This window comes from Collinsella sp. AK_207A (genome assembly GCF_902501965.1).
GTDB lineage: Bacteria > Actinomycetota > Coriobacteriia > Coriobacteriales > Coriobacteriaceae > Collinsella.
Genome location: NZ_CABWID010000010.1, coordinates 113,545 through 171,215 on the forward strand (window position 1 = coordinate 113,545; position 57,671 = coordinate 171,215).

Genomic DNA, 57,671 nt, shown 5'->3' on the forward strand with positions numbered 1-57,671 from the left:
GATTCCCGCGAGCTGCGCCGCCGGATATCCTAGCACACCCGGCACGGGGGCGAGCAAGCTCGTCGGGCGAAAAGCTTACCCGCAACTTACGATGGGTGCTTTACGATAAAGTGCGTATGTGCCGCCTGAGGGGAGTTCGATTATGAAGTACACCAAGCTCGAGCGTAACTGGGTCATGTACGACGTTGGCAATTCCGCGCTCGTGCTGCTGAACACCTCCGTGGTGCCCATCTACTTCAACGCCATCAACACGGGTGCCCACCCCGCCGAGCTGGTGACCGCCTGGGCCAACGCGCAGACCGTGGCCTCGCTCGTGGTGGCGCTGCTCATGCCCGTCCTCGGCTCGCTCGCCGATTATGCGGGTAACAAGATCAAGTTCTTCATCGGCTTCTTCCTTACCGGCTTGGTGCTCTGCCTGGCGCAGGCGCTCCCCATGGCAGCGCTTCCGTTCCTGGTGGTCTACGTGCTCTGCACCATCGGGCTCAATTCGTCCATGACCTTCTACGATGCCATGCTCACCGACGTCACCACCGACGAACGCATGGATGCCGTCTCCTCCTCGGGCTATGCCTGGGGCTACGTGGGTTCCACCGTGCCGTTCATCGTGTGCCTGGCGCTCATCTTCGGCGGTCCCTCAGTGCTGGGACTCGACACCATGTTCTGCACGCGCCTCTCCTTTGTGATCACCGGCGCGTGGTGGCTCGCCTTTACGCTGCCGCTCATTCGCACGTACAAGCAGAAGTACGGCAAGGAGCGCGGTAAGGACGACACCTTTGGCCGCATCGTGGCGCGCACCTTTAGCGAGCTCGGCGAGACCATGGGCCGCATCGCGCGCGACAAGGTGCTCCTCACATATATGATCGCGTTCTTCTTCTACATCGACGGCGTGCACACCGTCATCTCCATGGCCACGAGCTACGGCTCGGCGCTCGGCATCGATTCCACGCAGCTGGTGCTGGCCCTGCTGGTGACGCAGTTCGTCGCCTTCCCCTCCGCCATCATCTACGGCAAGCTGGCCGGCAAGTTCGGCACGCTCCGGATGATCATCGTCGCCGTGGTGGCCTACGTGTGCATCGTGCTCTTTGCCGCGTTCTTCCTTAAGACAGCGGTAGAGTTCTGGATCCTGGCCATCTTGGTCGGCCTCTTCCAGGGCGGCATCCAGGCACTCTCGCGCAGCTACTTTGGCAAGATCATCCCCAAGGAGCACAGCAACGAGTACTACGGCTTCTTCGACATCTTTGGCCGCTACGCCTCCGTCATGGGCACCTTCCTGGTGGGCGTCATCACCGCGGCCACGCAGAACGCCAGCCTGGGCGTGCTCTCCATCGGCATCTTGCTGGTGGTGGGCTTCGTGATGCTGATGCGCCTGCCCGAAGCGCGCGGCTAGGCCGGGTCCCGGGCGGCGGTCGTACGGGATGCCCGCCGTCCGGGAGCGACCGTCCCCCTGTTACGACAGGGGGAAATGGGCATAATGGGTTCAGCCAATCCCGGGTGAAAGGAGCCCGTATATGCCCGCCCTCATCACGCATCGCCTGTTCGGCGAAGAGAGCATCGACCGCCTTCCCGCCGGTGTCATCTCCTCCGAAGAGGATCGCACCGCCTTTCTGATCGCCAACCAGGGACCCGACCCGTTCTTCTTCCGCGTGCGCACGCCCAACATCAAGGCGTGCATGACGCTCGGCCACGTTATGCACAACAAGCGCATGACGAGTGCGTTCCAGATGCTCCGCGACGGCGTCGGTCGCCTGCAGAAGCACGACGCCGGCACCGGCCGCGCCTTCGCTCTCGGCCTACTCTCGCACTACGTGCTCGACCGCAACGCGCATCCCTTCGTGTACGCGCAGCAGTGGGGCATCCAGGATGCCGACCCCAGCCTTGCAACCGCCGGCGGCAAGATCCACGCCATCATCGAGAGCGACCTCGACGTGCTGATGCTCCAGCTCAAGCGCAACGGCGCCACGACGGCCGACTATCCGCCCGAAGGCGTGCTCGTTACCACCGGCCGCATCGGCACGATCGCCGGCGTGCTGACAAGCTACGTGGCGGGCGCGGTGTACGGCCTGAACGTGGACGCGAGCGAGTACGGCGGTGCCGTAGCCGACATGAAGCTGCTCTACAAGCTCATCGAGCCGGCCGGCGCGCCGCTGAGCAAGAGCTTGGCGGCACTTGAGGGGCTCGGCGGCAACTACTCGCTTTTGGGTTCGCTCGCCCACCAGGTGACCACCGAGGCACCTGCCCGCACGGGAAATCTCGAGCACCTGACCTGGAACAACCCGTTCACGCTTGCCGCCTCCACCGAAAGCTTCCCCGAGGTCTTCGACCGTGCGCTCGACGATTACGAGCAGGCAGCCGCGCGCTTTATCGACGGCGCCGACATGGCGGCCATGACGCGGCACCTTAACTACTCTGGTCGCCCGCTTGCGGAGGATGAGGAGTTCGAGGGCGATGACTGACGCGCGCTCGACGTCGCGGGCGCCCTATCGCCATGTCGCACTCGCCGGCAGACGGCCTGCGCCGGGCGCGGATGCCGCGAGGCGTGCCACGGGTGCTGGCCCTACGCGGGAACGGGCCGCCTCCGCCCGGCCAGCGCAAGCTCGTTCCGCGCGGCAGAAACCCGCGCGCCGCAGTGTGAAGAGCCGTCGCGCTGCGCCTTGGAGCGGTCGATTCCTCGCTGTGGCCCAAGCACTCGTGAACGCTATCGGAGCCAAGCGGCTTCTGGGTGCCTGCGCGTTGGTTATCGCGCTCGTAATTGGCGTGAATGCTATCGGCGCGCTGCGCGGCAGCTCCGAACCGACCACGCATCACGCGCAGATCGCCGCGACTTCGGAAATCGGCATTCCCGCCACGCCGAAGAGTCTCTGGAAAGCCGGAACCGTCCCCTACCTGTACCAGACGGATCGGCAGTGGGCATCCGAACCCTATGCCGGCGACACCATCGAGGAAAATGGCTGCGGCCCCACCTCGCTCTGCATGGTATACATCGCGCGAACCGGTGACGCCTCCATGAGCCCCAAGGAGATGGCCGACTACAGCACACAAAACGGTTACTACGTAGACGGCATGACGAAATGGAGCTTTATGGACCAGGGTGCCCGCGGGCTCGGTCTGAGTCCGAGCGGCGTGGTCATCAGCGCAGACGCGGTCACCGAGGCGCTGCGGAACGGCAAGATCCTCATTGCGAGCGTGGGCAAGGGAGACTTCACCGATAACGGCCACTTCATGGTAATCACCGGCCTCGACGACAACGGCCGGCTCATCATCCACGACCCCAACAGCGCCGTGAACAGCCTCAAGCGCTGGGACATCGACCGCGTGCTCTCCCAGACCGTCTCGATCTGGGCGTACTGAGCCAGGAGCTCGGCGGCCCCGCTGCCAACATAACGCCATAACTTAGAGTTTGAAGGCGTACCGCCAAGTAGGGCCGTCTCTCGAATCTCGCTTACCTGCGGTTTTGCCGGACGGATCTCTCCGATACCAGGCCACCCCCGCCAAACCTCTAGGTTTTGGCGTTTTTCTCGCTGGACGCGGACCGCACGGCGGGGGCTGCTCGTGCGCTACTCCTTCATCGCGTCGGCGAACCAGCTCGTTATGCTCGTGGGATGCGTGATCGCCGTCCCCGCGACGACCGCCCAGGCACCGGCGTCGAGCGCGGCCCGCGCATCCGCGGGAGTGTGCACGTGCCCCTCGCAGATGACGGGGAACCCCGGGAACTCGGAGACCGCCTGGCGCAGGATCGGGAGGTCGGGACCGTCGTCGAGCGTCGTATCGATCGCCGGCTTGTTATGCGAGAGCGTGGTGGACACCAGGTCGCAGCCGGCGGCGACGCCACGGCGAATGTCCTCGATCGTCATGCAGTCCGCCATGATGCGAATCTCACACTGAGCTCGCAGGTCGCGGACGGTCTCCTCGAAGGTGCGGCCGTCGGGACGGGGGCGGTCGGTGGCGTCGAGCGCGACCACGTCCGCCCCAGCGTTGGCGCAGGCCACCGCATGGCGGAGCGTCGGCGTGATGTACACGCCCTCGTGCCCCTCCTTCCACAGCCCGATGACGGGAACCCCCACGCGCCCCTTGATGGCGGCGATATCCGAAAGCCCCTGGCACCGGACGGCCACCGCGCCGCCCAGCTCGCAGGCCCGCGCGATCTGCGCCATCGTCTCGGGATGCCGCATCGGCTCGCCCGGATACGCCTGCACGCTCACGACGAGCCCACCGCGCAGGCTCTGGACCAGTGCGTCCACCTTCATGTGCATCATCTCCCACCGGGGGGTGCCCGCCTTCGGGCGCTCCTCGCGTGATTTGCCGATCAACCGAGGTCCAGCCGGGACCAGCCAGCCCCAAGGGGCCAGCCAGCATCCGGCCAGCACCCGGCCCCTACTCCCCGAGCAGCTTGAGAATCTCCGGCTTAAGCAAGGCGGTTAGCCGCTCGAATCCCTTCTCATTCAGGTGCAGCCCATCCTGGTAGAACTCCGTCAGGGCCTCACCGTCCGCGGCCACGAACTGCGGGAAAACGTCCACGAACGTCGTCAGCGGATCCCGGACGGTCTCGTGGCAGAGCTCGAAGATCATCTTCGAGAAGTCGTTGCACCGGATGCCCGCGACGTGGTGGTAGTCGCGCAGCGCCTCAACGCACGGAAGCGTGGACCACAGGAGCACCTTCGCGTCCGGGCAGTTGCCCCGGATCACGTCGATGACGCGTGCGATGTTCACCGCAATCTCGCGCGGGGAGAGCATAACCGTGTTGCCCAGGTCGTTGATGCCGACCATCAGCACCACGAGCTTGGGCTGGTATTTGATCACGCCCTCGTCCACCATGTTCAGCAGGAGCTTGGAGGTTGCCCCGCCGATGCCGCAGTTGTACTTCAACGGCAGCTCGGAATACGACTCCTCGAGCGGGTAGATCTCGGTCAGCGAGTCGCCGAAGAACACCACGCCGCCCGGCTGGGCGTCCTTCGTCTGCTCCACGATCGCGAGCATGCGCTTGAGCTGCGTCTCGCGCAGCTGGAAGTAGTGCGGGTCGTACACCATCTGTTCCCTCATCGAGAGATCATCTCCATTTCCATGCCGATCTCGAACATGCGCCGCCAGGGCATGTAGATCCGCTTGATATCCACGGGATGCTCGCGTGCGATCTTCAGGCCGTCGTACAGCGCCTGGAGCTTGCCGCGGATGACGTCCTCCACATCGGCCTGGCGGTCCTTGAAGTCGTAGTACGAGAGCCCCCGGGACGGCAGCTCCTCGCGAACGACCTCGTCGCGCACGAGCGGCTGGTAGAACGTGTCCTCGATAACCCGGTAGCACACGTTGCGTACCAGGTCACTCGTCCCCATGATGACCTGGGCCAGCGTGGTGCCGAGCGTGTTGCAGTTCGTGTTCCACCCCGCATACGAGACGAGCTTATCCAGCACGCCCAGCTCGTCCAGGGCGCGGACGAGCTCCACGTCGCCGCCGTTGGAGAACGCACTGTCGCACAAAGCCACGCGCCGCCCCGCATCCACGTGCTCTTTAATGACGAGCTCGAAGTCGAGCAGCTGCCGGTAGCTCGTGTAAGTGACGTCCGGCTCCGCGCGCTGGATAACGGCCTCCTGCATGAAGGAGCCGGGGCAGTTGATCGCAAGGACGATGTCTGCCGCCTCGGCGCTCTGCACCAGGTGCGCCCCGCAGACCCGAACGTGGGACTTCAGGCTCTCGAACATCGGACGGTCCTCGTAGTTGGGAACGATCGTGGGCCCCAACACGGACGCATAGAACGGGTAGATGGCCGGACTCTTGCCCGTCTGCTCCACATAGGCGCGCGCCATGAGGGACATACCGACCTCGTCCGCGCCCGGGTAGATCATCACCTGGCCGCCCAGGCCCTCGGCCTTGAGCTCGCGAATCACGCGCTTCTGCGCGATCGCGGTGTAGCCGTAGGGCGCCGCGTCGTCCTGCGGAATCACCAGGAAGTCGATGGTGCCCTCCTTGAGGTAGGCGAGCGCCTCGAGGTTCATGTCGAGGTTGAAGTCCCGACGCGCCTCGTAGTCGACGAGGATATCAGACGGGATGTCGATGCCTGCCAGCTCGGCGGCGTCCTCCGCGGAGAGCTCCCCGTGACGCTCCTGGTAGTCGAGCAGGTACTTGCGGCGGAACAGACGGTAGCCGTATGTCTCGTAGTAGTCCGGCTCCTCCTCGCCCGAGTCGTAGCGCGGTGTGCGCATGATGCACTGGAACGCGTACACCTTGAGGCGGGGGTTCTCGCGCTTCATGCGGCGGAGCACCTCGAAGCGCGCCAGCACCGTCTCGCGGTCCAGATGGTGGATACGGGACGGGATGAGCCCGCCGTACAGGAGCATGTCGAGGGAGACGATCGCCGCGTCACAGCCGGTGGCGGCGCGGAGCATGAAGTCCTCCAGCACGCCCAAGTTCGCGGGGCGCTTCTTGTCGCCCAGGATGTCCAGGTCGGGTTCCACGAGATCTACGTCGTCCGCAGTCGACGCGACCATGCTCGGGAACACGCGGTTGCAGGGTCGCTCGTCGAGCGGGATGAACAACGTTCTCATGCGCGACCTCCCTTCGTCGCCACGCCGCCTGTGATGCGGCGCTCAGCGTCTAACAGGGCCTCCAGGATGCTCGGCTCCCGGTCCACCTCATAGGGGCACTCCATGTCCGAGACCAGATACGAGCGCGTGGCAATCGGGAACATGTCGTAGTCGTTGGGCGAGTCGCCGATCGCGTAGATGTCGTCGCCGGCGTAGAGCGTCCGGAGCGCCTCGCCCTTGGATGCCTTCTGCGACATGATCTCGAGCGAGGAGCGCGACGTCAGCACCGCCTTGCTCTTCACGCAGTGCGCGTCCACGAAGCCCTTGACCTTGAGCAGCTCCTCCTCGTCCCCGATCAGCAGGAACAGCACGACCGGCTGGCACGAGATCAGCCCGTCGAAATCCGGCTTGATCATATGGGAATCGTAAAGCTCGCGCGGGAAGTCCGGGTCGCGCTCCGTTGTCCAGTACCGGTTGGAGACCGTGTTGCACTCCACGCGCAGCGGCAGGTCACGCGCGTAGGCGTAGAACGAGCGCGCCTCCTGCTCGTCGAGCAGGGTGGCCCGATAGCTATCGCCCTTCACCAGGACGGCCCCGTGCTGCGAGATGCGGTCCCGGATGCCCAGGCCGTACCGGTCGCTGATGATCTTCACGTCGTGGTCGAGCCGGCCGGTGCAGATGGCGAGCTCCGCCCCCAGCGACCTGAGGCGCGCGAGCGCGGAGACCGTCTCCTCGCCACCGATCACCTCGTTGTTCGCACCGAGCAGCGTGCCGTCCAGGTCAAAGACCACGACGGGCCGCGCGGCGTCCATATGCGTCATATCCGTAGCTCCTCGCTTTCAAATTCGGATGATGTCCCCGGGCACATACGTCCCAGGGGTAGCAGCCAGCCCCGGCCGATGCATCGAACGGTTCAGTCCGTGCGGCCGCATGCGCAACCGCGCCCGCGCTGCCGCACCACGACCTACTCCTCCTCGGCCTCGATGGCCTCTTCCTTGTTCATCACGACGACGAACGGGGCGTAGATGACCACCGAAACGACCAGGCAGATGAGCGCGGTAAGCGCCGCGGTCAGGCTACCGCCGGTGGCAAGGAAGGCGCCAAGCACCGGGGTCGTGGTCCAGGGGATCAGCACGTAGGTGTAGGGCATGAATCCGATGAGCGTAGCCACGACGCCGATACCGATGGAGACGAGCGTGGAGATGATCATCGGGATGATCAGAATCGGGTTCATGACGACCGGCAGGCCGAACATGAGCGGCTCGGAGATGTTGAACAGAGACGGCACGAAGCCGATGCGCGCGATCGTCTTGTAGTCCTGACGACGGGAGACAAGGAAGATCGCGATGATGAGCGCCAGCATGTTGGCCGCGCCGCCCTGGAACGCCATGGTGTCGATGAACGGCTTGGTGATAATGGACAGGGTGCCGGACCCGCCCTGGATGACGGCGGCGTTCGCCGTCAGATTCGCCAGGTAGATGGGCTCAAGGATAGGACCGATGATGAAGGCCGAGTGGACGCCGAAGCCCCACAGCAGCATGTAGAGCAGATACACGATGGCGAGGCCGATGGGCGAGGTCACGAGCGCTGTGACGGGAATCTGGATGAACTGGGTGATCAAGTCGTTCATCGGCGCGCCGGCGGCGTTGGTGATCATGCGCACGAGGCCGAATATGATGATGGTGAGCGCCACAGGAATCAGCGAGTTGAACGAGCGCGCGACACCCTCGGGCACGCTATCGGGCATCTTGATGATGAGCGCCTTGAAGCTCGAGAGGAACTGGTAGACCTTCACCGCGAGGATGGCGGTGATAAAAGCCGTGAACATGCCCGCGGCGCTCAGGTAGGACGTCGTGATATACTCGCCGATCTTCTCATCGGTGGTGAACGGCGTCAGGCACAGGAAGCAAGCAACCGCCATCGCACCCACAATCGAGGTGCTCGACGGGGCCATGTCGTACTCCTCGGCCAGGGACTTCGCGACCGTGAACGCGAGCAGGATCGCTATGACCGACATGATGGCCTGGTTGATGACGGTGCCGAGGGCGAGCGCGTCGGTGAACGGCGTATGGAACCACTGGTCGAGGTAGTGTCCCTCACCAAGGAACACGCTGTTGATCAGCGTGAATAGCGACGCGACGATGATGAGCGGCATGATGGACATGAAGCCGTTACGAATCGCCGACAGGTACTTGTTCGACGACATCTTGGAGGCGACGGGCAGAAGCACGTTCGAAATCTTCTCCATCGCACTCGTCTTTCCGGATGTATCAGACATCGGATCTCCCTTCGATGAGCTTACATACCGTGATGAATTCCTCTGCGAGAATGCCGAATCCTTCGGCACTCATCAGCTGGTCCTCTGCATGGGCGAGAATCATGTTGACCGGCGTTTCCGTGCCGTCGACAACCTGCTGGAGCAGCTCCGTGTGGCGCGCATGCCCCTCCAGGTAGGCCTTCTTGCCCTCGTCGATGTAGGCGCCCGCCTGATCGAAATCGAACGCCTCGGCGCTGTGGATGGCACGGATGTACAGGCTCCGTGCCTGGCCGACGCCCGCGATGATCTCGAAACTCGCGTTGCAGATCTTCTCTTCTTCGCTAGTCACCAAGCACCTTCTTCGCTGTCTTCAGCACGGCTTCGCCGTTCATGGTCCCGTAGTCGCGCATCTTGATCGCCTCGACGGGGCAGGGGGCCTCCTTTGCGATCTTGTCGACCTGGAAGCTCACCTGGGGGCCGAGCAGGATGATGTCGGCATCCTTCTCCACGCCCTTGAGCTCGTCGATGGGATAGGCCGCGATCTCGCACGCGTAGCCATCCTTCTCCGCCGCCTCCCTCATCTTCTTCACCAACATGCTCGTGGACATGCCCGCTACGCAGGCCAGGATGATCTTTCTCATCGGTTCCGTCCTTTCTCTCTGTGTTCCACGCAATCAACCAGCGTCTGATACGCCGGGTCCCTCATGAGCAGCTGCATCGCCTCCTTGTCAGTCAAGAGGTCCGCCATGGCTTCGAAGAAGCCCTGCAACGAGAGCCCGGCGTCCCGGGCGGGGGAAATCAAGAAGATGAGCCGGGCGCTTTGGTCGTCCGACCAGGAAATCGGCTGCTTGAGCACCGCGACGCACACCCGGGTGGTCCGCCCGACGGCGTGCATGGGATGCGGCATGGCGATGGCGTTGCCGAAGGCGGTGGGCGCCATCTGCTCGCGCTCGCGCACGAGGACGGCGAGGTCGTCATCGATGCCGTCCTTGGTCGCGACCATCGAGCACAGGCACCGGATGGCCTCGTCTTTGCTTGCAAAGCTCGCATCCGCGACGAAAAGGTCACGGGAGAAGTAGTCCAGCAACCGCGTGGACTCGCGTGAGTTCCGCAGCGTCTCGCGCGCGAGGGCGATGTCGTTGGTGTCCAGGAAGACGCTCACCTCGCGCACCGGGACGGGAATACTGTCAGGCAGCGGCACGGTGGTGAACACGTAGTCGATATGGGAGTAATCCAGGTCGGGGACCTGGGAGACGTTGCAGGTGCACACCTCGCCGAGGTACGAGCCGAACTCCTGACGGCAGCGGTACTCGAGTAGGCGGGAGGAGCCCGCCCCCGAGGCGCACACGATCACGATGTTCTTCTTGGGCATGTCGGCGTGCTTGCGCTCGATCGCCAGCGCAAACGACAGGGCGATGTAGCCGATCTCGTCCTCGCTCGGAACGACGCCCGTGCGCTCCGTCAGCACGGTGGCGCACTCAGAGGCCATGGCGTAGGCAAGGGGCAGCCGGGCGAAGATGTCGTCCAGCAAGGGGTTTTTGAGCGCCATGTCGTATTTGAGCCGCACCATAAGCGGGGCAGTGTGCTTGGCCAGGTTGACGCGAAGCTCCAGATCGCTGCGGAAATCGAAGTGGAAGGCGTCGTTGACGCGGTCGAGCATCTCGGTCACGATCTCCCAGATGGCATCGGAGATGACGGGCGAGGAGCCGGAATCGTTTCCGTTGTCCAGGAGCCGCTTGCCCTCCAGATGAATCGCGATGTAGCCGACCTCCTCCGGCGGGAGCTTCACCTTGAACTCGTGATCAACCTCTGCGGCAACCTTTTTCGCCACGTCGTAGGCGTCCGTCGACTCGATGTGCGCCAGGCTCTCCCGGCGCATGGGGACGTAGTGCCCCTCGCGGATGCGCAGCAGGGCAACCGCGATATGCACCAGGAGGTTCTGATAGGAAATCGATGCCACCTGGAAGTTGCACGCCCCCAGCACCCGGTCGACGCAGCGCGCGATGACCGGCAAATCGAGCTCGCCACCCACCATCGGCGTCGCCGAGAAGTCCTCGTAGCGCTGCATCCCGTGCGCGGAGCCGGAATCTTCCAGCCACTGCAGCGCGATACTCGCGAGACAGGTGCGACGGTCCATCTCGTCGCCCGTCACGCGGATCCCGTAGTGCGGGCGCTTCTCGAGCGCGAGGCCGTAGGTCTGCAGGACCTTCTCGACGCCTTTCAGCTCATGCGAGATCGTCCTGCTCGACACGTAGAGCATGCCGGCAAGAGCATCTATGGTGATCCAGCCCGTCCGGGCGAGCAGGTCGTTGAGCAGATAGTAGACGCGGTTGGGAACGTCGCGCGAGAAGACCCCGCGCATGGGCTCCCGTGCCTTCACGAGCCAGACGGAGAACTGACGGCGGTCGTCGATGACGAGGCGGTACACACCGTGCGCGAGCTCGATATGGGCGATGCCCTCGAGCTGCTTGTTCACCCGCGACACGTACGTGCGGACGGTCCGCGTCGTAACGTTCAGTGCGCGGGCGCATGCTTCCGGTGCCATGGCACCTTCGTCGGAAAGCAGGAGCACTATGTCCTCGACCGTATGCCTCATCGCGACCTCCTCACCCGCCCACAGTAGTCCGCCACCCACCATGGATTCCATGCCGAAAAAATTCCTAATTGTGAAGCACATTTTCATGAATCGGGTTTTCGCAGGTAGCATTTGGTGTTTTTTTCGAACCGGGGGCTGGAGCACGCGGAAGTGTCCGTACCGTTTACCGATGCGCAATCGGTGAGTGGCTGTTTTGAAATGCCTGTAAACAAATGTTCGCGAAGATGGGGCATGGATAGGGCACCGGATGCGCGGGTGGCCCGGCCTGGCCGGTTGCCCATCAGCACCGTCTGCGCGGAGCCGCTGAAAGATCGTCTCCGGTTCGATCGTGCACGCGCGCGGAGCTGGGCGACGGAGTGCGCTCGGCCTGTCCGGCCCTATGGCGCAGCGCATCTTCTCGCTTCGGAAAACCGGCGTCGTGGAAGCGCGGACGCCGTATCGCTACCCTTTCCGTGGAGGCGATGTACATGAGCACTATCCAGGCGCTGAACGATCTGGCGGCTCGCGTTCTCGGACCGGGGCCCGCCGGGGGCATTCGGTTCCATCTTCGTTCCGGTAACGTGCACGAGGACGGGGACTGGTTCTCCCTCGAGGACGGAGATCCGGGGCAGGTGGTCATCGCCGGCAACACGGGAATATCGCTGGCTGCCGGCCTGAGATGGTACCTGGCCTACCGGATGAACATCAGCTTCGATCCGGTCTTCCTCCCCTCGACGCACGGCGCTCTGCACGGAGCAGCGACGGTGGCGGACGGACCGCTGCCGCCGGTGGGTGAGCGCGTCCTGCGGCAAACGCCGTTCACCTACCGCTACGCGCTCAACTACTGCACGTATTCCTACAGCATGGCCTTTTGGACCTGGCGGGAATACGAACCGTTCCTCGACTGGCTCGCCCTGAACGGGGTGAACCTCGTCCTCGACATCGTCGGGCAGGAGGAGGTCGTGCGCCGGCTGCTCATGCGCCATGGCTATACAGACGAGGAGGTCCGCCGCTACCTGCCCGGGCCCGCGTACCTCGCGTGGTTCCACATGGTCAACCTGTGCGGCACGGGCGGCCCGCTGCCCGCATCCTGGTTTGTGGACCGCCTCGAGCTCGCCCGACGCATCCACGCGCGCATGGCGGCGTTCGGCATGGAGCCCGTCATGCCCGGCTTCTCCGGCGCGGTCCCGGCGGACCTACCGCAGCACGATCCTCGCGCCCGCGTCCTCAACCTGGGCGACTGGTTTGGTATCACCCGCCCCGCGATGCTGGAGGTCGGTGCCGAGGGCACCGCGGCGGACGCCTATTTCTCCCAGATGGCGCACGCCTACTATGACATCCAGGACGACCTCTTCGGCGGGATCGCCCGCCACTACAGCGTGGACCCCTACCACGAGGGGAAACCCCCGGCGGGCGTGAACATCGCGCAGGTGTACCAGGCGGTGCAGCGTGCGATGCTTGCACACCGGCCCGGTGCGACCTGGGTGATGCAGCAGTGGGAGGGCAACGTCACGGACGAGAAGCTCGCAAGCCTCGTCGAGCCGCAACGCGCGCTCGTCCTGGACCTGCACAGCGAGGTCCAGACTGAGGAGGGACCCACCGAGCGCGCCGGGGTCCCCTGGATCTGGTGCGAACTGGGCAACTTCGGGGGCCGCAGGGGCATCACGGGGCCGCTCGACGTGGTCGCACGCGTACCTGAGCTGCCCGGGCGCCACCCCCACCTGTGCGGGATCGGACTGACGGCCGAGGCCCTGGAGGGGTCGCCCGCCGTCTTTGACCTGCTGTTCGAAACCGCCTGGCACAATGCGGCGGTCGACGTGCGGGGATGGCTCCGCGCGTGGTGTACGCGGCGATACGGCGCGGCAAACGAGCACGCCATCGCGGCGTGGGGCAGCCTGCTGCGCGGAGTGCTCCACGCACCGCGGACCCCGCGCGACCAGGAACCCGTCGAGTCCGTTGTGTGCGCCGTCCCGAGCATCGATCCCCCGGCCAAGGTCTCGCCCGTGGGCCACTGCGACGCGGACTACGATCCCGCGGACGTCGAGCACGCGATGGATGAGATGCGGCACGCCGAGGACGCGCTGGGGGATACCGAGGCGTTTCGCTGCGACCTTATCGATATACAGTGCCAGATGCTCACCGACCGCGCTCGCTCGCTCCAGCGGGAGATGGAGCACGCCTATGGGGCCGGGGACCTCGACGCGTACCGGGACGCCACCGCCCGGTTCCTGGAGCTGATCGATCAACAGGATGCGCTGCTCGCCGGGGAGGAGCGCTCGCGGCTCGCGCGGTGGACGGAGCGGGCGCGCACCGTGCTGCCTGATATAGATGGGGAGACGGAGCGGCGCTTCGTGCTCAACGCGCTCAGTCAGGTGACGACGTGGGACATGGGCGGGAGCGCTACGCTCATGGATTACTCGAACCGCCAGTGGAATGGCCTGCTCTCCGGCTACTACCGCGCGCGCTGGAGCGTGCACATCGCGAACCGCACCGCCGAGCTGGAAGGTCGGGGCCCCCACCCCGACCCGGACTGGTTCGCCTGGGGCCAGGCGTGGGTGCGCCGCCAGGCTTCGCTGTAAGGGCAACCTGGCGCGGGCCCTGCACGACGGAACCAGACACGTTCTCGCAAAAAAAGGAAGCGCCTCCGGAACGGAGGGCGCTTCCCCAAAGGAAAGAGGGCTTGCTTGCCTGCGGCGCGGAACCGCAGCGGAGCTTACGCGGTGATGCGCGTGCCGGACAGGCCGGCCATGGTCTCGGCGGCCTTGTCCAGCGCGCCGATGATGCAGGTGCGGCCCTTGCGGCTGCGCGCGAACTTGATGGCGGCGCGCACCTTGGGCTCCATCGAGCCCTTGCCGAACTGGCCCTCGTCGGCGAGCCTCTCGGCCTCGTCGGCGGAGATCTCCTCCAGCTCCTTCTGGTCGGGCTTGCCGAAGTTGATGGCCACGTGCTCCACGGCGGTCAGCAGGAACAGCACGTCGGCCTGGCAGTCCTCGGCCAAGAGCTCGCCGCCCATGTCCTTGTCGATGACGGCGGCCACGCCCTTGTAGCAGCCCTTGTCCGAGTAGTCGCGGACCACGGGGATGCCGCCGCCGCCGCAGGCGATGACGATGAACTCGTTGTCCAGCAGGTTGAGGATGGAGTCCGCCTCCACGATCTTCTTGGGATCGGGGCTCGCCACCACGCGGCGCCAGCCGCGGCCGGAGTCCTCCACGAAGGTCATCTCCGGGTTCTCCGCCATAATCTGCTTGGCCTGCTCCTCCGTGTAGAACGGGCCGATGGGCTTGGTGGGGTTGGCGAACGCGGGGTCGTCCGGGTCGCACTCGATCTGGGTGATGACCGTGGCGGCGTGCCAGCGCTTGTAGCGACGGTGCATCTCGCGGCCGATGCCCTGCTGCAGGTGGTAGCCGATGTAGCCCTGGCTCATGGCGCCGCACTCGGGCAGGTCCATGGAGGGGATCTTCTCGTCAGCCTCGTGCGCGGCGGCGAAGGCGTTCTGGATCATGCCGACCTGCGGGCCGTTGCCGTGGGTGATGATGATCTCGTTGCCTTGCTCGATGAGGCCCAGGAGGGCGTGGGCGGCGTTGCCGACCTTCTCGATCTGCTCGGCGGGGTTGTTGCCCAGCGCGTTGCCGCCGAGCGCGACGACGATGCGGTCCGGCTTGCCAAGGGGCTTGGACATGGGGGTTCCTTTCTGTCGTTTGACTCGCATGTGCTCGAGTCGTTGATACCGTGCCTCTCCGTGTTCCCGCGGATGCTTGGATTATATTCCGCTTTGTTGTTTGTTTATACATTTCTAACAAGAATGAGGCGAAAGGTCGAAATCGGCCGATAGGCGTTCCAACTTGTGATAGTTTATCAATCTCACAGGTACTTCACCATAATGCAGTGCTCTGCGCTCAGGTTTCCCCACAGGTGCGGAATGTGCATATCTAATCCAGCCTTCACATTTGTATGCATATTTGTAATTCGCACCGCACGTTATGGCACAGGCTTTTGGATATGGCACCCGTCGTGTGGTTCCGTTGAGACCCCGCGCACCCCCGCCCCCAGCTAGCGGGCATCCACTATAGTTATCTGCGCTACAAACAGGAAAAGGTCGCTTGAACCAGCGATGACCAGCCAGGGAGTGGGCATGAAGGCGCTTCGTTTCTACGTTGGACTTTGGCTCGGCAAGCTTGCCGCCGCCGTCATCAATCTTATAGACAAGAACCGGGGCACCAACACCCCCGGCGTGGTGGCGATGAAGATCTGCCCCAACTTCCTGAGCATGCTGAAGGACATCGATTATCAGAAGATGGTCTTCATCACGGGCACCAACGGCAAGTCCACCTCAAACAACATGTTCATCCATGCGCTCAAGACCGCCGGCAAGTCGGTCACCACCAACCTCTCCGGCGCGAACCTCATCACCGGCGTGGCCACCGCCATGCTCCACAGCGCATCCCTGACCGGCCACGTGAACACTGAGTTCTTTGTCTTTGAGACCGACGAGCGCTTCCTGCCCAAAATCTACAAGCACCTGCCCGCCAAGAACATCTGCATCACTAACATCCAGAAGGACCAGGTGCAGCGCAATGGCGAACCCGACTACATCTACAAGATCATCCGCGACGTGCTCAACAAGGACGTCACCGTCTTCGTGAACGATGACGAGCCCCGATGCAAGTCGCTCGGTGCGTACGCCGGTCGCGTGGTGCGCTACGGCGTTGCCAAGAACGACCGTTCCTTCACCAAGGACGGCTTCTACGACGTGGGCATGCCCTGCCCGCATTGCGGTCACGCGCTCCGCTTCCACTCCTACAACATCGATAACGTGGGCAGCTACACCTGTCCCTCGTGTGGTTTCTCCGGCGGTGCGGACGCCGACTGTCGCATCGACTCCGTGAACTACCAGGCGGGCACCTTTACCTGCGGCGACCGCACCTACGTGGCGCGCTACACCGAACCCTACTTCCTGTACGGTTACGCGCTCTGCCTGGCGCTCTGCAACGAGCTGAACGTGCCGCTCGACCAGGTGGCCGCTTCGTTCAAGACGTTCAAGAACATCGGTGGGCGCCTGGAGAACCTCTCCTACAAGGGCAAGACCATCAAGTACATCCGCATCAAGCAGGAGAACCCCGAGACCTTGCAGAGCGCCTTTGACTTTGTGGCCCGCGACCCCGAGCCCAAGCTGCTCATGCTCGGTCTAGAGCAGCTCGAGGACTTTCAGCCGTACTACACCAACACGTTCTACGCCTTCGACTGCGACGTTGACGCCCTCATCCACGCCAACCTGGAACGCGTGATCTGCTTCTCCGAGGCCGTGGCGTACGACACCGCCAACCGCCTGATCTACGGCGGCATGGACCAGGAGCGCATCTCCGTGCTCCCCACCGACAGCGACGACGCGCTACTCGACGAGCTTGACAAGTTCGATTGCGAAAACGTGTACCTGATCACCTGGCTCCACAAGTACGAGGAGCTTGAGCGCGATATTCCCCAGCGATAACGCAGGAGGCAACCTGGCATGACCGTACCCAATCTGAACATCACCTGGTGCTATCCCGACATCCTCAACCTGCACGGCGACCGTGGCAACATCATGGCGCTCGAGCACGTGGCCAAGCTCATGGGCGTCGATGCGCCCGTCACGCGCGTGAACGACCTGGACGATCCCATCGACTTCGAAGCCGCGGATATCCTGTTCTTCAACGTGGGCGAGATCAAGAGCGCCATCGCCGTGGGCCGCGCGCTCGCTCCGCACGCCGACGCACTCGCTGCCTACGTGAACGCCGGTAAGGTCGTGTTTGTCGTGGGCACCACGGTCTGCGCGTTCGCCGAACAGACCACCATGCTCGATGGCTCCGTTGAGGCTGGCCTGGGCCTCCTCAAGCTCAGCTGCACCGAACGCGAGCTCGTCTTTGGCGACGACCTCATCTTCACCGCGCCCGACTACGGCTTCGACGTGAACGGCAGCGAGATCTCGCTGGTAGACACGCATCTAAACCCCGGCACCACGCCGCTTGGCACCGTGCGCTACGGCCGCGGCAACGACGGCACCAAGACCGAGGGCGCGCGCGTGAAGAACCTCTTCTTCACCAACTGCCTGGGTCCCGTACTCGTCAAGAATCCCTGGCTCGCCGAGGATCTACTTCGCGAGGCGCTCAAAGCCAAGGGCGAGAAGCTGCCCGAGCGCGTTGACACCAAGCGCTACGACCTAGAGCTTAAGTCCATGGAGTGCATCAAGCGCTACAACGAGACGAAGGGTGAGCGCTAATGGAGGTCTCCAACCGCCCCTACCCCTCCGTCGAAATCAAAATCGACCGCATTCTGGAGAACGCCCGCACCGTGCAGGGCATCTGCCGCGAGCACGGCATACGCCTCTCCATGGTCACCAAGGTGCTCTCCGACAACCTCGAGGTGGTGAGCCACCTCGTCGACGCCGGCATCGACTGCATCTGCGAGGCGCGCATCGACAACCTCATCAGCTACCGTGAGCTCGACGTGGAGAAGTGGCTCATCCGCATCCCCATGCTGAGCGAGGTCAAGGACGTGGTGCGCTTTGCCGACGCCAGCCTGAACTCCGAGATGGAGACCGTGCGTGCGCTCAACCGCGAAGCCGCCCACCAGCACCGCGTTCATAACGTGATCCTGATGTACGAGCTGGGCGATTTGCGCGAGGGCATGATGCGCGACGAGCTCATGGCCTCCGTGCGCGAGTTCGGCGAGCTCGAGAACGTGCACCTCTACGGCTTGGGCGTCAACCTGAGCTGCTATGGCCAGGTGCTCCCGAGCGAGCGCAACATGGCCGAGTTCCGCCAGGTCGTGCGCGATGTTGAGGAAGAAATCGGTCGTCCGCTGGAGATCGTCTCGGGCGGTAACTCGACCTCTATGGAGATGCTCGTGGCCGGCACGCTGCCCCCCGCCATCAACAACCTCCGCATGGGTGAGGCCATCTTCTTTGGCAACCTGCCCTGCAAGGACCGCCCCATCGACTTCTTGAACCGCGACAACTTTGTGCTCAGGACGCAGATTATCGAGCTCAAGGAGAAGCCCTCCATGCCCTGGGGCAACCAGGGCGATGTGAACGCGCTGGGCGTGAGCACCCAGTTCGTGGACCGCGGTATCCGCAAGCGCGCCCTCGTGGCCCTTGGACGCCAGGATGTGAACCTCTACGACATCCAGCCGCTCGACAAGCAGATCAACGTGCTCGGCTGCAGTAGCGACCACACCATCCTGGACGTGACCGATAGCGAACGCGATTACAAGCTCGGCGACATCGTCGAGTTCCGCCTCGACTACGCCGGCCTCCTGGCGCTCATGACCACCAAGCACGTGAGCCGCAAGATCGTATAGCCGCTTGGCGCTCGCTGCCAGCCCCCGGCGCGGGCTAGTCCGCAGCAACCGCACCTCTCACAAACCATCTACGCGCACGAAAAGGCCCCCGAGACCAGCACGGTCTCGGGGGCCTTGCGCCAACTGGCGGAGAAGCTTAGGCCTCGTTGTACACGGACTTCAGCTTGACCAGGTAGTTGTAGCGCTCCATGGCCGCCTTCTCGTTCTCGGCGAACAGCTTCTCGGCATGCTCGGGGAAGGAGCGGGTGAGCGAAGCGTAGCGGGCCTCGTTCATCAGGAAGTCACGGTAGCCGCCCTTCGGCTCCTTGGAATCGAGGACGAAGCGCTTGCCCGCGGGCGCCGCCGGGTTGAAGCGGAACATGTTCCAGTACCCGCACTCAACGGCACGCTTCATCTCGATCTGGCAGTTCTGCATGCCACCCTTCTTGATGGAGTGCATCTCGCAGGGGCTGTAGCCGATGATCAGCGAGGGTCCGGGGTAGGCCTCGGCCTCGTGGATGGCCTTGAGGGTCTGAGCCTGGTTGGCACCCATGGCAACCTGTGCCACGTAGATGTAGCCGTAGCTCATCGCCAGCTCAGCCAGGCCCTTCTTGGGCGTAGCCTTACCGGACGCGGCGAACTGGGCAACCTGACCCAGGTTCGAGGCCTTGGAGGCCTGACCGCCGGTGTTGGAGTACACCTCGGTGTCGTACACGAACACGTTGATGTCGTGACCAGAGGCGAGCACGTGGTCCAGGCCACCGAAGCCGATGTCGTAGGCCCAACCGTCGCCGCCCCAAATCCAGAAGCTCTTCTTGGTGAGGTAGCTCTTGTCGGCCAGGATCTCCTTGGCCTTGGCGGAGTCGCTGTTCTCGCAGGCGGCCACGAGCGCGGCGGCCGTGGTCTTGCTGGCCTCGGCGTCCTTGCGGGCATCGATCCAGGCCTGCGCAGCGGCCTTCAGCTCGTCGCTGGCATCGTCAGAGGCGATGAGCGCCTGGCAGTCGACCACGAGCCTGTTCTGGACGGCCTCGTAACCGAGGGCCATGCCCAGACCGTGCTCGGCGTTGTCCTCGAACAGCGAGTTGTTCCACGCCGGGCCGTGACCGTCCTTGTTGGTGCAGAACGGCGAGGTCGCAGCCGGGTTGCCCCAAATGGAGGAGCAGCCGGTGGCGTTGGAGATGTACATGCGGTCGCCGCAGACCTGCGTGACGAGACGGCCGTACGCGGTCTCGGCGCAGCCGGCGCAGGAGCCGGAGAACTGCAGGTAGGGCTGAGCGTACTGACTGCCCATGGGGTTGGGAGCGATGAGCTGCTTCTTCTCGGAGACGTTCTCAACGCAGTAATCCCAGACGGGCTGCTGGTTGTACTCGTCGGCCGCGGGCACCATGGTGAGGGCGTCCTTCGGGCAGACCTTGGCGCAGTTGGTGCAGCCCATGCAGTCGAGCGGACTGACGACCATCGAGAACTTGAGGCCCTTGCCCTTGGGGTTCTTGACGTCCAGCGTGCGGCCGGGCTCGGGAAGGCCGGCAGCCTCCTCGTCGGTCATCGCGAACGGACGGATGCAGGCGTGCGGGCACACGAAGGAGCACTGGTTGCACTGGATGCACTTGGACTCGTCCCAATGCGGCACCATGACGGCCACGCCGCGCTTCTCGTACGCGGACGCGCCGAGCTCGAACTGACCGTCTTCGATGCCCTTGAAGGCAGAGACGGGCAGGCTGTCGCCCTCCATGCGATTGATGGGCTCCATGAGCTCCTTGACCTGCTTGGCGATCGCGGACTTCTCCTCGGTGGAGAGCACGGGCGCCTCGTCGGTAGCGTCGACCCAGTCGGCGGGCACCTCGAACTTGCGGAACGCGGTGGCACCGGCGTCGATGGCCTTGTGGTTGGCCTCGACGATCTCCTGGCCCTTCTTGGAGTAGGACTTGGTGGCGGCGTCCTTCATGTACTGGAGCGCGTCGGCCTCGGGCAGAACCTTGGCGAGCGCGAAGAACGCGGACTGCAGCACGGTGTTGGTGCGCTTGCCCATGCCCACCTTGGCGGCCAGGTCGATGGCGTCGATCAGGTAGACATTCACGTTGTTCTTAGCGATGTAGCGCTTGGCCACGGCGGGCAGCTGCTGGGCGAACTCCTCGTCCGTCCACTCGCAGTTCACCAGGAACGTACCACCCGGCTTGGCGTCGCGGACCATCGGGAAGCCCTTGACGATGTAGCTGGGGTTGTGGCACGCCACAAAGTCGGCCTTGTTGATGTAGTACGGGGAGCGGATGGGGTTGTCGCCAAAGCGCAGGTGCGAGATGGTGACGCCACCGGTCTTCTTGGAGTCGTACTGGAAGTAGGCCTGGACGTACTTGTCCGTGTGGTCGCCGATGATCTTGATCGAGTTCTTGTTGGCGCCCACGGTGCCGTCGCCGCCAAGACCCCAGAACTTGCACTCGATGGTGCCAGGAGCAGCGGTGTTGGGCGTATCCTCCGCCTCGGGCAGGCTGAGGTGGGTGACGTCGTCCACGATGCCGATGGTGAACTCGCGCTTGGGGGCGTCCTTCTTGAGCTCCTCGTACACGGCAAAGCCCGCGGCGGGTGTGGTGTCCTTGGAACCCAGGCCGTAACGGCCGCCGACCACGGTGATGCCGGTCTTGCCGGCCTCGTAGAGAGCCGTGACGATATCCTGGTAGAGGGGCTCGCCGATGGAACCCGGCTCCTTGGTGCGGTCGAGCACGGCAATCTTCTTGACCGTCTCGGGCAGCACGTTTACAAAGTGCTTGACGGAGAACGGGCGGAACAGGCGGACCTTCACCAGGCCAACCTTCTCACCGTGAGCGGTCAGGTTGTCGATGACCTCCTCGAGCGTGTCGCAGAAGGAGCCCATGCAGACGATGACGCGCTCGGCGTCGGGCGCGCCGTAGTAGTTGAACAGACCGTAGTCGGTGCCCAGCTTCTCGTTGACCTTGCCCATGTACTCCTCCACGATGGCGGGCAGCTCATCGTAGAAGTGGTTGCAGGACTCGCGGTGCTGGAAGAAGATGTCGCCGTTCTCGTGGGAGCCGCGCGCGTGCGGGTGCTCCGGGTTGAGCGCGCCGTCACGGAACGCCTGGACGGCGTCCATGTCACACATATCCTTGAGGTCCTCGTAGTCCCAGGTAGCAACCTTCTGGATCTCGTGGCTCGTGCGGAAGCCGTCGAAGAAGTTCAGGAACGGGACGCGGCCCTCGATGGCGGACAGGTGCGCCACGGGGGCAAGGTCCATGACCTCCTGGACGTTGCCCTCGGCGAGCATGGCGAAGCCGGTCTGGCGGCAGGCCATGACGTCGGAGTGATCACCAAAGATGTTGAGCGCGTGGGTGGCGACGGTACGGGCCGACACGTGGAACACGGCCGGCAGGTTCTCGCCCGCGATCTTGTACATGTTCGGGATCATGAGCAGCAGGCCCTGGGAGGCCGTGTAGGTGGTGGTGAGAGCACCAGCACCCAGCGAGCCGTGAACGGTACCGGCAGCGCCGCCCTCGGACTCCATCTCCACCACGTTGACGGGCGTGCCGAAGATGTTCTTCACCCCCTGCGCGGCCCACTGGTCCACGTGGTCGGCCATGGGGCTCGACGGGGTGATGGGATAGATTCCCGCCACCTCCGTGTATGCGTACGAAACGTACGCAGCGGCCTCGTTGCCGTCCATAGATTTGAACTTACGTGCCATATACCCCTCTCCTCTCGTTTGGGTGTACATGTGCGGCGACCGTGGCGAGCGGCCCGCCTGCGGATGGCATATCCACATTCGCCGTCATTGTACCCCCGCGCACGGGCATAGTTAACGTTATCTCTGAGCGGTAGGGAGAACATTTCCGCAGGTTAACCGTTGGAAACCAACAGGGACCGGGGCGGGGTGGGGTATGGCGGTTGCGTGGTAGGCGGGTTGGGGCGGACGTGGGCTGACGCGAGCCAATGCGGACGTTTTTCCAGATAAACAATTTGGTAGATGGACGACTGACCTGACAGGCGTTTTCGCTTCAAATGAACCCGAAACGGCTGGAAAAGCGAGACGCGACACAAGTACATACAGGACGAGGGCCGCAAAAGTGCTTACCGGACCTCAAATCGGCGCAGATCCATGCCAGTCTGCTCCGCCATGCGAATAAGCTCTTCCGGCGAGGCAGATTCCACCGCAACAAGGTCCGCCATGGCAAGGGGCGACGCGACAAACGTCGCCGTGCCGGCATCGTCCATCAGCGCCTCGCGCAGCTGGTCGAAGTCGATGCGAATCGTGTTGTCAGACATGGAGCCCCATCAGTTTTTGAAATATGCCACCCTACGCATCAATGTATCATCAGTGTACGGTATTCACCCCCCCCCACCTGAGGCCCTACTCTCCTCTTAGCACGTCCAACAGGTCCTGATAGGTTGACACCGGCTCGTAGTGCACATTGGACGATTTGTTAATCTCGTTGAATAGACGCTTGGCACATGCAATCTTGGCGCGCTCGACCCCGCGCAGCTCAAACGAATCGAGCGATCCCTTAGTCTCGGCAACAAAGAAGACGTGCTTCACGTTCTCGCCCAGCACCTCACGGTCAAAGGCGATGGCCCAGTCCGGGGCATAGTTTCCAACCGGCGTGGGAATCTGGAATCCGCGTGGAAGCTTGGCATAAACCACTACCTCGTTTCCGGCATCTAGGTCTTCGGCAAAGCGCCGCTCCACGCTCTTCTGGGCGCTGCCATCAGGAAACACCCAGTCCTGAACATTCTTGCTCGCGCGATACGCCTTATCGCGCGCCTCGGGCATTGCATCGGAAAAGATACTTGCGTCGTAGCTCTCGCCTGTCGGTCGATAACTCACATGCTCCACCACCATGGCGGCCTTCTGTCCCACGATGAGCCGCCCCACGCGGGCGATGAACTCCTCCGGGTTCCGTCGGAACAGCCCAAACTTCACCGGTGCCATACCCGAGAGGATGCGAGCCGCCACCCTTCGCGTCACGCCCGCGGCAGCAGCCACCTCGCCCACGAGGTCGTACGTCACCCCTGCCGCGCCCTGGCTCGTCACCTCGCCCGTCTCGCGCGTCACGTCCGAGAAGCCCTCGCCGCCCCGCACGCGGTCCTCGGTCACGTCCTCGCGCTGGATGCCGCGCGTCACCGTGTAGGAGAGCGTCGAGACGGACAGGTTGGCGTCAATCTCCGCGACGGACTTGCGCACGAGCTCGTCGTCATCAAACGACACCGTGTAGGCGTACTTGGCGTTGATGCGGCGCCACAGGTCCTGGAACTCGCTGCGCTCGAAGTTGGCGTTGAGCGGGTTGCGCGTCACCTTCTGCCTGTTGCCGTTCTCCACCATCTCGGCGAGGACGGCGTCGTCGTAGACGCTCCTCACGGCACGCTCGATGGCCGGGGCCTTCTCGCGCAGCTCCGCGTCAAACTCCGCCAAGGCCTCGCCCAGACCCTCCTCGCGAAGCTTCTCCGTGGGACGCCCTTCCACATCCACCAGGCCATGCTTGACCAGGACGTTGTTGATGAGCTGGGCCTCGTGCGCGTCAAACTCCACCACCGAGCCCTCGGGCGTCTGCCACCGAAAGTCGCAGAAGAGCTTGGCGTCCACCACGCGCGGCCGGGCGCGCAGGCGCTCCACGGTCTCCTTCTGCAGGTCTCCCACGAAGCTCGCGTAGCCCTCGCTCGCCACCACCGTGAGCCGGTTCACGCGCTGCACCTCGTCCTCGCCCAGCACGCCCGCGTCCTGGCGCACGCCCTGCTGGTCAACGCACAGGCGCAGGCCTCGGCCCACCTGCTGGCGTTTGGCCTCGTCCTTGCGGACCTCGCGCAGCATGCAAATCTGGAACACGTTGGGGTTGTCCCAGCCCTCGGCCAGAGCGGAGTGGGAGAAGATGAAGCGGCACGGCTCGTCAAAGGAGAGCAGGCGCTCCTTGTTGCGGAGGATGAGGTCGTAGGCGCTCTCGTCGTCCGATCCCTCGCCGCCCCGGGCAACCTTGGAGTTGACGGCCCGGCCCTTCTTATCCACCGAGAAGTACCCGCGATGCACCTCACTCGCGTCAAAGCGCCGCAGGTAGTCGAGGTAGCTGGAATCCCGCTCGTCGTCGAACGTAGGGGCGGCCACGCGGGCCGCCACCGCGGCGGCGTACTCCTCCTCGAAGATGCGCCCGTACTCGCCCGTGGCCTCGGAGCCGTCCTCGTCGTAGACGCGGTACTTCCCCACCTCGTCTACGAAGAAGAGCGAGAGACACTTGACGCCGCGCCGGAACAGCGCCTCCTCCTTCTCGAGGTGGCTCTTGATTGTCTCGCGAATCTGCACGCGCCGCAGGTTGGCCTCAGCGGAGTCGCCCTCAGACCCTCCCTCGAACACCACCACGTCGTTCATGAAGCGCACGTAGCCGGGCATGCCACCCTGCGCCGGCACGATGCCACCCGGGGCGATCACGTAGCCCTCGCGGTAGGCCTCGAGCTCCCGTGACGCCACGTAGAGGCCGTCACCCTCGTCGAGCGTCATGGTCTGGCGCGAGACCTTGCCCGCGGCGCGCAGCACGTTGAACTCGACCACGGCCCGCGGCGCGTGGCTGGCAGAGACGCGAATCTCGACCAGGCGCACGTAGCCGTCCGTTCCCAGCAGGTGGTTGAGCTCGAAGCCCTTCACCTCGATGCGCTTCACGAGGCGCATGCGGTAGGCGTCGACCGGGTCGAGCGCGTAGGCGAGGTCGTGCCGCTCGCGGTGCGTGGCCGAGTAGTTGAGCACGAAGAGTGGGTTGAACCGCGCGATGCCCGCCTGCGTGGCCTTGCCGCCCATCTTCTGCGGCTCGTCCATGATGATGACGGGGCGCGTGGCCGCCAGCACATCGATGGGACGGCGGCTGCCGAAGTCGTCGCGCTCGGAGAACATGATGAGTGCCTCCTTGGAGTGGCCTCCCTCCTTCATAGACTTGTTGAAGTTCTGCGTGTTGATGACCATGACCGAGATGTCCGCGCGCTGGGCAAACTGGTCGATCTCGTTCAGGCGCGCACTGTTGTAAACGAAGCTCCAGATACGCTTGCCGTAGAGCTCGAAGAAGTGACCCTCGGTGACGGAGAGGGACTTGGCCACGCCCTCGCGGATGGCAACGCTGGGCACCACGATGGCGAACTTGGTCCAGCCAAAGCGCCGGTTGAGCTCAAAGATGGTCTTGGTGTAGACGTAGGTCTTGCCGGTTCCCGTCTCCATCTCAACGTCGAGCGCGACCACCCCCGGCCCCCTGGCGAGCGAGGAGGACTCCGGCACGGAGAAGCGCCGCTGCTGCTTGCGGATGTTGTCGAGCAGTTTGGCAGCCGTGAGCCGCACGGGCGCGTTCGCGTAGCCGGCATCGTCTCCGGTGGCCGCCACAAGGTCGAGCGCCTCCGTGTCCACCCCGCCCATGCCGCGCCGCTCGCGGCCAGCGATGCGCCCCAGGTCGCGCACGTACTCGAACGGCGCCTGGCACGGCTGCCCCGCGAACACGCCCGCCACGGCGTCGGCGGCATCGGTCTGATAGGGCTGGATGGTGAACTTGAACTGCATGGGTATTACCTGCCTGTCATTTCCGTATCCGAGGGTCGGGGTAGAATGGTCAAAACGAGAAGGGAGCACGTCATGACGCCACCCGTTGCCCAGTTAATGGAATCCGGATTGCTCGACGCCTGCGACGAAGCAGGAGGAACGTATCGGTTCTCCGTACCCGGTCGCGGGGACTATGAGCTGGTTCGCACCGGTCAGGATGCCGAGACTGAAGAGCATCTCTCCGAGTCCGATATTGCCTCGCTGAAGCAAGGCATCGCCGACTTCGAGAATGGGAACTACTCCGATGCCTTCGAGTTTCTTTCCGAGATAAGGCGCGAGTATGGCCTATAGCGTCGATATCGCCGACAGCGCCAAGCAGGAATTCCGAGACGCACTCAACTACATCGCACTTCACTATGCCTCTCCGCAAGCGATGTCGAATCTCACCGCCGCATATGAGGCTGCCCTGTTCGCCGTTCAGGCCCTTCCCAACGGATACGGCGTCAACGAGGAGGCATGCAAAGCCACCGGTCATGAGATTCGCCGCATCCGAGTCAAGAACTATGGCCTGTTCTATGAAGTGAACGAGCGCGAGAAGCAGGTGCAGATCATTTCGTTTCTGCACGCTCACCAGGATATCAGCTGGCGTGTAGCCAGGGACTACGAGCTCCTCAACTAGCCCGAGCCGGCGACCCCCACACGGAACCGCCGGCTTCTTTATGGGGCTCTGCCGCATCTAGATCACCTTGCAGGCGGTGGCGGGGCTCACGGTCTTGAAGATCTGCTCGAAGTTGGCGGCCGAGGCGGCGTCGGCGAAGCTCGCGTCGCGAACGACGCAGTAGCTGGGCTCGCGCTTGGCCATGGCCGTGATGGCGTCATTGGTGATGCCCGTGTCGAAGCAGGCAATGAGCGCGCCCCCGTCCACGTCGAAGGCCGTAAAGCCCGCGACGTCGATGCGCTCGATCTTGGCCGAGAACGGAATCTGGAACGCGGGTAGGGCCTCGAAGAGCAGGTCCTCGGGAGCGCGATCGTCTTTAAGGTTGTCGGCGAGGTCGAAGAGGGCCTGCTGGCTCGTGTCCTCGGGCGTGGCATAGACGTCCTCGAAGTTGGACGAGTCGATCTTGAGCACGCGGAAGCCGATGTCCGGAACCTTCTTGGGTTCTTCGCCGAGCTTGAGCTGGGCGTTTGAAGCCTCGACCTCCTCGCGGATCTTCTCCCCCGCACGGCGGATGCGCTCCTCGCCGATCTCGCAGATGGTGCGGTAGCCGTCTTTGCTAGCCTCACGATCCTCGGGTGTTTCCTCGGGAAGTTGCACGAGAATGAACTTGGCAACCGTTTGTTTCTCAGCATTCATCTGAATGAGAGCATCGGCAGTTGATGCCGAGCCCGAGAAGAAGTCGAGGACAAGCGAGTCGGGTTCGAGATTGGCAAGCGTTATGAGACGCTTGAGCATGCGCGTTGGCTTGGGTCCATCAAAGTAGCCCTTACCGTCAAAAAGGGAGACGACCTCTTTGGCGCCTTCCTGACTGTGACCCACCTCCTTATAGAAGAGAATGGACTGAGGGGCCATACCGTCGAATTTCAGCTCGGACAGAAACCTTTTGATACAAGGTACGCTATCACCATTTGGCCCGAACCAAATCCGATTGTCATGGAGCCTCTCAAGGAACGCGTTCCTTGAGAGCCTCCAACAGCGAGCTGTTGGAGGCTCTACTATACGCCCAGAGGGCGTCGTTATCTGATAGTCACACGATGCGTTGTACGTTTTTACCGACATGTCGCTCGGTTTCCAAGGACCGCGCGGATCGTTATCTGGATTCTTATAGCGAGCATTTGCCTCAGCGGTTCTTGGCAATCTACCAATCTTGAACTCATCGGCATTCTTCGCATACATCAGCACATAATCGTGGCTATTCGAAACGTACTTTGCATCGTTCTTTGGAGCATACGCACGCTCCCAGATGAGCTGCGCGATGAAATTCCGCTCGTTGAAGACCTCGTTGCACAGCTCCCGCAAATTGAGCTGCTCACTATCATCAATGCTGATAAAGATGACACCATCTTCGGTTAATAAGTCACGCGCCAACAGCAGACGTGGGTACATCATCGAACACCAATCGGAGTGGAACCGACCGTTGCTCTCGGGGTTGGCGACGAGACGGCCGCCCTCCTCGTCGTAGTCGCCGCTCTGGGCGTCGTAGTCCTCGCGGCTCTGGGCGAAGTCGTCGTCGTAGATGAAGTCGTGCCCTGTGTTGTACGGCGGGTCGATGTAGATCATCTTGACCTTGCCCGCGTAGGTGTTGCGCAGGAGCTTTAAGGCCTCGAGGTTATCGCCCTCGATGTAGAGGTTCTCGGTAGTGTCCCAGTCCTTGGACTTCTCGGGCTGCGGGCGCAGGGTCTTCGTGCACGGACGCCTGGCCTCGGCGCGGGCCTCCCGCTTGCCGGGCCAGGTGAACTGGTAGCGTTCGCGCGGCCCCTCGGCCACATCTCCCAGCTGCTCACGCAGGGCATCGAAGTCGACGACGTGGCGCAGGGTGCCGTCCGGCTCGCGCACCTCGGTCATCACGTTGGGAAAGAGCTCGCCCAGCCGTTCCACGTTCTCGGCCGTGAGGTCCGCCGTCTGGCGCTCGATCTTGTCCATGTCGCGTTTCCCTTCTCAGAAGCGACGACCGGGCGCGGCGGCTCCACCGTGGCCCGACCGTCACGGTGATCTAGTTCTCCAGCTCCGCAAGATCGCGCTTGGCAGCCTTGAGCTGCCTGAAAAGCGCGTTGCGCTTGGCGATTTGCTTCTCTTTGTCATGTTTGCGGGTGAGCGTCGCCACATCGCGGCGCAGGGCCTCGATGCGGCGCTCGCGCTCGATGCGCTCGTCAATGGTGAGGGACGGGGCCGCCTCGGACGACGACGCGGGCTCCACGGCCGCCGCCCCATCCGCGAAGATGACCTGCTCGCTGAGCGCGTCCCAAACGTCGTCCAGCGTCGCCCCGCGCAGCGCCAGCCGCACGTCGCCCTCAGGCTGCCACGTCCCCACCTGCAGCTGCTGCCGCACGAGCGCGAGCGCCACCTCGCCCTCGTGCCGGCACGCCACCAGCACCTTGTTGGGAATGCCGCGTATGATGGCGGCAACCACGTCGCGCGGCACCGTGCGCTCGCGTACGTCGAGCGCAAGCACCACGACCTCGGCCACGTGCTCGCCCGCAGGAATGCCGCAGGTGGCCTCCTTGATGGAGGCGGCCATCTCGATCTTCTCAACGTCGTGCGTGAAGGCGTCGCGAAGGGCAGACGTCATCTTGAGGTTCCGGTAGAAGGCGTTCTTGGGGATGACGCGGCCCACGGCCACGGTGCTCGGCAGGCCTAGCATTGGGGCCTCACCACCAGAAAGCAGATGAGCTCGAAGTCGTCGAGGCCCTTCACGTCGCCCTCGCCGACTTCGAGCTCATCTTTGAGAATTCGCGACTTGTTGTCGATAATGGCTTGGTCCATGCTAGGCCAATTTACAACGTCGACCTGGCAGACTGCATGCTAGAAGGTCACTTTAGAGCAGCCCCCCCCCCGAGCAATTTATGCAAGTGACCATCGTCTCTGCTCCTAACGCCAAAACCTGATGAGATATGAAACTATTGTACTCAAGTAAGTAAACGTAATTCGCAAGTATGCAGCGGAATCCATGCTCGTAGATACACAACAATGGACACCGGTATCAGCATTCGTCCCCTACAGCACCCGCCGCGCCTCGATCGCTCGGCCGAGGGTCAACTCATCCGCATACTCCAGGTCCCCGCCCACGGGCAGCCCGCTCGCCAGGCGGCTCACGGACACGCCCAGCGGCTTGATGGTCCGGGCCAGGTAGCTCGCCGTCGTCTCCCCCTCGATATTGGGGTTCGTGGCGATGATGACCTCTTGGATATCCTCCGTGCCCAGGCGCGCCAGCAGCTCGCGAATGTGCAGCTGCTCCGGCCCAATCTTGTCCATGGGGCTGATCACTCCGCCGAGCACGTGGTAGAGGCCATGGTAGCTGCCCGTGCGCTCGATGGCCGAGACGTCGCGCGGCTCGCCCACCACGCAGATGCGCGCGGTATCGCGCGTGGGATCCTGGCAGATGGCGCACTCGTCGGCGGTGGCGTAGTTGAAGCATCGGCTGCAGAAGTGCACCTGCTCCTTCACCATGAGAATGGCGTCGGCCAGGCGGCGCGCCTCCTCGGCGTCCGCCTCCAGCAGGTAGTAGGCAATGCGCTGGGCGCTCTTGGGGCCAATGCCCGGCAGGCGGCCTAGCTCATCGAGAAGAATCTGCAGGCTCTGGTTGGCTGACACTCCGCACTCGCTTCCTTGTGGCTGATGATGATGGCCGTGGCCGGTGACATGGCCGAGGGGCATGGCCGCGACGTGGCCGGCGCGCGGCGCTCACGGCCCGCAACGCGAAAACCGGGCCCGCCGTGCGGCCGCCATGCGGCTATCGAGACGAGCCCGGTTGCTTGCGCTGCTAGAACGGCATGCCGGGGATGTTGAGACCGCCGGTGATGGCGCCCATCTGGCGGTTGGCGAGCTCCTCCACACCGCGGAAGCCCTCGTTCACAGCCGCAACGATCATGTCCTGCAGCATCTCGATATCATCCGGGTCCACGGCCTCGGGGTCGATCTGAATGCTCTTGAGCTCCATATCGCCGCCGACGGTGACCTTCACCATGCCGCCGCCGGCGCTGGCGTCCACGGTCTGGGACTGCAGGCTGGCCTGCGCCTCGGCGAGCTGCTGCTGCATCTTGCGAGCCTGCTGCATCATCTGATTCATGTTGGGCATGGAGGTTCCTTCCGTAACGGTTGATGGCTGTTGGGATGGTACCCCAAAACCATGCGGGACCGTGGGAGCGTGGCATGGTCCGTTAGCCGCAACCAACCAAAACCGCAGGTAGTTAGCCCTGGGTTACTCGGTGAACGGTGTGAATTGCGGAGCCCCAAGGCCTTGCATTGCCCCGCGGGCAAGGTATATTGAAGCCAATCAGCTGACGCCCTTCGCCTGGGCCCAGCGCAACAGAGAGGAAACTACCATGGCTCATCCCGTAATTGATGCCGACGAGTGCATCGCTTGTGGCGTTTGCGTCGACTCCTGCCCGGCCGGCGTGCTCGAGGTCAACGACGTCGCCGTTGTGACCGACGAGGATTCTTGCGTGGGTTGCGGTGCCTGCCAGGACGCCTGCCCCGCGGGCGCGATCACCGAGATCGCCGAGTAGCATACGCTACCAGCCACGAAGGCTTGAAGAGCCGGCCCTACGGGGTCGGCTCTTTGCGTTTGGCGCGAAGGCTCATGCCACGGCCCTCGATGCCACATGCCCCGCGGCTATAATGGCGAGCCGTTACACGACGTTGGGAGCAAGGCTATGGGCACGGATGCAAGGATTTCTGGCAGCGTGGTACGCGGCGCGTGGATCGAGGCGGCGCGGCCGCGCACGCTGCCGCTCGCGATCAGCGGCTCGCTTGTAGCGGCGGGCTTGGCGGCTGCGGCCGGGCAGTTCCGTGTGGAAGTCTTCGCCCTCATGCTCGTGGTGTCCGCGCTTTTGCAGGTCATCGCCAACTTTGCCGACGACTTCGGCGACCTCGCCCACGGCCTGGACGACGAGACCCGCGTGGGCCCCAAGCGCGGCATGCAGCGCGGCATCATCTCCCCCGCCCAGATGCGCACGGCGCTCATCATCACCTGCAGCCTCACGTTCATCCTCGGCTGTCTGCTCATCTGGGTGGCGTTTACCGCCGGCCCTGCCATGGCATCTGGCTCCGTGACCGCCATGATTGCCTTCCTGATGCTCGGTATCGCCGCCATCGCCGCCGCCGTGTTCTACACCGTGGGGCCGCACCCCTACGGCTACCTGGGCTTGGGCGACATCATGAGCTTCATCTTCTTTGGCCTGGTCTCGGTGATCGCCGGCACCTTCCTCTACACGCACGCCGTGAACGCCGCTTCGCTCGTGGCCGCGCTGGCACTCGGCCTGCCCGTGGCCGCGGTCATGAACATCAACAACATGCGCGACTCCACGGCGGACGCTGCCAAGGGAAAGAAGACCATCGCAAACCGCCTCTACGCCGCCGGCGAGCGCCAGGGCGAACACGTTGCCACAGGCAAGACGTCGCAGGAGATCGCCGGGCTCGTGGCCGTGCTCTCCCATGGGCCCAAGGTGGATGCCGCTGACTTTGAGGCCGAGGTGAACGCCGGCGGTGACGAGGCCCGCGCGTGGGCGACCGATCCGCGCACCGTTGCCGCGCTCACCGGCGAGACGTACATGCGGAGCTACCACCTGCTGCTCGTCTACGGCTCCATCGCGCTCTTCTTGGCAGCGCTGCTCATCGTCCTCGGATGGAGCCTGCCCACCTTGGTAGGCGCCGTTGCGGTACTGGCGGCAAGCATGCCGCTCTTCAAGGCCACGCGCGCCGCCTGCGACGAGCGCGACCACACCAAGCTTGACCGCTTCATGGCGCCCACGAGCCTGGGCACCGTATTGCTCGCCGCGGTGTTCTCGCTTGCTGTCGCCGTGCTGTAGCGTGCGCCGGCGCGTTGCCGCGCTTGCGACCCGCCGTCGCATCGCCGTCGCCGTATCGCCGACGTTCGAGCGTTGATTTCGACATCGAAAGCGCATCCATTGCTGTTGAGCGCGTTTCTCGCCACCGAGGATTTCGTCGGCAACTTCCGCCGCACCGGCGTGGATGAGCCGCTGCCCACCAAAGTGCCGGAGACGCCCGAGGTAGACCTCCTGGTGCGGGCGATTCAGCGGCTGAAGAAGTAGCGGCACGGGCATCGATGCTCATTTAGAGCGTCGAACGGCACGCCGCCATGCGCACAAGCGAGGCGCCCCCGTTGCCGAGGGCGCCTTCAGCGCAAGCAAGCTATCGAGCGATCAAGTCTAGCCGGTGATGCGCGTGCCCGAGAGGCCGGCCATGGTCTCGGCGGCCTTGTCCAGCGCGCCGATGATGCAGGTGCGGCCCTTGCGGCTGCGCGCGAACTTGATGGCGGCGCGCACCTTCGGCTCCATGGAGCCCTTGCCGAACTGGCCCTCGTCGGCGAGCTTTTCGGCCTCGTCGGCGGTAAGCTCATCTAGGTCCCGCTGCTCGGGCGTGTTGAAGTTGATGGCGACCTTCTCTACCGCCGTGAGCAGGAAGAGCACGTCGGCCTGGCAGTCCTCGGCCAAAAGCTCGCCGCCGGCATCCTTGTCGATCACCGCGGCGATGCCCTTGTACGCGCCCTTATCCGAGTAGTCGCGCACCACGGGGATGCCGCCGCCACCGCAGGCAATGACGATGAACTCGTTGTCGAGCAGATTGAGAATGCTCGTTGCCTCGACGATCTTCTTGGGCTCGGGGCTCGCCACCACCCGGCGGTAGCCGCGGCCGGAATCCTCCACGAAGGTCATCTCGGGATGCTCCGCCTGCTCGGCCTCGGCCTGCGCCTTGGTCAAGAACGGCCCGATGGGCTTGGTGGGATTCTGGAACGCCGGGTCGTCCGGATCCACCTCCATCTGTGTCACCACCGTTGCCACGTGCCAGCGCTTGTAGCGCTTGTGGAGCTCGCGGCCGATGCCCTGCTGCAGGTGGTAGCCGATGTAGCCCTGGCTCATGGCGCCGCACTCGGGCAGGTCGATCGCGGGCGTACCGATCGCCTCGTGCGCCGCGGCGAAAGCGTTCTGGATCATGCCAACCTGCGGGCCGTTGCCGTGGGTGATGATGATCTCGTTGCCCTGCTCGATGAGGCCGAGCAACGATTTAGCTGCATTGCCGACCTTCTCGATCTGTTCGGCAGGATTGTTGCCGAGGGCGTTGCCTCCGAGCGCGACGACGATGCGGTCGGGCTTGCCAAGGGGCTTGGACATGGGAATCTCCTCTTCTTGGGTGAAACGGGGCGCGCCCAAAGACGCACCCGCTCAAAAGTGCTTACGTACGTGTCCGTCGAGCTACTCCGCAAAGCGGTTCTTGTGGTCCCAGCTGTGGCGATACAGGTCGTCGCTCACCAGGTAGTCGTAGATGTCGTCCACGATCTCGATGCCGCCGGCGTCCTTGGTCGCCTGCACGCGGGCGGCGCCGCGCTGGCCGGGCCAGTACACCTTGTCGAAGCCCACGCCCGGCTTGACCTCGTTGAGCTCCTCAATCACCTGCGTCATGGCCTCGCGGAACGCCTGGCCGCCGCAGAAGAAGTCGGGGTTGATGGCCACGTTCAGATGACCCAGGCGCCGACCCTCGGAGAGGTCGTGGTACATGGACGACACATGCTTGCCCGCGGGCACGCCCAGCAGCACGCCGGACAGGATGTCGACGAGCATCATGAGACCGTAGCCCTTGGGGCCGGCGATGGCCACGAGCGCGTTCACCTTGTGCGGATCGGTGACGGGCAGGCCATCCTCGTCCACGGCCCAGCCCTCGGGAATAGAGCGGCCGGCGCTCTTGGCATCGAGGATCTTGCCCCACGCCTGCACGGTCGTCGCCATGTCGAAGCTCACGATGCGGTCATCGACCGTGGGTGCGGCGATGGCCAGCGGATTGGTGCCGTAGAACGGCTCGGCGCCGCCGTAGGGAATGACCATCGGGTCGGATTGCGTGCAGGAGAGGCCGATCATACCCTCCTTGGCGGCCATCTCGGTGTAGTAACCGATGGCACCCGTGTGGCCCACGTTGGAGACGCCCACCATGCCGATGCCGTTCTCCTTGGCCATGGCGATGGCCTTGCGCATGCCCTCGATGGCGAAGGGATAGCCGCAGCCGTTATCGCCGTCGAGGATGCCAGTGCAGGGACCGGTCTGGGTCCAGGTCACCTTGGGGTCGATGGTAGTGCCGCCCTTGGAGATGCGCTCGGTGTAGTACTCCACGCGCACCTCGCCATGGCTGTGCAGGCCGTGCTCGGAAGACCAGGTCATGACCTCAGCCATGTCCTCGGCGTGGTCCTCGTGCATGCCAGCGGCCATGAACTTGTTCTTCATCAGGGACTTGAGTTCTTCGCGGGTGACGAGCATAATGGCTCCTCTTTTTTCCGTATCCGGGCACCGCGCCCGGATGCATTACCAAATACGAAGGGGCTCGTGGACTCGTTGCTCGAGCCCGCGCCGGCACCGCCGTCGGCCGCTCTAGGCCGTCGGCGCCCCCGTGCCGTTGAAGACGTCGTAATCGATCGCGTCCTCGCTCTTAGCCACGAGCAGGGCGCAAAACACGTCGGAGTTCACGTTCAGCGTGGTGCGGATGGCGGCCACGATGTACTCCAGGCCACCCAGGATCGCTATGGCTTCCATGGGCAGACCGAGCGCCGGAATGAGCATGGTCAGCGAGATGAGCGAGGCGCCCGGGGCCACCGCGTTGGCGAGCGAGAGCATCCACGCAATGAACGCCACGGTGATGAGCGCCGGGCCCGCGAACTCCATGTCGTACATCTGCGACACGAAGATCGCCGTCACCGCCATGTGCAGCGCCGAACCGTTGGAGTTCAGCGGCACGCCCAGCGGCAGTACCAGATCGGCGATACTCTTCTTGAGGCCGATCTTGTTCTTGGCATCCTCCATCTCGAGCGGCAGCGTCACCGCGCTGGAGATGGTGGCGGCCGCCATGACGCTCATGGGAACCATCTTGGCAAAGAGCTTCCCCATGGGCATTTTGCAGTACGCGGACACCACGATGAGCCAGAGGACGGTGAAGACCGCCGTGGTCCCGGCAAGCACCAGGATGTACTTGCCAATGGGAACGAGCACGTCCAGACCAAGCTCACCGATGCTCGCGGACACGTAGGCGAAGATGCCGATGGGCGCCACGTTCATCACGATCTTGATGATCTGCAGCAGTACCTCGTTGAGGTCGCAAATCCAGGCATACACCGAGACCTCGGCGCCGTCACGCGCCTCACGCACCAGGATGATGGCGATGCCGAAGAACAGCGAGAACACGATGCAGGGCACCATGGAGCCCGTGGCAACCGCGCTCACAATGTTGCTCGGGAAGAAGCCCGTCAGCGTGTCGGCAAGCGTGGTGGTCACGGCTTCGGCGTCGGAGCTGGCGTTCAGCACCAGCGAGCTCTCGGAAAGGCCGGCGCCCGGCTTGAAGATGAGCGCCGAGCCCATGCCGAACGCGGACGCCAACAGCGAGGAAATGAGGAACGCCGCGGCGGCCTTGAGACCCACGCTCGAAAGCTGCTTTTTGGTGAGCGATCCCACCGCCTCGATGATCTGGCACATCACGAAGGGAACGATGCCCATCTGGATGAGCCGGAAGAAGATATCGCCCAGAAACTTGATCTGGCTCATGGACGTTCCGCCCACGAAACCGGCGGCGATACCGGCGACCATGGCAATAACCATGCCGACGGTCGAGTTGTACCTGAACTTCCGGGCACTCGATTTGGATTCGGTCATGTGAACCACTGTCCTATGGGGACACCACTCTCCCCCGTATAGGCCGATAGACATACCGACAGGCTCCTGTACAGCCTGGCGCGGCAGCCGCTTCTCCCGGTGGAGCGATCCGCCAAGGAGAGAGAGGCACAAGGCTTTTAGGTCCGAGTGGGGACCAACCTCGTTGCGGGACGAACCCGCCGAACACGAGCTAAGGTGCCCGCCGGTCGAGAAAGGAGACACAGGTGCCAACCAGCGGGCTTGATTCGATACCGGGCGCGGAAAGCCCGGACGGGTTAGGCTAATCGGTCAGATGACGGGACCAACCCTCGACGTACTCCGTCTTTCCGTCGAAGATGTCGTGGTTGATACCCTTGGGACCGGCCACGATCATGGCCGCGAAGACGTCGCCGCACACGTTCAGCGGGGTGCGGGAAGCACCCGTGGGGTACTCCAGGCCGCCGAAGATGCCGATCGCCTGCATGGGCAGGCCGAGGGCCGGCACCATCATGGTGAGAGACACGAGCGAGGCGCCCGGGGTGGCGGCGTTCACGAAGGCGATCATGCCGCAGATCACCCACACGGTGAGCAGGTCGTTGGGACCAAAGACCACGCCGTACATCTGGGCGATGCAGAGCGCGTCCACGGCCATGTGCACAGCCACGCCGTTGGAGTTCAGCGGCATACCGAGCGGCAGGAGCACGTCGCAGATATCCTCGCGGATGCCGATCTTGCGCTTGGAGTCCTCCATGGCGGTGGGAAGCGTCACGGCAGAGGAAATGGTGGTGAAGGCCGTCACCATCATGCGGACCATCTTCTGCATGAGCTTGAAGGGATTTACGCGGCAGTAGATCGGCACGATGATGAAGTACGCGGTGAACATGATGAGCATGCCGGCGATCATGACCAGGAAGTACTTGACGAGGGGCAGCAGCACGGCGGTGCCCATCTCACCGATCATGGCGCTCACGTAGCAAAAGATGCCGATGGGAGCCAGGTTCATGACGGCGCGGATGATGTTCAGCAGCAGCTCGGAGACCTCGCAGCACAGGTCGTAGGCCTTGCACTCACCGTCGTGGGCCTGGCGCCAGAAGCTGATGGCCAGGCCAAAGGCCACGGCGAAAATGATGATCTGGATCATGGTGCCGTTGGAGAGCGACGCCACGACGTTGTTGCCGAAGAAGCCGGTGAGCGTGTCCTGGATGGTCATGAGCTCCGTGGCCTCGCCGTCGAACTGGGCGTTCTGCACGAGCGCGGAGTTCTCCATGCCGGCACCCGGCTGGAAGAACTCGGCCAGGCCGATGCCCACCGCCGCGGCGATGAACGTCGTGACGATGAAGACGACCACGCCCTTGAGGCCGATGTCGCCGAGCGTCTTGGGCGTGAGGCCGCCCACGGACTTGATGATGGTGCAGAGGACGAACACCGAGATGTTCATCTGGATTAGGCGGAAGAAGATGTCACCGATGAACTGGACATTCTTCATGGGCTCGCCGACTACCACGCCCACGATCACGGCTGCGACCATCGAGATTAGCAGGAGGATGGTGATATCCGGACCTTTCTTCTTGGCTTTCACCTCTGTTGTTGCCATTATTCGAACCTTTCTCTTAAATGTAACCCGTTGAATCAATACCTAGAACAGGCAGCCGAACGCCGCACCGAAGCCCAGAAGCGAGTCCGCACCGGAGGTGTGGCCCATCTGGAAGATGCGCTCCACCCGGTCGGGCAGCGCTTCGAACTCCCCCGCCGTCAGGTCCGCCGCGAGCGCCACGAAGTCCTCGTTGGCGCAACCCGCCGTCATGGCGCGCAGATACGCTTCCGAGACCGCCGTGGTGCGTCCCGGCAGCGCGTGCCTCACCGCATCCAGATACGGCGCGATGAGCGAGCCCGTGCCGTACAGCAGGTGGAGGGCGCAGCCAAAGCCGCAGAGCACGTCGTCGCCCGAAGGGGTCAGACCGAGCCCGCGGCCGAGCAGATACTCCACGCTGCCCCGCATGGCGCGCTCCGATGCCTCGTAGCGCGCGTGCACTTCCTCCTTCGAGTAGGTGCTCTTCGCCATGCCGGCAAGGCGCGCGCACGACACAGAGAACCGTGCCAGCTCTGCTACGGCACCGCGGGAGCGGTCCGGCCAGGGCAGGCCGATGTGCTCCACCACGTCTGCTGCGGTGAGCACGCGCAGCAGCGCCACATCCGCGCCGGCGAGCGAATCCACGGCATGGGGGACGGCCAAACTCCGCACGGCCGCTTCTCCATACACCAGCTCGCTCACATCGGCCCGGCTGTAGATGCGCATCACGCCATCTCGGCAGTGCACGGCATCGCCCGGCTCGACGCGCTCCACGAGCATCGCCATCTCCTTGGCGCCCACGGTCATGCCGAAGCACGAGAGCGGTGCCTCATCGGTCCCCACGTGTACCAACTCGCCTGAGAACTCCACGTTGAAGCTCGTTGCGAACACGCTGTGCACGCTGCCCGTACGGGACTGGGGATTGCGGACCGGAACACGGTCGCAGATGTTGAAGACGACGATGCCCATGGCGTTACCGCGTTCCTACTCGATGCCCAGGCTCGCGGCGTAGGCCTCGAGCGCCTTCTCGAAGCAGGCGAGCGGGGCGCGGACGGTACCGGCGCCAACCTGGCCGATGCCCGCCTTCTTGTGCGCGATGCCCGTGTTGATGATAGGCGTGATGCCCGTGGCGACCACCTTGCGGATGTCGATACCCAGGCAGGTGCCCTTGAAGTCCCACGTGGGGATGCTCCAGTTGGAGTTGTGGCCCACGCAGATCTTCTCCATCTCGTTGGAGATGTTGAGCGCGTCCTCAAAGCCGCCGGCGCCCACGAAGCGCGTGACGCCCGGGGCCGCGACCATGGCCATGCCGCCCACGCCGACCGTCTCCGTAATGGAGGAGTCGCCGTTGTCGGGGCAGCCGTCCTCTGCCGTAAAGCCGGTGAAGTACAGGCCGACGGGCGTGTTGACAGGAGCGGTGAACCACTGGTCGCCCAAGCCGGAAACGCGCACGCCGAACTCGTAACCGTTGCGGGTCATGGTGGAGACGATGGAACCCTCAACATCTTTGCGCACGTAGTCAACGATCGCCTTGCCGGTGGCCATCATCACGTTCAGGAAGAACTGGTCGGTATCCGCCAGGAACTGGATAACGCGCTCCTTGGCCTCCTCGGAAGCGTCGGTGCGCACGATGAGCGGCGCGACCTCCTTCAGGAAGTTGAGCGTGGCGGCCATGTTGCGCTGGTGGAACTCGTCGCCCTGGGTAATGGCGCGGGCTATGAGCACGTTCAGGTTGATGCCGCCGTGCGCGAGTTTGAGGGCCTTGGAGAGCACGGGGGCCAGCTCGTCGGCCATCCAGTGCAGTCGGTCGACGACCTCCTGGCTGTAGGCGCCAAAGCGCAACACCTTGCCGATGCCCTCGTTCATGGTGCAGTAGGCAACGGTGTCGTCGGCCAGATTGCGCACCACGAGCACGGCCATGTTCGCGGAGGTGATGCCGCCCATGGGGCCAACGGCATGGCAGTGGTGACAGGGGATGAACTCGACCTCGCCGGCCTCGAGCAGGGCGAGCGCCTCCTCCTCGGTCTCAGCCCAGCCCTCGAAAAGCGCCGCACCGATGCAAGAGCCGCGCATGGGGCCCTGCATGTTCTCCCAGGTGATGGGAGGACCGGCATGCAGCAGCGTCTTCTGCGCGCGGTTGAGCTCGGGGATGACGTCCTTGGCCACCACGACGTCCACCAGCTGCGGCTGGCTTTCGCGGAAGCGCTGGCAGATGCGCTCGTTAGCCTCGTCGATGCCCTCGACCTTGGCGAGCTCGGTCAGCAGGTGGATCATCCGCTTGTTACCGCCGGCCATGGGCTTCCAGTTGTACTGGACGCTCTTGGCACCGTAGGCGCGCAGCGGCTCGTTGAAGCTCTCGACGCCCACGTTGATGACGCGCGGCTTGGTGGTAAGGAGCTCCATCACAGCCTCGCTCGGCTCGGGCACGGGCGTGGTGTCCTTGACCTCGTAGGCCACGGTGCCGCGGTCCTCCTCGGTGTAGTCGATGCCCTTGAAGGCGAGCGCCAGGCGGACGGCGCGGGCGTTGCTGGACTCCATGTGAGCGCCGGCGTCCTCGAGGATCTTGATGGAGCGGTCGTAGTCCTGCGGGTCGTGACGGGTGCCCACCACGGTGCCGACGAAATGGACCTCGCGGCCCTCGGCGGCAGCAGCGGCCTTGCACTCGGCGATGACCGGCGCCAGCTCGGATGCCATATCGGGATGGCAACCGTAGCCGAGCACGCAGTCGAACAGGATGACGCCGGTGGTGTCCTTGGCAGCATAATCGCGCATCATCTTGATGCGGACGTCGGGATCGATCATGGGATGCGGACGGCCCTGCGTGTACACGTCGTCACCCAGGTCGATGACATCGTAGCCGTCATGGCGCAGCATGTAGCCGTCTTCCTTGATGATGTGGCCGAGCTCGAGCGCCTCGGTAATCATCATCGCGGCCTCGCCGGCGAGCGTGCCGCCGGAGTACAGGCCGATGACGGTCTTGTCCTGCGCGAGCGGCGTCTCCACCGTCTCGGTGAGCGGCTCGCAGTAGTTGGGCTTCACCGAGTCGCCGTTGGCCAGGTCCACGGCGATACGGGCGGCCTCCTCGAGCGTGTGCGCCAAATGGACCTTGCCCAGGTGTGCCTCGGGCTTCTCGCCGATGAAGATGGCGACCACGGGCTTGCTGCACTTCTCGAGCAGGTCGACCACCTCGTCGCGCACGGCGGGCGCGGGCGGCTTTGAGATGACGCAGATGACGTCGGTGGGATCGTGGTGCTCGAGCGCCGCGATGGCGTCCTTCACCGTGACGGCGCCGACTTTCTCATTGAGGTCGCGACCACCGGTGCCGATGGCATGCACGCAGCCGCCGCCCAGGCGGTCGATCACGCAGGTGACCTCCTGGATGCCGGTGCCGGAGGCGCCAACGATGCCGATGTTGCCGGGGTTGATGACGTTGGTGAAGGCCACGGGCACGGAGGACACCACGCCGGTGCCGCAGTCCGGACCCATGAAGAGCAGGCCCTTCTCGTGTGCCTTCTGCTTCAGGCGCACCTCGTCCTCGAGCGGCACGTTGTCCGTGAAGGAGAACACGTTGAGCCCCAGGTCGAGTGCGCGCTCGAGCTCGGGCGCCGCATACTCACCGGGGATGGAGAAGAGCGCCATGTTGGCGTCCGGCAGGAGCGCCACGGCCTCCTCCCAGCTTATGGCCTCGGCGGGACCGCCCGCAGCCTCCTTCTTGGTGGACAGATCGGCCAGGAAGGCCTCGGTCTCGGCGAGTACCGTGTCCATGATGGCATCGTCGTCCGTCTCCACCACGATCACCATGTCGCTGGGGCTCGCGGCGGCGGCCTCGGGCGTCAGCAGGCCGGCGGCGTTATAGATGTCCTTATTGGCATCCGTGCCCATCATGATCTGGCTCTGGATCACGTCATCCAGCGTATTGATCTTGTTGGTCAAGAGCATCAGGTTGATGGAGTCCTGATAGCTGTTCGGCTTGATCACGGTCTTAAGCATCGCATCTCCCCCTTTATATCGAGCGCGTTTCGTGCTGTTGGCGGCGGCGCGAGCCCGGGTGATCGCACCGCCGCCGTGGTAGCATCCATTCAACCATTCGGGATATTTCAATACATGTACTGACCGGATAGCGAAGCGCCGCTTTCTTTTCCCGAAATGGAAATGACCCGATCTCGGCCATGCAGGTAAGGTTGAGCTGCGTGAAATGAGGTGTCCGTGAACGTCATCGAAACCCTACAGCTGCCCTCCTTTGAGGGAGCTCAGATAATTGCCGGTCGGACGGGCGTCGAGAACGAGATCTCGAGCGCCATGGTGCTCGAGGCGACCGATATCGAAAACTGGGGTAAGCGCGGGCAGCTGATCATCTCGAGCTTCTATGCCTTCGAGCATCTGAACGAAGCGCAGACCGCCCTGTTCTTCCGCACGTGCGCGGGCATTGGCATCGGCGCCGTCGCCTTCAAGCCCGAGCGCCTGATGGCACAGGCGCCGGAGCGCATCATCGCGCTCTGCAACGACTTCGACCTGCCGCTCATCCAGCTGAGCAGCCAGGTGAAGTACGAGCAGATTATGCTCGACATCATGGGCGAGGTGCTGGATTCCAACCTCACGCTGCTCAATCGCTTCTATGAGGTGCACCGTCACGTCATGGCCTTGGCACTCAAGCAGCCGTCCATCCCCTATGTGCTGAACACGCTCAAGAACACCCTGCACGCCGACGTGAGCTACCTGGATTCCCTGCGTGACCGCCGACTCTCCACCGACCAGGCGCGCACGCGGTTCTCGGGTTACTCGCTCACCCGTCGCGATCCCAACCCGTATCAGACGCACGCGTACTTCGACGCCAAACTCGTGTACGACGGTACCGCGGATGCTGAAGCGGGCCAAGCGGAGGCGCGGCGCTCCGAGCAGGCTCTGGCGGTTCGCATCCCCAGCTCCGATGGCGACGACTACTACCTCATCATCCATAACGGGGGCAGCGCGCTCACGCCGTTCGACATCATGACGGTTGAGAACATCGTGAGTCTGTTGCAAATGGAGATCCTCAAGCAGAACGCCATCAAGCAGAAGCTGTTCTTCCAGAACAACAATACCGTGCACGACCTACTGCTCGACCGCTTTGGCACGCACGAGCGCATCGACACAGCGCTCGCCACGCTGGGCGTCAACCAGTACCCCTGCTACGAGGTACTGCTGATTCGGACTTCGCTCGTTGATCCCACGGACACCGATCGCCTGGACGAGCTGCAGCAGGCTATACGCCGCCGCCTGCGCAGCATGTACCCCGGCATGGTCTACTTTGTGAACAACGACCGGCTGGTGTTCCTGCACAACTTCCGCAGCGCAGTCTCCGGCATCGACCTCGACGCCGTGCAGCGCGCCCTTATGGAGCTGCATGCCTCCTCAACGCTGCCGCTCTACCTGCATTTGGCCGCGCTTTCGTCCACGCAGAACCGCTACTCGCTGGCGCGCGCGAACCACGAGGTCGTGAGCGTGTACCGGCTCTTCGACGGCACCACGCACGTGAACCGGAGCATCCGCTTCTCCGACCTGGGCGTGTATAAGCTCCTGCTGCAGGCGAACGACCTCTCGCAGTTGGACGAGTACGTGGACGCGCGCCTGCTCGCGCTCTCACGCGAGCACGAGGAGCTGTTCCAGACGCTCGTGTGCCTGTGCGAGAACAGCCTGGACTACGCAAAGACCGCCGAGCAGCTCTTCGTGCATCCCAAGACCGTGCGCTACCGCATCGGGCGCGTGCGCGAGCTCAGCGGCATCGACGTCAAGGATTCGGATGACTTCTTGCAGGTCATCTTGGCGTCCAAGATCATCGCGCTGGGACACGAGGGGTAGCGGCTCCGTGGGCCGGCATTTTGCCTGGTGCTTGCCGCGAAGGGAGCGGACTATGTCTTCTGACGTTGACGCCGTTGTCACCGTGCATCCGCCGCGCGCGGACGCTGATCGGCGCATCGCCGTGCTCTACCTGCACGGCGGCGGCCTTTTGTACGGCGAGCGCGATGACCTGCCGACTCCGTACGTTCAGGCTCTGACCCAGGCAGGATATGAGCTTGTCTGTGCGGATTACCCGCTCTGCCCGGAGGCATCACTGCCGCAAGTAGTGGATGCGGTGTTTCGGACGTGGCACTCGGCAGTGGGCGAGCGTGCGCTCTCGGGCGAGCTCGACGGTTTCGTTCTGTTCGGACGCTCGGCCGGCGCGCATCTGGCGCTGATGCTCGCCCGCGCGATCCGTCAGCACGGTTTGCCGGCGCCGCTCGGAATCCTCGACTTCTACGGCTATCCGAGTTTGACCGATGCCTCCTTTGAGCGGCCGGCGAAAGCGTACGCCGCGCTGCCCGCCGTGGAGCATTCGTTTGTTGAGCGTTTTGCTGGCGACGAGCCCGTTACCTCCGGCCCGAAAGCGCTGCGCTACGGGCTCTACGTGTACGCGCGCCAGCACGCCGGTGCCTGGCTCGAGTTGCTCGGCTTGGACGGCAGCTCACCCGAGCGCACGCGCGAAGCCTGGAACCTTTCGGCCGAGGAGATCGCCGCCTTGCCACCCGTCTTTGCCTGCGCGAGCACCGGCGATGAAGACGTGCCCTATGGCCTGGGCAAGCGCTTTGCGAGAAGCTGTCCGAGCGCCGTGTTCAGGACCGTCTACGATGCGCCGCACGATTTCGACCGCGACACCTCGCGCCCCGAGGGCATGCAGATGTACCGAGCGGCTATCGCCTGGATGGAACGGCTCGCCTAGCGCGCCGAGCTCTCGGTGCTGGTTTCGAGCGTCGATTTCGACGTCCAAACCACCGCCCGTAACGCGAGCGAGCGCTTTTCGACATCTTGAGCCCCCATACAAGGGCAGAAACGTCGAAAAGCGCTCGCGATGCGCAATCCTGAGGCCGGCGGTGGTAACTTACAACGTAACGCGAATTAACTGATCCCCATGCTTGACCTCGCCCGGTTCGGCGCACGTCACGCCCTGAACGGAACCTGCGTTGGAGATGATGACCGGCGTGTCCAGACACACACCCTGCGCATCCAGAAACGCGCGATCCAGCTTGATGAGCGGCTGGCCCTGCGTAACGTCATCACCCTGTGCAACGAGTGCCTCAAAGCCCTCACCCTTGAGGTTCACGGTGTCGACACCAACGTGTACCAGGACCTCGATACCCTCCGGCGTGGTAATCCCCAGCGCGTGCTTGGTCTTGAACAGCATGGTCAACTTGCCGGCAACGGGCGCGTACACCGTATCGCCCGAAGGGACCACGGCCACACCGGTGCCCAGCATGCCGCTGGCAAACGCCTCATCGTGCACCTCGAACAGCGGGATAGCCGTACCGTCCGCGGGCGCCTTGATATCCACGGCCACGACATCATCCACCGCACCAGCACCAGCCGCGGCAACCACGCCGGCAGCAGCCCCGGTACCAGCCGCGTCCGCACCGCTCTCAGGCAGGAAGTCCCCCATCTCGTCCGGCGTGATGCCCCACACGTAGGTCAGCGCGCAGCCCACCACAAAGGAGATGGCCATACCCACCAGGCAGAACGGCATGGGCGAGTAGCAGAGCGTGAAGATCGAGAAGATGTTATGGAACACATAGGCATCCATGGTCGCGCCAACCGCCGCGTTCCAAGCACCGCCCAGGCCACCGGCGATGGCGACCACGGCCATGAGGCGCTTGTAGTTCATAACGAAGCCGTACAGGATGGGCTCGGTCACGCCGGCGAAGAAGCCGGTGACGAACGTCGGCAGCGCCAGGTCGCGGGCCTTGGAGCCGTTCTTGGCGCGCAGCACGCACCCCAGCGCGATTCCGATCTGCGCCCACACGGCACACACGGCCACGCCCTCGATGTAGTCGCCGCCCAAGGCGTCGAGGTTCTGCAGGGTGATGGGCGTGAAGCCCCAGTGCAGGCCAAGAATGGTGAGGTACGGGTATGCCGCGCCCAGCACCAGGCCGGCCGCGAACTTGGAGGTCTGGAACAGCCAGGCCACGCCCGCAGCCACCGCGTCGCCCACGTTGTTGCCAAAGGGCCCGAACACGAGTGCGGCAAACGGCACCATGACGGCGAGGCAGACCATAGGCACCACGAAGTACTGCAGATCCTTCTGCACCACCTTGCGGAGTCCCTTGTCCAAGAAGCTATAGATGGTAGCAGCGATGAAGATGGGGAACACGGTGGAGCCGTAGCTCACGGCCTGCAGGCCAATGCCCAGGAAGTCCGTGTTCTCCACGCCGATCAGGCCCGTAAAGTTGGGTTCCAGAAGCGCCGCGCCAATAGCCGCGCCCACGAAACCGTCGGCGCCCAGCTGCTTGGAGATGGTGAAGCCCAAAAACACCGGCAGGAAGTAGAAGCACGCGTTGCCGGCGGCAGAGAGCACCAGGTAGGTGGAGCTCGCATCGGAGAGCCAACCCAGCGTAGTGAGGAGCGTCAGTACGGCCTTAATCATGCCGGAACCGGCCATGAGCGGAATGATGGGCGAGAACGCACCGGAGATGACCTTCAACACCACGTCGAGCGGCTTCTGCTTCGAGGCGTCACCGCCGTCTGCAGAATTGCCGTCCGCGGCAACCTCCGCCTGGTCCATGGCGGCGAGCACGGCGTCGTAGTAGTCCGTCACGGCCGGGCCGATGACGATCTGGTACTGACCGCCGCTTTCCACCACCTTGAGCACATAGCTCAGAGCCTTGATCTTCTCAGTCTCGGCCTTGCCGGAATCCTTGAGCTCAAAACGCAGCCGCGTCACGCAGTGCGCCAGCGTGCGGACGTTCGCCGCACCACCAACGAGCTCCAGAATCTCCTTCCCTTCAGATTCGTAAGCCATCGTGGCCTCCTTTCCTCCTGACCGCTAGGCCAGGTCTTTCCCGTTGCTCTGAATGACCTTGCGATACCAGTCGAAGCTCTTCTTCTTAAAGCGGTCGCCCGTGCCCGAACCGTCATCGTTCACGTCCACGTAGATGAAGCCGTAGCGCTTCTTCATCTCGCCCGTGGAATACGAGACGGGATCGATGCAGCCCCATACCAGGTAGCCCATGAGGTCCACGCCGTCCTCGTCCACGGCGCGCTCCATCTGCTCGATGTGCGCGCGCAGGTACGCAATGCGCGCGTCGTCCTCCACCGTGCCCGCAGCGTTCAGCTCCTCCACCAGGCCGATGCCGTTCTCCACGATGAACTGCGGCAGGGCGTAGCGTTCGTCGAAGAGCTTCATCATGTAACGCAGGCCCTTGGGATCGATCCGCCAGCCCCAATCCGTGCTCGGCACGAAGGGGTTGTCCACCATACGCGGATCGGAGCAGGCGATGGGGTCGTAGCCGTCGGCCGGCCCTGCCGCGTGGTCGATGGTGTTGCTGAGGTAGTACGAATAGCCAAGGTAGTCCACCGTGCCAGCGGCGAGCTCGTCCAGATCCCGCGCGGTGATGTCCATGTCCCAGCCACGGCGCTCGAACAGCTTGCGCGCGTAGCCGGGGTAGTAGCCGCGGCACTGCAGGTCGGAGAAGAACAGCGTGTCGTGCTGGGCGTCCATGGCCAGCAGCGCGTCGTCCGGATGGCAGGAGAACGGATACACCGGGTTCGCCGCCACCATGCAGCCCACCTTGAGCGCCGGGTCGATGCGATGCGCGGCCATGACGGCGCGGGCCGAAGCCACGAACTCGTAGTGCGCAGCCTGGTACATCAGGCGCTCGGGGTCGGCGGCCTGCGAGAAGCGCACGCCCGAGTTAGTCCAGCCGTAGAGCTCGTTGCGGAAGTTGTACTGGTTGTTGATCTCGTTGAAGGTCATCCAGTAGGTGACCTTCTGGTGATAGCGCTCGAAGCACGTGGTGGCGTAGCGCTCGAAGCGGTCGATGAGCTGACGGTTGCCCCATCCTCCGTATTCCTTGGCCAGGTGGAGCGGGATCTCGAAGTGCACGAGCGTGACCACCGGCTCGATGCCGTGGGCGCGCATGCAGTCGAAGACGCGATCGTAGAAGGCCAGGCCCGCCTCGTTGGGCTGATCGTCGTCGCCCTGGGGGTAGATGCGGCTCCAGTCGATAGAGGTGCGCAGCGCCTTGAATCCCATCTGGGCGAAGAGCTCGATGTCCTCCTCAAAACGGTGGTAGGCGTCGATGGCCCAGTGGTTGGGATACACCTCCCCCGGCTGAACGCCGTCGGTGATGCGCCGGGGCACGCTATGCGACCCCGCCGTGAGCACGTCGACGACGGAGAGGCCCTTGCCGTCCTCGTCGTACGCACCCTCCACCTGATGCGCCGCAACCGCGCCGCCCCAGAGGAAATCGTCCCGCAGCATATTCGCTCCCTTCGGCTGTAACGTGAAACCGGTATGGCGCGATTATGCAAGCGAGGGAACGAGTGCGCAGGTCAGGACCGCTAAGTTGGTGCAATGCAACGAACTTCGGAAAAAAAGGGCCGCACGCGTGTAACGATGCGGCTAATCTGCGAATGGCTTGTTTTTGGCAGGTTAACGGTCGTGTTTGGGTGAGCGGGAGGGATGGACGGCGGGTTTGCGGGAGCGGGCGGACACGGGTGCAGGGCCGAGTGCCTAATCGGCGGTGGTTTCGGCCGCATCCGTGGCCGTGCCGGGTACCGCACGGTCGAGCTCGCTGTAGTAGAGCTCGTCGTAGGCGTTGTTCAGCGTGCGGACGCGCTTGGTATCGTTGGCGTAGAGCATCACGAACAGCACGTCGAACAGGTACTTTGCCGCCGCACCAAAAACCAGGTCGCCAAAGCGACCGATCTCGGGATAGTAGAACCCCTCGAGCACATGGTCGCAGGCATGGGCCAGCGGCGAATCGAGGTTGGCCGTGAGCGCGATCGTCGACACGCCGCGGTGCCTGAAGAGACGACCAGCCGTCAGGATGGTGTTGTCCGTGCCGGACTTGCTGATGAGGAAGGCAGCGTGGGACTCCGGCGGATCGAGGGCCAGAAACGTCATCTTGTCCAGGTCATCGTAGATGGTGCAGATGCGACCCGTGTAGAAGAAGTTGTGGGAGGCGTAGCGCGCCATCTCGGCGTTGGCATCCGTGGCCAGAATGTCGATGTAGCGCGCATCCACCAGGCGCCGGGTGATCTCCTCCAGTGCAGCGGAAGAGGCAGCGCGGCGCGTCTCGTCGATGACCTGCGCCTCGAGCGAAGCGATCTTGTTCATTGCCCCGAGCGCCGTCTCGCCGTCCACAATCATGGTGTTGGTGAAGTCCGCGCTCTTGAGCTCGAGAACGATGTTCACCTTGAAGTCGTTGTAGTTCTCGAAGCCCAACTTGCGGCAGAGCCGCAACACGGCCGTGGCAGAGGTGAAGGTACGCCTGGCAAGCTCGCGCGACGAGATGTGCGCGCACTCCTCCGGATGCTCCAGCATGTAGCGAGCGATGGCGCGCTCCGTCTCGCTGAAGCGCTTCGCGTCCCTGATTCGTTCAAACGTACCCACAGAACCACCTCCATCCCCCGAGTGTACCGGAACCAGACGGAGACAGGAGGTCCCCACGCCCCAAACGAAGAAACCTGGGACGTTTGTGTACCAGCAACCCCCACAAACCTGCCGGCAGCCCCAGGCACCCCGATTTCGCCCGACGCGATGACGCATAGGCCTTAGGGCCATGCGCCTGAGCACGAGGGCGAAAGCTGGGTGCCTGGGGCCTCCGTCGCTACTCCAGCTCGAACGCCCCCGTGTAGAGCTGATAGTAGTAGCCCTTCTTGGCGATGAGCTCGTCGTGCGTGCCGCGCTCGATCACGCGGCCATGATCCAGACAGATGATCACGTCGGAGTTGCGCACGGTGCTCAGACGGTGCGCGATCACGAACGTGGTGCGCCCCTGCATGAGCGCGTCCATGCCGCGCTGGACGATCGCCTCGGTGCGCGTGTCGATGCTCGACGTCGCCTCGTCCAGAATCATCGCCGGCGGATCGGCCACCGCCGCGCGGGCGATGCTTACCAGCTGGCGCTGCCCCTGCGAGAGCTGCGCGCCGTTATCGGTGAGCATGGTCTGGTAGCCCTGCGGCAGACGCTCGATGAACTCGTCCGCGCCGGCGAGCTTGGCTGCCTTCACGCATTCCTCGTCCGTGGCGTCCAGCTTGCCGTAGCGGATGTTGTCCATCACCGTGCCGGTGAACAGGTTCACGTCCTGCAGCACCACGCCGAGCGAGCGGCGCAGGTCGCTCTTGCGGATCTTGTTCACGTTGATGCCGTCGTAGCGAATCTTGCCGTCGGCGATGTCGTAAAAGCGGTTGATGAGGTTGGTGATGGTGGTCTTGCCGGCACCCGTGGCACCCACGAAGGCCACCTTCTGACCCGGCTTGGCGTACACGGAGACATCGTGCAGCACCTCGTGACCGGGTACGTAGCCAAAGTCCACGTGCTCCATGCGCACGTCGCCCCGCAGCGGCACGTAGTCCACGGAGCCGTCCGCCTGGTGCACGTGCTTCCAAGCCCAGAGACCGGTGCGCTCCTCGCTCTCGACCAGCTGGTTGTCGCGCACACCCATATTCACGAGCGTCACGTAGCCGCCGTCCTGCTCGGTCTCCTCGTCCAGCAGCTCAAAGATGCGCTCGGCGCCGGCAAGGCCCATGACCACGAAGTTGATCTGGTTGGACACCTGGCCGATCTGCGCAGCGAACTGCTTGGTCATGTTGAGGAACGGCACCGCCACGGCCACCGTCAGCGGCAGGCCGGAGATGGAGAGGTTGGGCGCGTGCAGCGAGATGAGCACGCCCGCGGTGATAGCCACGATCACGTAGAGCAGGTTGCCCATGTTCATGAGGATCGGCATGAGCGTGTTGGCGTAGCTGTTGGCCCTGCGCGCGGCATCCTCCCACTCGCAGTTGATGCGGTCGAAGTCCTCCTCGGCCTGGCGCTCGTGGCAGAACACCTTGATGACGCGCTCGCCACCCATGAACTCCTCCACGGAGCCCTCAAGGCTCGCCACGGCGCGCTGCTGGCGCAGGAAGTTCTTGGCGGAGCGACCGCCCAGGAACTTGGTCGCCCAGGCCATGATGACGGCGCCCGCGATCACCACGATCGCCATCGGCACGCTGTAGAAGAACATGATGCACATCACCGAGATCATGATCAGGCTCGTGAGCAGCAGCTGCGGCAGACTCTGAGAGATCATCATGCGCATGGCGTCGATGTCGTTGGTGTAGTAGCTCATCACGTCGCCGTGCTGGTGCGTGTCGAAGTAGCGAATGGGCAGGTCCTGCATGTGGTCGAACATGGCCGTGCGGAACTTCTTGAGCGAACCCTGGGTGATGATGGCCATGGCCTGGTTCCAGAAGGCGTTGATGACAATGCCCACTAGGTAAAACGCCACCAGCATGCCCACGTTGGCAAGGACGGCGCCCGAGACGCTCGCCCAGTCGCCGCTCTCCCAGCTGTCCTGCACGATTGCCAGCACGCGCTCCATGAACACGTTGGGGATGGTCTGGATGATGCCGTTGATGACGATGCACACGAGCACGCTCGGCAGGAGCACGGGATAGAAGCCGAGGAGCATCTTGAACGTGCGCAGGGCCGTCTTGCCCATGTTGCGCTTCTTAGGCGCTGCGTTGCTAGGCATGCTCGATCTCCTTCTGGTCGTGGCTCTGCTTGTTCTGCGACAGGTACACGTCGCGATAGATCTCGCTCGTGCGCAGCAGCTCCTCGTGCGTGCCGATGGCGCTGATGCGGCCGTCGTCCATCACGATGATGCGGTCGGCGTCCTCCACGGAGCCGGTGCGCTGGGCGATGATGATCTTGGTGGTCTCGGGCAGATAGCTCGCCAGGCCCAAGCGGATGAGCTTGTCGGTCTTGGTGTCCACCGCAGAGGTGGAGTCGTCCAGGATGAGAATCTTGGGGTGCTTGAGCAGCGCGCGGGCAATGCAGAGGCGTTGCTTCTGGCCGCCGGACACGTTGGTCCCGCCCTGCTCGATCATGTGGTCGTAGCCGTCCTTAAAGCCCTGCACGAACTCGTCCGCCTGGGCGAGCTTGGCCGCCTCCACGACCTCCTCGTCGGTGGCGTTCGGGTTGCCCCAGCGCAGGTTCTCGGCGATGGTGCCGGAAAACAGCACGTTCTTCTGCAGCACCATGGCCACCTGGTTGCGCAGGGCCTCCACGTCGTAGTCGCGCACGTCCACGCCGCCCACGCGCACGCTGCCCTCGGTCACGTCGTACAGGCGCGGGATGAGCTGCATCAGGCTGCTCTTGGAGCTACCGGTGGAACCGATGATGCCGATGGTCTCGCCGCTCTTGATGTGCAGGTCGACATCCGAGAGCGCCTCGCGGCGACGGTTCCCCGCATAGGAGAAGCCCACGTGGTCGAAGTCGATGGAACCGTCGGCCACCGCGGTCACCGCGTTCTCCGGCGAGACGATCTCGGAGCTGGTGGTGAGCACCTCGCAGATGCGGTTGGCGCCCTCTTCGGCAATGGTGATCATGGCGAACACCATCGAGATCATCATCAGGCTCATGAGGATCATGAAGCCGTAGGTGATGAGCGAGGAGAACTGGCCCACGTCGATGAGCTGACCCTTGCTGGAGATGATGGCGTAGGAGCCGAGACCGATCACGGAGGCCATGACCACGTAGATGGCGAAGTTCATGATGGGGGCGTTCAGTGCCAGAATCCGCTCGGCGCGCGTAAAGTCGCGGCGCACCTCCTCGGCGGCGTGAGAGAACTTCTGCTTCTCATAGTCCTCGCGCACAAAGCTCTTCACCACGCGGATGCCGGAGAGGTTCTCCTCAGCGCTCTCGTTGAGCTCATCGTATTTGTGGAAGATGCGCTTGAAGATGGGGTGCACCACCTTGATGATGGCAATGAGCGCGATACCCACCACGGGGATGATCGCCAGGAACACGAACGCCAGCCAGCCGCCCATGATGTAGGCCATGGCGAACGCGAAGACGAGCATGAGCGGGCAGCGGATGGCCGTGCGGATGATCTGCATGTAGGCCATCTGGACGTTCTGCACGTCCGTGGTCAGGCGCGTGACCAAGCTCGAGTTGGAGAAGCGGTCGATGGTGGCGAAGTCGAAGCCCTGGATGGCATGGAACATGTCGCGGCGCAGGTTCTTGGAGAAGCCCACCGACGCCTTGGCGCAGGTGAGGCCCGCACTGGCACCAAAGGCGAGCGAAATGAGTGCCATGAGCGTGAGCCCACCGCCGTACATGAGCAGCGTGTGCAGGTCGGAGCCGCGCTTGACCTGGTCGATGAGCGAGGCGGTGCCAAAAGGGATCATGACCTCGAACAGCACCTCGCCGGTCACCAGCAGGGGCGTGGCGATGGCGGCGCCCTTGTACTCGCGAATGGACTTAGCGAGCGTTGGAATCGTTTTTGGCATCGTACTCCTTCCAGTGATCGCGCACCTTTTCGAGCGCGGAGATCAGCTGTTCCTGCTCCTCGGTGGTGAGAACTTCAAACGCATGGCGGCGGAACCGCAGGCGGTCGCCCTGGTCCTGGCCCGCCTTGGCCGCGCCCTCCTCCGTGAGCTTCACGAAGAGTTGGCGGCGATCGCTCGGGTTGCGGGTCCGCTCGATGAGCCCCGCGGCCTCCAGCTTGGAAAGCAGCTCGGAGAGCGAGCCCGGTTTGAGATCAAAGCGCATGCCCAGCTCCTGCTGCGAGAGCGTGCCGCCCGCCTTGGCGAGCGTGCAGAGAATGGGTGCCTGTCCGGAACGTCCTCCCCCATGGAAGTGCATGTAGTGACCGCAATAGCCCAAGAGCGACAAGATCTTGCGGGCGCGCGCCTCCTCCGGGGTATCCGTGGAACAGCACGCGTCTTCGAGGTTCTTCATGGAACGCGCGACTCCTTCCATTCGGTACCGAATAATGAACAGAAGGAGTCTACTGAGGTACCGAACTGATGTCAAGATGAGGTACCGAATTATTTGTATGCCGCGCGCCTCGGCACGAAAAAGCCCCGCTGCGGCGCGATACCGCAGCGGGGCGAACCTACCGTGAGGGCGTGGGGAAGAAACCTTCGTTACTCCTCGACGTGGTTGATGACGTTACCCTTCGTCTTGATGAAGTTCGGGATGAAGGCAACGATGATCAGGATGGCGAGGATGGCATACACGCCGAACTCACCGAAGAACTGAGCGGTGCGGCCGAGCACGATGCCGATCACGCCAAAGTCGAAGTCGCCGAACGTGGTGTTCTCGAAGCCGAAGACGTCAAGCACGGGCAGCAGCAGCGCCGGGGCGAAAGTGATGAGCAGGCCGTTCACGAACGAGCCGAGCATAGCGCCCTTGCGGCCACCGGTGGCGTTGCCGAAGATGCCGGCGGTAGCACCGCAGAAGAAGTGGGGAACCATACCGGGGATGATGAAGATGCCCATGGTGGCACCAACGATGAGCATGCCGATGACGCCGCCGATGAAGGAGCAGACGAAGCCGATGATGACGGCGGTCGGGGCATAGGGGAAGAACACGGCGCAGTCGACGGCGGGGATGGCACCAGGGATGAGCTTGTTGGAGATGCCCTGGAAGGCGGGCACGAGGTCGGCAAGAATCATGCGGACGCCGTTGTAGACCACGGTGACGCCAACAGCGAAGGCGAGTGCGCAGTTCAGGGCGTACACGATGAAGTTATCGGTACCGGCGAGGTCCTGGACCACCTTGGGGTCGGCGATGTAAGCCGCGATGGCGGTCACCAGGTAGAAGAACGACATGGTGAGCGCGGTGGAGATGGTGGTGTCGCGCAGGAAGGCGTACTTCTCGGGGATCTCGATCTCCTCGGTGCTGTTCTTCTCGGCCTCAGCGCTGAAGAGCGAACCGACGGCAGCGGAGATGTAGTAGGCAAGGGAGCCGAAGTGGCCCATGGCGATCTCGTCGCCATCGGTGACCTTCTCGGTGAAGCGCTGACCCACGGCGGGGAGCATGGCGCTGAAGAGGCCGAGGAACAGGCCGCCGATAATGACCAGCTGCGCATCGGCAAAGCCGGAGGCCTGGAGCACGGCGGAGAGCAGGCAGGCCATGAACATGCTGTGGTGGCCGGTCAGGAAGATGTACTTGAACTTGGTGAAGCGGGCCACGAGGATGTTCACCACATAGCCCAGGATCAGGATCAGCATCGTCTGGACGCCGAGCACGCTCTGCGCCATGGATACGACGACCTCGTTGTTGGGCACGACGCCCGTGATGTGGAAGCCGGTCTCGATGAAGGTGCCGAGCGGGGCCAGGTTCTCCTGGACCACGGTGGCGCCGGCGGAGAGCATGATGTAGCCGAGGATCGGCTTCAGCGTGCCCGTCATCACCTTATGCGCGGGGCGCTTGAGGGCGACGAGGCCCACGAAGGCGAACAAGCCCATGATCCACGCAGGCTTGGTCAGAATGGACTGGATGAATTCCAGCACCGGTAGCAATGCGTTCATTTACCGCTCCTTTTCCCTTGTTTCCAGCGGTTTTACCTATGCAACCGCGACGGGCTTCCCCATACCCGAGCGATTCCGAGATTACGTGGCCCGCTATGATGGGCCGAGAAAACTATGATCAAGCGGTTCTTCCGCTACCGCCGGAGGTGCGCCGACGGCAGCGGAAGAACGTCACGACCGCTACTGGGCGGCAGCGATCTCCTTGATGGTGTCGAGCGCGTCTTCGCGAATCTTCTTGGTGTTCACGTAGCTGCGCACGATGGCGATGCGGCCATGCAGCTCGGGAGCGAGCTCCTTCACGGTGATGAACAGATCAGGGTTGGCGGAGCTGGCGGCGTTCAGGTCCATGGACTCGACGTCGGCCTTGATGCCCTCCTGGTCGCAAATCTCCTGCACCTTGCCGGCAAGCATCAGACTCGAGCCGATGCCGTTTCCGCAGACGGTGATGATGTGCATGGTAACTTCCTTTCCTTTCATGTGCCCGTCGCCGATGGCGGCGAGCGCGTTCCCCTATCGCGGTCCCACGCGTTGCAGAGAGCAACGCGGGCCGTCGCCCCGCTAGAGCAGAGCCTCGATCGTGGCGAGCACTTCCTCCGCACTCTTGCAGGCGCAGAGCCGGTCTACCACGTCCTCGCACTCGAAGATCACCGAGAGCTCGCTCAGGGCCGCCAGATGGGCCTTGGGATCGGGCGCGCAGATGCCGATGAGCACGCGCACCGGGTCGAACTCCTCGTGCCCGAACTTCACGGGCTCGGCCAGGGTGACCACGCAGATGCCCGGCTCGCTCACGTTGCCATCGGACTGGGCGTGCGGCATGGCGATGCCCTCTTCGAGCACCATGTACGGACCGAACTTCTCAACCGAGGCAATCATGGCATCGGTGTAGCTCGAATCGCACTTGCCCGCGCGCTCGAGCAGCCCGCCGGCCACGCGCACGGCCTCGCGCCAATCCTCGGCATGGGCGCCGATGGACACCAGGTCGGTCGTGAGCAGATCCTTCAACATGCGCAGTTCCCTTCGTTTCGCGAACGCTTCGAGTTACCGTTAGCGTAATGCCTACGGCAGGATATGAAAACCGAGGGTCTGAATATCCGCCGCGAAGCCCTTGACCGTGTCCTTGGAGTACTCGAGCAGGTCCTTGCCGATGTTCTTGCGCTTGGCGAGGATGCTGTTCGGCACCGTGATGATCTGGCAACCGATGGCCTCGGCCTGGAAGATGTTCAGGAGCTCGCGCGTAGAGGCCCAGAGAATCTCGCAGTTGGGCTTGGGCGCGGCGGCCTCGATGGCGCGCTGCATGATCGGCGTGGGATCGACGCCGGTGTCAGCGATGCGGCCGGCGAAGATGGAGATGATCGAGGGCGTCTCGGCATCGACGGCATCGATGAACTCGGCGTTCTGCTCGTCGGTGAAGAGCGTGGTGACGTTCACCTTCACGCCCTCGGCGGAAAGCTCGCGCACGAGCGGCGAGGTGGACTCACCGGCGGTGGTCATGGCAGGGATCTTCACGTAGACGTTATCTGCCCACGTGGCGATCTCGCGCGCCTCCTTGCCCATGGTAGGCAGGTCGTCGGCAAAGACCTCAAACGAAACGGGCAGGTCCTTGATGTTCTCGAGAACCTCCTTGGCAAAGGCGCGGTAGTCCGTCACGCCGCCCTTCTTCATGAGGGAGGGATTGGTGGTGAAGCCCTGCACGGTACCGCTGTGGTACATATCGAGCATGCCCTGTAGATTCGCGCCGTCGGCAAAGACCTTGATAGCCATCGTGGTTCCTTTCGGTTTCGTCATGTTTCGGTCGAAATCTTTTTCTTTTTAAGGAATTCCGTAAATGTGTCAATAAGAACCACGCATTCTGTAGCCGAACGGACCGTATATTAGAGCGAACGGCGTTATTATGCGTTATGATATTTCGGAATCGAAAGCTATGGTTTCGTTTCTAGATACCATTCCGGTGAGTTGAACCGAGCTGCGGAGCGCACGGCGCCGCGTTTTGGGCTCCGGTCCGCCGTTATGAGAGGAGGCTCCATGCCGCGCGACACCTCGCCCCAGGAGCGTCAGGCATTCATCATGGACTGGCTCGTCAAGAGCCCGCGCGTAACCGTTGCCGACATCTGCCGCGAGTTCGGCGTGTCCGAGGTCACGGCCCGGCATGACCTCATCGCGCTCGAGCGCAGCGGGCGGCTCAAGCGCACGCGCGGCGGCGCCGTCTCGCTCTCGCGCACCATGGTCCTCTCCTACCCCGAGGAGCGCGCGAGCCGCAACGTTGCCGCCAAGGACCT

Annotated in this window: 48 protein-coding genes (1 of these 48 running past the window's edge); 15 read left to right on the forward strand and 33 right to left on the reverse strand. The window is 63.6% G+C overall.

Translation table 11 applies throughout. From position 1 onward, the window contains the following. Nucleotides 1–142 precede the first annotated feature (142 nt). The 3 genes from GDJ97_RS02155 to GDJ97_RS02165 all read left to right on the forward strand — a co-directional run bounded on the left by GDJ97_RS02155 (nt 143) and on the right by GDJ97_RS02165 (nt 3,348). A complete protein-coding gene (locus GDJ97_RS02155; protein WP_152069578.1) occupies nt 143–1,387 on the forward strand; it encodes an MFS transporter in 1,245 nt (414 codons plus the stop codon). 121 nt (nt 1,388–1,508) lie between these two features. Continuing rightward, nucleotides 1,509–2,453: a zinc dependent phospholipase C family protein gene (locus GDJ97_RS02160; protein WP_152069579.1), complete on the forward strand. Its 945-nt coding sequence runs from the start codon at nt 1,509–1,511 to the stop codon at nt 2,451–2,453. 235 nt (nt 2,454–2,688) lie between these two features. Continuing rightward, nucleotides 2,689–3,348 carry a C39 family peptidase gene (locus GDJ97_RS02165; RefSeq protein ID WP_226808731.1) on the forward strand — a complete coding sequence of 220 codons (660 nt, stop codon included), beginning with the start codon at nt 2,689–2,691 and terminating at the stop codon, nt 3,346–3,348. Between the two features lie 206 nt (nt 3,349–3,554). Here GDJ97_RS02165 and GDJ97_RS02170 read toward each other — a convergent pair whose 3' ends face one another. The 8 genes from GDJ97_RS02170 to GDJ97_RS02205 all read right to left on the reverse strand — a co-directional run bounded on the left by GDJ97_RS02170 (nt 3,555) and on the right by GDJ97_RS02205 (nt 11,419). Then, nucleotides 3,555–4,244, reverse strand: a complete 690-nt coding sequence (locus GDJ97_RS02170; protein ID WP_152069581.1) for an N-acetylmannosamine-6-phosphate 2-epimerase — start codon at nt 4,242–4,244, stop codon at nt 3,555–3,557. A 127-nt stretch (nt 4,245–4,371) separates the two neighbouring features. Next, nucleotides 4,372–5,037: a GDSL-type esterase/lipase family protein gene (locus GDJ97_RS02175; RefSeq protein ID WP_152069582.1), complete on the reverse strand. Its 666-nt coding sequence runs from the start codon at nt 5,035–5,037 to the stop codon at nt 4,372–4,374. Next, nucleotides 5,034–6,536: a DUF4127 family protein gene (locus GDJ97_RS02180; RefSeq protein ID WP_152069583.1), complete on the reverse strand. Its 1,503-nt coding sequence runs from the start codon at nt 6,534–6,536 to the stop codon at nt 5,034–5,036. Before GDJ97_RS02180 ends, GDJ97_RS02175 begins: the two co-directional genes overlap by 4 nt. Next, nucleotides 6,533–7,336, reverse strand: a complete 804-nt coding sequence (locus tag GDJ97_RS02185) for an HAD-IIB family hydrolase (protein WP_226808733.1) — start codon at nt 7,334–7,336, stop codon at nt 6,533–6,535. The genes GDJ97_RS02180 and GDJ97_RS02185 overlap by 4 nt, the downstream gene beginning before the upstream one ends. A 143-nt stretch (nt 7,337–7,479) precedes the next feature. Then, nucleotides 7,480–8,793 carry a PTS sugar transporter subunit IIC gene (locus GDJ97_RS02190; protein WP_226808735.1) on the reverse strand — a complete coding sequence of 438 codons (1,314 nt, stop codon included), beginning with the start codon at nt 8,791–8,793 and terminating at the stop codon, nt 7,480–7,482. Next, on the reverse strand, nt 8,786–9,121 hold the full coding sequence (locus tag GDJ97_RS02195; RefSeq protein ID WP_226808737.1) for a PTS lactose/cellobiose transporter subunit IIA: 336 nt from the start codon (nt 9,119–9,121) through the stop codon (nt 8,786–8,788). The genes GDJ97_RS02190 and GDJ97_RS02195 overlap by 8 nt, the downstream gene beginning before the upstream one ends. After that, complete coding sequence (locus tag GDJ97_RS02200) at nt 9,114–9,413, reverse strand: PTS sugar transporter subunit IIB (RefSeq protein WP_152069584.1); 300 nt, start codon at nt 9,411–9,413, stop codon at nt 9,114–9,116. The genes GDJ97_RS02195 and GDJ97_RS02200 overlap by 8 nt, the downstream gene beginning before the upstream one ends. Then, nucleotides 9,410–11,419, reverse strand: a complete 2,010-nt coding sequence (locus tag GDJ97_RS02205; RefSeq protein WP_193221268.1) for a transcription antiterminator — start codon at nt 11,417–11,419, stop codon at nt 9,410–9,412. The genes GDJ97_RS02200 and GDJ97_RS02205 overlap by 4 nt, the downstream gene beginning before the upstream one ends. Before the next feature lie 416 nt (nt 11,420–11,835). On the opposite strand from GDJ97_RS02205, the gene GDJ97_RS02210 reads away from it, so the two are divergent. Further along, nucleotides 11,836–13,926 (forward strand): alpha-N-acetylglucosaminidase, encoded by a 2,091-nt coding sequence (locus tag GDJ97_RS02210; RefSeq protein WP_193221269.1) that lies wholly within the window; start codon nt 11,836–11,838, stop codon nt 13,924–13,926. Between the two features lie 134 nt (nt 13,927–14,060). On the opposite strand, the gene arcC (GDJ97_RS02215) is transcribed toward GDJ97_RS02210, so the two are convergent. Next, entirely contained in the window at nt 14,061–15,026 is a 966-nt protein-coding gene (gene arcC / locus GDJ97_RS02215) for a carbamate kinase (RefSeq protein WP_152069587.1), read from the reverse strand. Between the two features lie 453 nt (nt 15,027–15,479). On the opposite strand from arcC (GDJ97_RS02215), the gene GDJ97_RS02220 reads away from it, so the two are divergent. The 3 genes from GDJ97_RS02220 to GDJ97_RS02230 are packed head-to-tail and all read left to right on the forward strand — an operon-like array spanning nt 15,480 to nt 18,682. Beyond that, nucleotides 15,480–16,835, forward strand: coding sequence for a MurT ligase domain-containing protein (locus GDJ97_RS02220; protein ID WP_193221270.1), 1,356 nt, complete (start codon nt 15,480–15,482; stop codon nt 16,833–16,835). An 18-nt stretch (nt 16,836–16,853) separates the two neighbouring features. Continuing rightward, nucleotides 16,854–17,603 carry a hypothetical protein gene (locus tag GDJ97_RS02225; RefSeq protein ID WP_152069589.1) on the forward strand — a complete coding sequence of 250 codons (750 nt, stop codon included), beginning with the start codon at nt 16,854–16,856 and terminating at the stop codon, nt 17,601–17,603. After that, nucleotides 17,603–18,682: an alanine racemase gene (locus GDJ97_RS02230; protein WP_152069590.1), complete on the forward strand. Its 1,080-nt coding sequence runs from the start codon at nt 17,603–17,605 to the stop codon at nt 18,680–18,682. The genes GDJ97_RS02225 and GDJ97_RS02230 overlap by 1 nt, the downstream gene beginning before the upstream one ends. A gap of 136 nt (nt 18,683–18,818) precedes the next feature. Here GDJ97_RS02230 and nifJ read toward each other — a convergent pair whose 3' ends face one another. The 3 genes from nifJ to GDJ97_RS02245 all read right to left on the reverse strand — a co-directional run bounded on the left by nifJ (nt 18,819) and on the right by GDJ97_RS02245 (nt 26,189). After that, nucleotides 18,819–22,355, reverse strand: a complete 3,537-nt coding sequence (nifJ, locus tag GDJ97_RS02235; RefSeq protein ID WP_152069591.1) for a pyruvate:ferredoxin (flavodoxin) oxidoreductase — start codon at nt 22,353–22,355, stop codon at nt 18,819–18,821. A 383-nt stretch (nt 22,356–22,738) separates the two neighbouring features. After that, nucleotides 22,739–22,933 (reverse strand): hypothetical protein, encoded by a 195-nt coding sequence (locus tag GDJ97_RS02240; protein WP_152069592.1) that lies wholly within the window; start codon nt 22,931–22,933, stop codon nt 22,739–22,741. Nucleotides 22,934–23,018: 85 nt separating this feature from the next. Continuing rightward, on the reverse strand, nt 23,019–26,189 hold the full coding sequence (locus tag GDJ97_RS02245; RefSeq protein ID WP_152069593.1) for a DEAD/DEAH box helicase family protein: 3,171 nt from the start codon (nt 26,187–26,189) through the stop codon (nt 23,019–23,021). A gap of 72 nt (nt 26,190–26,261) precedes the next feature. Here GDJ97_RS02245 and GDJ97_RS02250 point away from each other — a divergent pair, with 72 nt between their 5' ends. Together GDJ97_RS02250 and GDJ97_RS02255 are read left to right on the forward strand one after the other, a co-directional pair. After that, nucleotides 26,262–26,519, forward strand: a complete 258-nt coding sequence (locus tag GDJ97_RS02250) for a hypothetical protein (RefSeq protein ID WP_152069594.1) — start codon at nt 26,262–26,264, stop codon at nt 26,517–26,519. Beyond that, entirely contained in the window at nt 26,509–26,847 is a 339-nt protein-coding gene (locus GDJ97_RS02255) for a type II toxin-antitoxin system RelE/ParE family toxin (protein ID WP_152069595.1), read from the forward strand. Before GDJ97_RS02250 ends, GDJ97_RS02255 begins: the two co-directional genes overlap by 11 nt. A gap of 57 nt (nt 26,848–26,904) precedes the next feature. Here GDJ97_RS02255 and GDJ97_RS02260 read toward each other — a convergent pair whose 3' ends face one another. The 5 genes from GDJ97_RS02260 to GDJ97_RS02275 form a co-directional block, all read right to left on the reverse strand. Beyond that, the gene (locus tag GDJ97_RS02260) at nt 26,905–28,809 is read right to left on the reverse strand and encodes a site-specific DNA-methyltransferase (protein WP_152069596.1); all 1,905 of its coding nucleotides are present in this window, start codon (nt 28,807–28,809) and stop codon (nt 26,905–26,907) included. A gap of 70 nt (nt 28,810–28,879) precedes the next feature. After that, nucleotides 28,880–29,527, reverse strand: a complete 648-nt coding sequence (locus GDJ97_RS02265) for a DUF4391 domain-containing protein (RefSeq protein ID WP_152069597.1) — start codon at nt 29,525–29,527, stop codon at nt 28,880–28,882. Next, nucleotides 29,521–29,649, reverse strand: a complete 129-nt coding sequence (locus GDJ97_RS09645; RefSeq protein ID WP_255445731.1) for a hypothetical protein — start codon at nt 29,647–29,649, stop codon at nt 29,521–29,523. The genes GDJ97_RS02265 and GDJ97_RS09645 overlap by 7 nt, the downstream gene beginning before the upstream one ends. 231 nt (nt 29,650–29,880) lie before the next feature. Further along, nucleotides 29,881–30,477 (reverse strand): recombination mediator RecR, encoded by a 597-nt coding sequence (recR, locus tag GDJ97_RS02270; RefSeq protein WP_152069598.1) that lies wholly within the window; start codon nt 30,475–30,477, stop codon nt 29,881–29,883. 169 nt (nt 30,478–30,646) lie between these two features. Next, nucleotides 30,647–30,961 carry a YbaB/EbfC family nucleoid-associated protein gene (locus tag GDJ97_RS02275; protein ID WP_152069599.1) on the reverse strand — a complete coding sequence of 105 codons (315 nt, stop codon included), beginning with the start codon at nt 30,959–30,961 and terminating at the stop codon, nt 30,647–30,649. A gap of 247 nt (nt 30,962–31,208) precedes the next feature. Here GDJ97_RS02275 and GDJ97_RS09500 point away from each other — a divergent pair, with 247 nt between their 5' ends. The 3 genes from GDJ97_RS09500 to GDJ97_RS09330 all read left to right on the forward strand — a co-directional run bounded on the left by GDJ97_RS09500 (nt 31,209) and on the right by GDJ97_RS09330 (nt 32,936). Further along, entirely contained in the window at nt 31,209–31,391 is a 183-nt protein-coding gene (locus GDJ97_RS09500) for a DUF362 domain-containing protein (protein WP_226808739.1), read from the forward strand. Nucleotides 31,392–31,538: 147 nt separating this feature from the next. Beyond that, entirely contained in the window at nt 31,539–32,693 is a 1,155-nt protein-coding gene (gene menA, locus GDJ97_RS02285; protein ID WP_193221271.1) for a 1,4-dihydroxy-2-naphthoate octaprenyltransferase, read from the forward strand. Between the two features lie 105 nt (nt 32,694–32,798). Continuing rightward, nucleotides 32,799–32,936: a hypothetical protein gene (locus GDJ97_RS09330; RefSeq protein WP_226808741.1), complete on the forward strand. Its 138-nt coding sequence runs from the start codon at nt 32,799–32,801 to the stop codon at nt 32,934–32,936. A 117-nt stretch (nt 32,937–33,053) separates the two neighbouring features. Here GDJ97_RS09330 and arcC (GDJ97_RS02290) read toward each other — a convergent pair whose 3' ends face one another. From arcC (GDJ97_RS02290) to fdrA, 6 genes are all read right to left on the reverse strand, one after another. Further along, complete coding sequence (arcC, locus tag GDJ97_RS02290) at nt 33,054–34,016, reverse strand: carbamate kinase (RefSeq protein ID WP_152069602.1); 963 nt, start codon at nt 34,014–34,016, stop codon at nt 33,054–33,056. Nucleotides 34,017–34,097: 81 nt separating this feature from the next. Beyond that, nucleotides 34,098–35,150: an ureidoglycolate dehydrogenase gene (gene allD, locus GDJ97_RS02295; protein WP_152069603.1), complete on the reverse strand. Its 1,053-nt coding sequence runs from the start codon at nt 35,148–35,150 to the stop codon at nt 34,098–34,100. Between the two features lie 111 nt (nt 35,151–35,261). After that, complete coding sequence (locus GDJ97_RS02300) at nt 35,262–36,533, reverse strand: dicarboxylate/amino acid:cation symporter (RefSeq protein ID WP_152069604.1); 1,272 nt, start codon at nt 36,531–36,533, stop codon at nt 35,262–35,264. Between the two features lie 280 nt (nt 36,534–36,813). Beyond that, entirely contained in the window at nt 36,814–38,106 is a 1,293-nt protein-coding gene (locus GDJ97_RS02305) for a dicarboxylate/amino acid:cation symporter (RefSeq protein ID WP_152069605.1), read from the reverse strand. 42 nt (nt 38,107–38,148) lie between these two features. After that, nucleotides 38,149–39,051 (reverse strand): DUF2877 domain-containing protein, encoded by a 903-nt coding sequence (locus GDJ97_RS02310; protein ID WP_152069606.1) that lies wholly within the window; start codon nt 39,049–39,051, stop codon nt 38,149–38,151. A gap of 15 nt (nt 39,052–39,066) precedes the next feature. Beyond that, nucleotides 39,067–42,072: a DUF1116 domain-containing protein gene (fdrA, locus tag GDJ97_RS02315; protein ID WP_152069607.1), complete on the reverse strand. Its 3,006-nt coding sequence runs from the start codon at nt 42,070–42,072 to the stop codon at nt 39,067–39,069. A gap of 216 nt (nt 42,073–42,288) precedes the next feature. On the opposite strand from fdrA, the gene GDJ97_RS02320 reads away from it, so the two are divergent. Beyond that, nucleotides 42,289–43,920: a PucR family transcriptional regulator ligand-binding domain-containing protein gene (locus GDJ97_RS02320; RefSeq protein WP_152069608.1), complete on the forward strand. Its 1,632-nt coding sequence runs from the start codon at nt 42,289–42,291 to the stop codon at nt 43,918–43,920. Between the two features lie 52 nt (nt 43,921–43,972). Next, entirely contained in the window at nt 43,973–44,818 is an 846-nt protein-coding gene (locus GDJ97_RS02325) for an alpha/beta hydrolase (protein WP_152069609.1), read from the forward strand. Nucleotides 44,819–44,977: 159 nt separating this feature from the next. Here GDJ97_RS02325 and GDJ97_RS02330 read toward each other — a convergent pair whose 3' ends face one another. From GDJ97_RS02330 to GDJ97_RS02375, 10 genes are all read right to left on the reverse strand, one after another. Continuing rightward, nucleotides 44,978–46,888 carry a glucose PTS transporter subunit IIA gene (locus tag GDJ97_RS02330; RefSeq protein ID WP_152069610.1) on the reverse strand — a complete coding sequence of 637 codons (1,911 nt, stop codon included), beginning with the start codon at nt 46,886–46,888 and terminating at the stop codon, nt 44,978–44,980. Nucleotides 46,889–46,912: 24 nt separating this feature from the next. Next, on the reverse strand, nt 46,913–48,349 hold the full coding sequence (locus GDJ97_RS02335; RefSeq protein ID WP_152069611.1) for a 6-phospho-beta-glucosidase: 1,437 nt from the start codon (nt 48,347–48,349) through the stop codon (nt 46,913–46,915). A 252-nt stretch (nt 48,350–48,601) separates the two neighbouring features. After that, entirely contained in the window at nt 48,602–49,483 is an 882-nt protein-coding gene (locus GDJ97_RS02340; RefSeq protein WP_193221273.1) for a MurR/RpiR family transcriptional regulator, read from the reverse strand. Between the two features lie 217 nt (nt 49,484–49,700). Further along, nucleotides 49,701–51,608 (reverse strand): ABC transporter ATP-binding protein, encoded by a 1,908-nt coding sequence (locus tag GDJ97_RS02345; protein WP_152069613.1) that lies wholly within the window; start codon nt 51,606–51,608, stop codon nt 49,701–49,703. Next, a complete protein-coding gene (locus GDJ97_RS02350) occupies nt 51,601–53,367 on the reverse strand; it encodes an ABC transporter ATP-binding protein (RefSeq protein ID WP_152069614.1) in 1,767 nt (588 codons plus the stop codon). The genes GDJ97_RS02345 and GDJ97_RS02350 overlap by 8 nt, the downstream gene beginning before the upstream one ends. Then, complete coding sequence (locus tag GDJ97_RS02355) at nt 53,339–53,818, reverse strand: MarR family winged helix-turn-helix transcriptional regulator (RefSeq protein ID WP_226808743.1); 480 nt, start codon at nt 53,816–53,818, stop codon at nt 53,339–53,341. Before GDJ97_RS02355 ends, GDJ97_RS02350 begins: the two co-directional genes overlap by 29 nt. Nucleotides 53,819–54,006: 188 nt before the next feature. Next, nucleotides 54,007–55,395: a PTS ascorbate transporter subunit IIC gene (locus GDJ97_RS02360; protein WP_152069616.1), complete on the reverse strand. Its 1,389-nt coding sequence runs from the start codon at nt 55,393–55,395 to the stop codon at nt 54,007–54,009. Nucleotides 55,396–55,575: 180 nt separating this feature from the next. Continuing rightward, nucleotides 55,576–55,851 carry a PTS sugar transporter subunit IIB gene (locus GDJ97_RS02365; protein ID WP_152069617.1) on the reverse strand — a complete coding sequence of 92 codons (276 nt, stop codon included), beginning with the start codon at nt 55,849–55,851 and terminating at the stop codon, nt 55,576–55,578. Nucleotides 55,852–55,953: 102 nt separating this feature from the next. Then, a complete protein-coding gene (locus tag GDJ97_RS02370) occupies nt 55,954–56,400 on the reverse strand; it encodes a PTS sugar transporter subunit IIA (RefSeq protein WP_152069618.1) in 447 nt (148 codons plus the stop codon). A gap of 51 nt (nt 56,401–56,451) precedes the next feature. Continuing rightward, complete coding sequence (locus tag GDJ97_RS02375) at nt 56,452–57,156, reverse strand: transaldolase (protein WP_152069619.1); 705 nt, start codon at nt 57,154–57,156, stop codon at nt 56,452–56,454. Nucleotides 57,157–57,417: 261 nt separating this feature from the next. Between GDJ97_RS02375 and GDJ97_RS02380 the strand changes: the two genes are divergently transcribed. Further along, nucleotides 57,418–57,671, forward strand: the 5' end (the start) of a protein-coding gene (locus GDJ97_RS02380) for a DeoR/GlpR family DNA-binding transcription regulator (protein WP_193221274.1). The gene runs 577 nt beyond the window's last position; 254 of the gene's 831 nt are visible here — the first part of the coding sequence; it begins with the start codon at nt 57,418–57,420; the stop codon falls past the right edge of the window.

Excerpts from the sequence above, each read along its gene's own strand:
- GDJ97_RS02155 (WP_152069578.1), top strand. The coding sequence starts at position 143 with ATGAAGTACACCAAGCTCGAGCGTAACTGGGTCATGTACGACGTTGGC.
- GDJ97_RS02160 (WP_152069579.1), top strand. The coding sequence starts at position 1,509 with ATGCCCGCCCTCATCACGCATCGCCTGTTCGGCGAAGAGAGCATCGAC.
- GDJ97_RS02170 (WP_152069581.1), bottom strand. The coding sequence starts at position 4,244 with ATGAAGGTGGACGCACTGGTCCAGAGCCTGCGCGGTGGGCTCGTCGTG.
- GDJ97_RS02175 (WP_152069582.1), bottom strand. The coding sequence starts at position 5,037 with ATGAGGGAACAGATGGTGTACGACCCGCACTACTTCCAGCTGCGCGAG.
- GDJ97_RS02180 (WP_152069583.1), bottom strand. The coding sequence starts at position 6,536 with ATGAGAACGTTGTTCATCCCGCTCGACGAGCGACCCTGCAACCGCGTG.
- GDJ97_RS02185 (WP_226808733.1), bottom strand. The coding sequence starts at position 7,336 with ATGACGCATATGGACGCCGCGCGGCCCGTCGTGGTCTTTGACCTGGAC.
- GDJ97_RS02190 (WP_226808735.1), bottom strand. The coding sequence starts at position 8,793 with ATGTCTGATACATCCGGAAAGACGAGTGCGATGGAGAAGATTTCGAAC.
- GDJ97_RS02200 (WP_152069584.1), bottom strand. The coding sequence starts at position 9,413 with ATGAGAAAGATCATCCTGGCCTGCGTAGCGGGCATGTCCACGAGCATG.
- GDJ97_RS02205 (WP_193221268.1), bottom strand. The coding sequence starts at position 11,419 with ATGGAATCCATGGTGGGTGGCGGACTACTGTGGGCGGGTGAGGAGGTC.
- GDJ97_RS02210 (WP_193221269.1), top strand. The coding sequence starts at position 11,836 with ATGAGCACTATCCAGGCGCTGAACGATCTGGCGGCTCGCGTTCTCGGA.
- arcC (WP_152069587.1), bottom strand. The coding sequence starts at position 15,026 with ATGTCCAAGCCCCTTGGCAAGCCGGACCGCATCGTCGTCGCGCTCGGC.
- GDJ97_RS02220 (WP_193221270.1), top strand. The coding sequence starts at position 15,480 with ATGAAGGCGCTTCGTTTCTACGTTGGACTTTGGCTCGGCAAGCTTGCC.
- GDJ97_RS02225 (WP_152069589.1), top strand. The coding sequence starts at position 16,854 with ATGACCGTACCCAATCTGAACATCACCTGGTGCTATCCCGACATCCTC.
- GDJ97_RS02230 (WP_152069590.1), top strand. The coding sequence starts at position 17,603 with ATGGAGGTCTCCAACCGCCCCTACCCCTCCGTCGAAATCAAAATCGAC.
- nifJ (WP_152069591.1), bottom strand. The coding sequence starts at position 22,355 with ATGGCACGTAAGTTCAAATCTATGGACGGCAACGAGGCCGCTGCGTAC.
- GDJ97_RS02240 (WP_152069592.1), bottom strand. The coding sequence starts at position 22,933 with ATGTCTGACAACACGATTCGCATCGACTTCGACCAGCTGCGCGAGGCG.
- GDJ97_RS02245 (WP_152069593.1), bottom strand. The coding sequence starts at position 26,189 with ATGCAGTTCAAGTTCACCATCCAGCCCTATCAGACCGATGCCGCCGAC.
- GDJ97_RS02250 (WP_152069594.1), top strand. The coding sequence starts at position 26,262 with ATGACGCCACCCGTTGCCCAGTTAATGGAATCCGGATTGCTCGACGCC.
- GDJ97_RS02255 (WP_152069595.1), top strand. The coding sequence starts at position 26,509 with ATGGCCTATAGCGTCGATATCGCCGACAGCGCCAAGCAGGAATTCCGA.
- GDJ97_RS02260 (WP_152069596.1), bottom strand. The coding sequence starts at position 28,809 with ATGGACAAGATCGAGCGCCAGACGGCGGACCTCACGGCCGAGAACGTG.
- GDJ97_RS02265 (WP_152069597.1), bottom strand. The coding sequence starts at position 29,527 with ATGCTAGGCCTGCCGAGCACCGTGGCCGTGGGCCGCGTCATCCCCAAG.
- GDJ97_RS09645 (WP_255445731.1), bottom strand. The coding sequence starts at position 29,649 with ATGGACCAAGCCATTATCGACAACAAGTCGCGAATTCTCAAAGATGAG.
- GDJ97_RS02275 (WP_152069599.1), bottom strand. The coding sequence starts at position 30,961 with ATGCCCAACATGAATCAGATGATGCAGCAGGCTCGCAAGATGCAGCAG.
- GDJ97_RS09500 (WP_226808739.1), top strand. The coding sequence starts at position 31,209 with ATGGCTCATCCCGTAATTGATGCCGACGAGTGCATCGCTTGTGGCGTT.
- menA (WP_193221271.1), top strand. The coding sequence starts at position 31,539 with ATGGGCACGGATGCAAGGATTTCTGGCAGCGTGGTACGCGGCGCGTGG.
- arcC (WP_152069602.1), bottom strand. The coding sequence starts at position 34,016 with ATGTCCAAGCCCCTTGGCAAGCCCGACCGCATCGTCGTCGCGCTCGGA.
- allD (WP_152069603.1), bottom strand. The coding sequence starts at position 35,150 with ATGCTCGTCACCCGCGAAGAACTCAAGTCCCTGATGAAGAACAAGTTC.
- GDJ97_RS02300 (WP_152069604.1), bottom strand. The coding sequence starts at position 36,533 with ATGACCGAATCCAAATCGAGTGCCCGGAAGTTCAGGTACAACTCGACC.
- GDJ97_RS02305 (WP_152069605.1), bottom strand. The coding sequence starts at position 38,106 with ATGGCAACAACAGAGGTGAAAGCCAAGAAGAAAGGTCCGGATATCACC.
- GDJ97_RS02310 (WP_152069606.1), bottom strand. The coding sequence starts at position 39,051 with ATGGGCATCGTCGTCTTCAACATCTGCGACCGTGTTCCGGTCCGCAAT.
- fdrA (WP_152069607.1), bottom strand. The coding sequence starts at position 42,072 with ATGCTTAAGACCGTGATCAAGCCGAACAGCTATCAGGACTCCATCAAC.
- GDJ97_RS02325 (WP_152069609.1), top strand. The coding sequence starts at position 43,973 with ATGTCTTCTGACGTTGACGCCGTTGTCACCGTGCATCCGCCGCGCGCG.
- GDJ97_RS02330 (WP_152069610.1), bottom strand. The coding sequence starts at position 46,888 with ATGGCTTACGAATCTGAAGGGAAGGAGATTCTGGAGCTCGTTGGTGGT.
- GDJ97_RS02335 (WP_152069611.1), bottom strand. The coding sequence starts at position 48,349 with ATGCTGCGGGACGATTTCCTCTGGGGCGGCGCGGTTGCGGCGCATCAG.
- GDJ97_RS02345 (WP_152069613.1), bottom strand. The coding sequence starts at position 51,608 with ATGCCTAGCAACGCAGCGCCTAAGAAGCGCAACATGGGCAAGACGGCC.
- GDJ97_RS02350 (WP_152069614.1), bottom strand. The coding sequence starts at position 53,367 with ATGCCAAAAACGATTCCAACGCTCGCTAAGTCCATTCGCGAGTACAAG.
- GDJ97_RS02355 (WP_226808743.1), bottom strand. The coding sequence starts at position 53,818 with ATGAAGAACCTCGAAGACGCGTGCTGTTCCACGGATACCCCGGAGGAG.
- GDJ97_RS02360 (WP_152069616.1), bottom strand. The coding sequence starts at position 55,395 with ATGAACGCATTGCTACCGGTGCTGGAATTCATCCAGTCCATTCTGACC.
- GDJ97_RS02365 (WP_152069617.1), bottom strand. The coding sequence starts at position 55,851 with ATGCACATCATCACCGTCTGCGGAAACGGCATCGGCTCGAGTCTGATG.
- GDJ97_RS02370 (WP_152069618.1), bottom strand. The coding sequence starts at position 56,400 with ATGTTGAAGGATCTGCTCACGACCGACCTGGTGTCCATCGGCGCCCAT.
- GDJ97_RS02375 (WP_152069619.1), bottom strand. The coding sequence starts at position 57,156 with ATGGCTATCAAGGTCTTTGCCGACGGCGCGAATCTACAGGGCATGCTC.